The 45,604-nt window shown below is 58.7% G+C and carries 39 protein-coding genes (1 of these 39 running past the window's edge); 18 read left to right on the top strand and 21 right to left on the bottom strand.

The window, feature by feature from the left end; all coding sequences use genetic code 11:
• Positions 1 to 166: 166 nt before the first annotated feature.
• The 4 genes from ACR0B8_RS16600 (at position 167) to ACR0B8_RS16585 (ending at position 4,499) form a co-directional block, all read left to right on the top strand.
• Positions 167 to 1,165, top strand: a complete 999-nt coding sequence (locus ACR0B8_RS16600; RefSeq protein WP_226689674.1) for a helix-turn-helix domain-containing protein — start codon at positions 167 to 169, stop codon at positions 1,163 to 1,165.
• A gap of 123 nt (positions 1,166 to 1,288) precedes the next feature.
• Positions 1,289 to 2,854, top strand: a complete 1,566-nt coding sequence (locus tag ACR0B8_RS16595; protein ID WP_226689673.1) for a DUF4153 domain-containing protein — start codon at positions 1,289 to 1,291, stop codon at positions 2,852 to 2,854.
• A complete protein-coding gene (locus ACR0B8_RS16590) occupies positions 2,851 to 3,528 on the top strand; it encodes a response regulator transcription factor (protein WP_170362140.1) in 678 nt (225 codons plus the stop codon). Before ACR0B8_RS16595 ends, ACR0B8_RS16590 begins: the two co-directional genes overlap by 4 nt.
• The gene (locus ACR0B8_RS16585) at positions 3,525 to 4,499 is read left to right on the top strand and encodes a sensor histidine kinase (RefSeq protein ID WP_170362139.1); all 975 of its coding nucleotides are present in this window, start codon (positions 3,525 to 3,527) and stop codon (positions 4,497 to 4,499) included. The genes ACR0B8_RS16590 and ACR0B8_RS16585 overlap by 4 nt, the downstream gene beginning before the upstream one ends.
• 89 nt (positions 4,500 to 4,588) lie before the next feature.
• Here the strand turns inward: ACR0B8_RS16585 and ACR0B8_RS16580 are convergent, their stop codons facing one another.
• From ACR0B8_RS16580 to ACR0B8_RS16570, 3 genes are all read right to left on the bottom strand, one after another.
• On the bottom strand, positions 4,589 to 6,394 hold the full coding sequence (locus ACR0B8_RS16580; protein WP_170362148.1) for a BCCT family transporter: 1,806 nt from the start codon (positions 6,392 to 6,394) through the stop codon (positions 4,589 to 4,591).
• Between the two features lie 85 nt (positions 6,395 to 6,479).
• Positions 6,480 to 9,602: an efflux RND transporter permease subunit gene (locus ACR0B8_RS16575; RefSeq protein ID WP_226689672.1), complete on the bottom strand. Its 3,123-nt coding sequence runs from the start codon at positions 9,600 to 9,602 to the stop codon at positions 6,480 to 6,482.
• 8 nt (positions 9,603 to 9,610) lie between these two features.
• A complete protein-coding gene (locus ACR0B8_RS16570) occupies positions 9,611 to 10,711 on the bottom strand; it encodes an efflux RND transporter periplasmic adaptor subunit (RefSeq protein WP_170362137.1) in 1,101 nt (366 codons plus the stop codon).
• Positions 10,712 to 10,894: 183 nt separating this feature from the next.
• Here ACR0B8_RS16570 and ACR0B8_RS16565 point away from each other — a divergent pair, with 183 nt between their 5' ends.
• The 4 genes from ACR0B8_RS16565 to sstT all read left to right on the top strand — a co-directional run bounded on the left by ACR0B8_RS16565 (position 10,895) and on the right by sstT (position 13,724).
• On the top strand, positions 10,895 to 11,308 hold the full coding sequence (locus tag ACR0B8_RS16565; protein WP_170362136.1) for a VOC family protein: 414 nt from the start codon (positions 10,895 to 10,897) through the stop codon (positions 11,306 to 11,308).
• Between the two features lie 19 nt (positions 11,309 to 11,327).
• Positions 11,328 to 11,795 (top strand): cysteine hydrolase family protein, encoded by a 468-nt coding sequence (locus ACR0B8_RS16560; RefSeq protein ID WP_170362135.1) that lies wholly within the window; start codon positions 11,328 to 11,330, stop codon positions 11,793 to 11,795.
• 38 nt (positions 11,796 to 11,833) lie between these two features.
• A complete protein-coding gene (locus ACR0B8_RS16555; RefSeq protein ID WP_170350942.1) occupies positions 11,834 to 12,349 on the top strand; it encodes a hypothetical protein in 516 nt (171 codons plus the stop codon).
• Positions 12,350 to 12,494: 145 nt separating this feature from the next.
• Complete coding sequence (gene sstT / locus ACR0B8_RS16550; protein WP_170350941.1) at positions 12,495 to 13,724, top strand: serine/threonine transporter SstT; 1,230 nt, start codon at positions 12,495 to 12,497, stop codon at positions 13,722 to 13,724.
• Between the two features lie 33 nt (positions 13,725 to 13,757).
• Here the strand turns inward: sstT and ACR0B8_RS16545 are convergent, their stop codons facing one another.
• Positions 13,758 to 15,077, bottom strand: coding sequence for a tetratricopeptide repeat protein (locus ACR0B8_RS16545; RefSeq protein ID WP_480659043.1), 1,320 nt, complete (start codon positions 15,075 to 15,077; stop codon positions 13,758 to 13,760).
• A 122-nt stretch (positions 15,078 to 15,199) separates the two neighbouring features.
• Here ACR0B8_RS16545 and ACR0B8_RS16540 point away from each other — a divergent pair, with 122 nt between their 5' ends.
• The 5 genes from ACR0B8_RS16540 to ACR0B8_RS16520 all read left to right on the top strand — a co-directional run bounded on the left by ACR0B8_RS16540 (position 15,200) and on the right by ACR0B8_RS16520 (position 20,971).
• Entirely contained in the window at positions 15,200 to 15,451 is a 252-nt protein-coding gene (locus ACR0B8_RS16540) for a hypothetical protein (RefSeq protein ID WP_170362133.1), read from the top strand.
• Positions 15,452 to 15,461: 10 nt separating this feature from the next.
• Positions 15,462 to 17,099, top strand: coding sequence for a sulfatase-like hydrolase/transferase (locus tag ACR0B8_RS16535; RefSeq protein ID WP_480659041.1), 1,638 nt, complete (start codon positions 15,462 to 15,464; stop codon positions 17,097 to 17,099).
• A gap of 104 nt (positions 17,100 to 17,203) precedes the next feature.
• A complete protein-coding gene (locus ACR0B8_RS16530; RefSeq protein WP_170350937.1) occupies positions 17,204 to 18,871 on the top strand; it encodes a sulfatase-like hydrolase/transferase in 1,668 nt (555 codons plus the stop codon).
• Between the two features lie 59 nt (positions 18,872 to 18,930).
• Positions 18,931 to 20,175, top strand: coding sequence for a DUF3179 domain-containing (seleno)protein (locus tag ACR0B8_RS16525; RefSeq protein ID WP_170362131.1), 1,245 nt, complete (start codon positions 18,931 to 18,933; stop codon positions 20,173 to 20,175).
• A 49-nt stretch (positions 20,176 to 20,224) separates the two neighbouring features.
• On the top strand, positions 20,225 to 20,971 hold the full coding sequence (locus ACR0B8_RS16520; RefSeq protein WP_170362130.1) for an outer membrane beta-barrel protein: 747 nt from the start codon (positions 20,225 to 20,227) through the stop codon (positions 20,969 to 20,971).
• Positions 20,972 to 20,995: 24 nt separating this feature from the next.
• Here ACR0B8_RS16520 and ACR0B8_RS16515 read toward each other — a convergent pair whose 3' ends face one another.
• The 13 genes from ACR0B8_RS16515 to ACR0B8_RS16455 all read right to left on the bottom strand — a co-directional run bounded on the left by ACR0B8_RS16515 (position 20,996) and on the right by ACR0B8_RS16455 (position 33,475).
• Positions 20,996 to 21,391, bottom strand: a complete 396-nt coding sequence (locus tag ACR0B8_RS16515; protein ID WP_170413395.1) for a RidA family protein — start codon at positions 21,389 to 21,391, stop codon at positions 20,996 to 20,998.
• Positions 21,388 to 21,795, bottom strand: a complete 408-nt coding sequence (locus ACR0B8_RS16510; RefSeq protein WP_170397804.1) for an acyl-CoA thioesterase — start codon at positions 21,793 to 21,795, stop codon at positions 21,388 to 21,390. The genes ACR0B8_RS16515 and ACR0B8_RS16510 overlap by 4 nt, the downstream gene beginning before the upstream one ends.
• Positions 21,795 to 22,481 (bottom strand): ABC transporter ATP-binding protein, encoded by a 687-nt coding sequence (locus ACR0B8_RS16505; protein ID WP_226689670.1) that lies wholly within the window; start codon positions 22,479 to 22,481, stop codon positions 21,795 to 21,797. Before ACR0B8_RS16505 ends, ACR0B8_RS16510 begins: the two co-directional genes overlap by 1 nt.
• Positions 22,478 to 23,227, bottom strand: a complete 750-nt coding sequence (locus ACR0B8_RS16500; RefSeq protein WP_226689669.1) for an ABC transporter ATP-binding protein — start codon at positions 23,225 to 23,227, stop codon at positions 22,478 to 22,480. Before ACR0B8_RS16500 ends, ACR0B8_RS16505 begins: the two co-directional genes overlap by 4 nt.
• Positions 23,220 to 24,206, bottom strand: a complete 987-nt coding sequence (locus tag ACR0B8_RS16495; RefSeq protein ID WP_170377954.1) for a branched-chain amino acid ABC transporter permease — start codon at positions 24,204 to 24,206, stop codon at positions 23,220 to 23,222. The genes ACR0B8_RS16500 and ACR0B8_RS16495 overlap by 8 nt, the downstream gene beginning before the upstream one ends.
• Positions 24,203 to 25,123 carry a branched-chain amino acid ABC transporter permease gene (locus ACR0B8_RS16490; protein ID WP_170377956.1) on the bottom strand — a complete coding sequence of 307 codons (921 nt, stop codon included), beginning with the start codon at positions 25,121 to 25,123 and terminating at the stop codon, positions 24,203 to 24,205. The genes ACR0B8_RS16495 and ACR0B8_RS16490 overlap by 4 nt, the downstream gene beginning before the upstream one ends.
• A 52-nt stretch (positions 25,124 to 25,175) precedes the next feature.
• Entirely contained in the window at positions 25,176 to 26,306 is a 1,131-nt protein-coding gene (locus ACR0B8_RS16485) for an ABC transporter substrate-binding protein (RefSeq protein WP_226689668.1), read from the bottom strand.
• Positions 26,307 to 26,416: 110 nt separating this feature from the next.
• Positions 26,417 to 28,048 (bottom strand): AMP-binding protein, encoded by a 1,632-nt coding sequence (locus tag ACR0B8_RS16480; RefSeq protein ID WP_226689667.1) that lies wholly within the window; start codon positions 28,046 to 28,048, stop codon positions 26,417 to 26,419.
• Positions 28,048 to 29,199, bottom strand: a complete 1,152-nt coding sequence (locus ACR0B8_RS16475; protein ID WP_226689666.1) for an acyl-CoA dehydrogenase family protein — start codon at positions 29,197 to 29,199, stop codon at positions 28,048 to 28,050. Before ACR0B8_RS16475 ends, ACR0B8_RS16480 begins: the two co-directional genes overlap by 1 nt.
• Positions 29,199 to 29,999 carry an enoyl-CoA hydratase family protein gene (locus ACR0B8_RS16470; protein ID WP_226689665.1) on the bottom strand — a complete coding sequence of 267 codons (801 nt, stop codon included), beginning with the start codon at positions 29,997 to 29,999 and terminating at the stop codon, positions 29,199 to 29,201. Before ACR0B8_RS16470 ends, ACR0B8_RS16475 begins: the two co-directional genes overlap by 1 nt.
• On the bottom strand, positions 29,989 to 30,456 hold the full coding sequence (locus ACR0B8_RS16465; RefSeq protein ID WP_480659036.1) for a MarR family winged helix-turn-helix transcriptional regulator: 468 nt from the start codon (positions 30,454 to 30,456) through the stop codon (positions 29,989 to 29,991). Before ACR0B8_RS16465 ends, ACR0B8_RS16470 begins: the two co-directional genes overlap by 11 nt.
• On the bottom strand, positions 30,453 to 31,184 hold the full coding sequence (locus tag ACR0B8_RS16460) for an SDR family NAD(P)-dependent oxidoreductase (RefSeq protein ID WP_170362120.1): 732 nt from the start codon (positions 31,182 to 31,184) through the stop codon (positions 30,453 to 30,455). Before ACR0B8_RS16460 ends, ACR0B8_RS16465 begins: the two co-directional genes overlap by 4 nt.
• On the bottom strand, positions 31,181 to 33,475 hold the full coding sequence (locus ACR0B8_RS16455) for a bifunctional salicylyl-CoA 5-hydroxylase/oxidoreductase (protein ID WP_480659034.1): 2,295 nt from the start codon (positions 33,473 to 33,475) through the stop codon (positions 31,181 to 31,183). Before ACR0B8_RS16455 ends, ACR0B8_RS16460 begins: the two co-directional genes overlap by 4 nt.
• A gap of 141 nt (positions 33,476 to 33,616) precedes the next feature.
• Between ACR0B8_RS16455 and ACR0B8_RS16450 the strand changes: the two genes are divergently transcribed.
• A complete protein-coding gene (locus tag ACR0B8_RS16450; RefSeq protein WP_170362119.1) occupies positions 33,617 to 35,569 on the top strand; it encodes a 3-hydroxyacyl-CoA dehydrogenase NAD-binding domain-containing protein in 1,953 nt (650 codons plus the stop codon).
• A 15-nt stretch (positions 35,570 to 35,584) separates the two neighbouring features.
• Here ACR0B8_RS16450 and ACR0B8_RS16445 read toward each other — a convergent pair whose 3' ends face one another.
• The 3 genes from ACR0B8_RS16445 to ACR0B8_RS16435 are packed head-to-tail and all read right to left on the bottom strand — an operon-like array spanning position 35,585 to position 38,743.
• Complete coding sequence (locus ACR0B8_RS16445; RefSeq protein WP_480659032.1) at positions 35,585 to 36,307, bottom strand: MbnP family protein; 723 nt, start codon at positions 36,305 to 36,307, stop codon at positions 35,585 to 35,587.
• Entirely contained in the window at positions 36,307 to 37,425 is a 1,119-nt protein-coding gene (locus ACR0B8_RS16440; protein ID WP_480659030.1) for a cytochrome-c peroxidase, read from the bottom strand. The genes ACR0B8_RS16445 and ACR0B8_RS16440 overlap by 1 nt, the downstream gene beginning before the upstream one ends.
• Positions 37,426 to 37,444: 19 nt before the next feature.
• Positions 37,445 to 38,743 (bottom strand): hypothetical protein, encoded by a 1,299-nt coding sequence (locus ACR0B8_RS16435; protein WP_480659028.1) that lies wholly within the window; start codon positions 38,741 to 38,743, stop codon positions 37,445 to 37,447.
• A gap of 306 nt (positions 38,744 to 39,049) precedes the next feature.
• Here ACR0B8_RS16435 and ACR0B8_RS16430 point away from each other — a divergent pair, with 306 nt between their 5' ends.
• From ACR0B8_RS16430 to ACR0B8_RS16415, 4 genes are read left to right on the top strand one after another with little or no spacing between them, the layout of a single operon-like run.
• On the top strand, positions 39,050 to 41,149 hold the full coding sequence (locus ACR0B8_RS16430; protein WP_480659026.1) for a hydantoinase/oxoprolinase family protein: 2,100 nt from the start codon (positions 39,050 to 39,052) through the stop codon (positions 41,147 to 41,149).
• A complete protein-coding gene (locus tag ACR0B8_RS16425; protein WP_170397847.1) occupies positions 41,146 to 42,795 on the top strand; it encodes a hydantoinase B/oxoprolinase family protein in 1,650 nt (549 codons plus the stop codon). Before ACR0B8_RS16430 ends, ACR0B8_RS16425 begins: the two co-directional genes overlap by 4 nt.
• Positions 42,792 to 43,874: a pyridoxal phosphate-dependent aminotransferase gene (locus ACR0B8_RS16420; protein ID WP_480659024.1), complete on the top strand. Its 1,083-nt coding sequence runs from the start codon at positions 42,792 to 42,794 to the stop codon at positions 43,872 to 43,874. The genes ACR0B8_RS16425 and ACR0B8_RS16420 overlap by 4 nt, the downstream gene beginning before the upstream one ends.
• Positions 43,871 to 44,611, top strand: a complete 741-nt coding sequence (locus ACR0B8_RS16415) for a maleate cis-trans isomerase family protein (RefSeq protein ID WP_226689660.1) — start codon at positions 43,871 to 43,873, stop codon at positions 44,609 to 44,611. Before ACR0B8_RS16420 ends, ACR0B8_RS16415 begins: the two co-directional genes overlap by 4 nt.
• A gap of 9 nt (positions 44,612 to 44,620) precedes the next feature.
• On the opposite strand, the gene ACR0B8_RS16410 is transcribed toward ACR0B8_RS16415, so the two are convergent.
• Positions 44,621 to 45,604, bottom strand: partial view of an alpha-hydroxy acid oxidase gene (locus ACR0B8_RS16410; RefSeq protein WP_170362146.1) — the 3' portion only. It continues 117 nt past the right edge of the window; 984 of the gene's 1,101 nt are visible here — the last part of the coding sequence; its start codon lies off the right edge, out of view; the stop codon is at positions 44,621 to 44,623.

The following is a 45,604-nucleotide window of genomic DNA, read 5'->3' as shown; positions in this document are numbered from 1 at the left end:
CCCGTCAACCGCGTCGACAACGCATATGGCGACCGAAACCTCGTCTGCACATGCCCACCAATGGACGCATACGAAGAAGCCGCAGAATAAATCACACCCCCCGCCAAAAGGCGGGGGGGGTACACCGACCAAAACAACGCAGCCAAATCAGGCAGGGGGAGGAGAAATGAAACACTATGTCCTCGGCAACAACCACGTACAGTTGGCCCGAACGGCCTCTGAACGGCTGCGAAGTATCGACGTTTTTCTAAACGATCCCGAGGCCGAAGGTGCGGCCGAAATGGTTACCGAGTTTTTTCATGCTCTGAATGATCTTGTCGAAGATCACACCTATGCCGTCACCATTCGGAATACATCCGAAGCCTTTACTGGCGACCCCCTGTATTGGGCGGGTCGCACTGCGATTTTTTGGGGCGACATTCACAAACCCTGGCACTGCGCCAAACAGGACAAGACCCGCGTTGCGCAGATACTGAATCTGGCGTCACGCTCCATTCTGGTCGGGGGGGCTGCTCTGCTGCTGGCGCACAGCGCGAGGACTGATGAGCCCCGCGCCGCCATTCATCCGAATTTCTCGGCCGCAGCGCAGGAGATCGGGCTTGCCGACTGTCATAAACCCACGCACAAATCACCCGATGGGCGGGTACACAGTGCCGCGACCAAACTGAGCGCCCTGCGCCTGCTGGCGGAATTCGTAGCATTGGACCACGGTGAACATCTAGCCGAAAGTCTACGCGGCTACATTGGCCTGACCGAACCAAAACGCGGCTGTGCAAGCCAGTTGGCCAACCGCCTGATCCAACGGTCCGGGGCTGATCCGATGGTCCGGCAGGTGATCGAAAAGATGCTGAACAATGTCGAAGACCCGCTGAAAATTTCGGACCTGTCGCAGGCGCTTGGGGCCTCGACCCGTCAATTGCAGCGGCGGTTTCTGAACAAGACCGGTGTCAAATTGTTGACCACCTATCGCGAGCTGCGGCTTGAGCGCGCCTACAGCTTGCTGCGCTATACCGACATGCCACAGCTTGAGATTTCAACAGCAACCGGGTTTTCATCAGCTTCTGCCCTGGGGCGGGCTTTCAGGGCGCAGTATTCCACCACGCCCGAGGCCGTTCGCAGCTGCCGATTTGCCGGAGAACTTAGGGATCACGGCGCGCTGCACTAACCTGCCAGACACCCCTTGCCGGGCCCGTAAGTCCGGGCCAATCTGCACGAATTCTGCACAACTGCTGCAAAGGTTCTGCGATCTGCCCCTGCAATCTTGAGGAAACTCAAGCAGGAGGCTGATATGCCCAATGAACTTATAATCCGGGGGGTGCCCCGCTCACTTGCCCATGATGGCTGGTGGCTGGCCAGTGAAAGTGGCACGTCGGTTGACCCAACGCCCCCGCCTGCGACCCCGGGAAACGTTCTGGACGGCGTCCGAAGGTTTCCGCGGATTACTGCACTGATCCTGCTTGTTCTGCTGGGCGATCTACTGTTCTGGGGCCACAAACCCAGGCTCTCACTGGCACTTTTCGCTTGGTGCATCTTTGCTGCCGTCTGGGTGAACAAGCCCACCCGCTCAAAACTACTGGCGCCCGCAGTTGTGTTGATGCTGGCCACCCTGCCCTTGATAGAACATGTCCAGCTTTTGTCGGTGACCTTCCTGATCGCGGGGCTGCTCAGCGCGATCGTGTTGTTGCAAATCCCACCAGAGGTCAAATACCGCAAGCTCTTTCCCTGGCTGGCCGGTGGAGTCTTGCGCCTGATCAAAAGGGTTCCGACTGCCGGGCTGAAGGAATGCGCAGCGCACGTTCGGGGATGGCGCCGTAAACCGGTAGCACATGGCGAAACCGGCCGTTCAATAGTTCATGTATTCATCCGCAACTGGGCCTTTCCGTTGGGTGGCTTCTTCGTGCTTGGGGCGTTGCTGATCAGTGCTAATCCGGTGTTGGAACATGCTTTGGTCCGAGTGCTTAAGGTCGATTTCGACCTGTTTGTGCTGATCCGCCGGATCGCGTTCTGGGGCGGGCTGGCCTTGTTGATCTGGCCGTTCCTGACAGCCCCCGCGCCGGATGCGCCTATGGCAGCCCCCACCCTAAGCTGGAACATGTCACGCCTATTGAATGCCGGATCGGTTTTCAGGGCTTTGGTCCTGTTCAACCTCATGCTGGCGGCGCAGAGCATCATGGACATCTCGATCCTGTTCGGCGCCGCCGCCCTGCCCGAAGGTATGAGCCACGCCACATATGCCCATCGCGGCGCTTACCCCCTGCTGATGACGGCCTTGCTGGCCGGGGCCTTCGCACTGGCAGCGCGCCCCTTTCTTGGGCAAAGCCCAGCGTTGAAACCCTTGTTGCTTGTATGGCTGGCACAGAACGTTTTGCTGACCTTGTCCGCAGCGTTCCGGTTGGACTTGTATATCGACGCGTTTGGCCTGACTTACCTACGGATCTACGCGCTGATCTGGATGGGATTGGTGGCAATTGGGTTGGCCATGGTGGCCTGGCAGGTGCAAAGGGGGCGTTCGTCTGTCTGGTTGATGCTGCGGGTCACTATGTTGAGCGTGGGAACCCTCTATATCTGTGCGTTCATAAATTTCGCTGCGCTGATTGCGGCGGATACATTGTCGCGTGCTGCAGATTCGGATACTGCGACCCGGACCGACTGGATCTATCTGTGTGCCTTGGGGCACTCGGCCTCCAAGGCAATTTCTACCCAGATTGCCAAACAGCCGATCATGCACATTCCCGACTGGGCGCAAAGCTGTGTGCATCCTGCCCCAACCCATCCGAACTGGCGCGAATGGGACTTTCGCACTGCACGCGTGAATGGCTATCTTACAGCGAACCCCAAAGGCGAGGCGCAATGAAAATCCTGTTGGTTGACGATGATCCCCGCCTGCGCGATCTGGCTGGTCTGGCGTTGGAACGCGCCGGCTTTCAGGTGATCGCCGCCAGCGATGGCCAGATGGCCGTGACCCACGCCGCCCGCGAAGCACCGGATCTGATCGTCCTGGATATTGGCCTGCCCGAGATGGACGGGTTCGAGGTCTGCCGCCGCATCCGCGCCCGATCCGAGGTTCCGATCCTGTTCCTGACCGCGCGCGATGATGAGATTGACCGGATACTGGGCCTGGAAATGGGCGCGGATGACTATGTCACCAAACCCTTCAGCCCGCGTGAGCTGGTGGCGCGGGTGCGCGCGATCCTGAAACGTGCATCCGGGTCGCGATCCAGCCCAACCTTGACCCATGGGCGGATCACGCTGGACCCAGGCGCGCATGTCTGCAGGTTGGACGGAAACGCCATATCGCTGACCGCGACCGAGTTCACTTTGCTGGCCACTCTGGTCGAACGTCCCAGTCAGGTACACACCCGCGCGCAGCTGATACAGGCGGTCTGGGGGGCGTTGTCGCAAGTCTCGGACCGTACTCTGGACAGCCATCTACGCAACTTGCGGGGTAAGCTGGCGCAGGCCGGTTGCACTGGGGTGATCGAAACTGTGCATGGTGTCGGCATCCGCATTCAGGACACCGCGGCATGAGGCGCAAGTGGCGCCCCAGCCTTGCCTTCGTGCTGGGCGGCGCCCTATGCGGCACATTGCTGTTGTCCCTGACCGGGCTGGTTGCGTTTCGGTATCTGGGACCGGAACTGGGCTATCGCAATGCCGCCGTTTTGCTGGCGGTGATCATCACGGCGGCCACGGCTGTTCTAGGCTGGTTGTTGGTGCGGCTATTGCTGCGACCGATCTTTGCGCTGGAACGTTTTGCCACGCAGGTTGTTCGGCACCCCGCCGATCCCCTCTCGCCGCCCTCACGTTTTGGCACTCAGGAGCTTGGCACCACCGCCCAGCGCGTCATCGACATGGCCGAAACCCTGCGCAACCGTGAAACCACTATCCGCAGTTTCTCGGACCATGTCACGCATGAGCTGAAGACGCCTGTTGCAACACTTAGGGTAGCGACGGAATTACTGCGCGATGATGACACGCTATCGGCTGAAAACCTGAGGCTAGTGGACCAGATTGCCGGCGCGGGCGTGCAGATGGAACAGCAGATCGACGCCATGCGTCAGGTAGCCCGCGCGCGCGAGTCTCGTCATGAGGGGGTGACCTGTCTGAACGCCGTGCAAGACGCATTGTGCCGCGATTTTCCCACTCTCGAAATGCGTTTTGACGGCGGTAATCTAATTATCCCGATTGGTTCCAATGGCTTGCTGGTCGTTTTGCGCCAATTGCTCGGCAACGCGCAAGAACATGGCGCGCAGGTTGTGACCCTGTCGGCGACAGGAGACGATACCGAAGTGATCCTGCGGCTTAGCGATGATGGGCCAGGAATTTCCTCCGGCAATGCAGCGCGGGTATTTGATCCGTTCTTTACCACCAAACGCGATCAGGGCGGGACTGGTATGGGGCTGTCCATCGTGCGCAATACACTGCGGGCACATGGTGCGGATATCTCGTTACTACCGACGCATGACGGCGCTGCTTTTTCGATCTGTTTCTCGACCAAATAGGCGCAGATCATTCTTAGGATCAGTCAGTGTTCTCGACGGTGCTAGTCGATCCAATCTGATGCGCCCCTGAAGGTCACGCTCAGATAAGATTAGGTTTCAGTCTCGTTTTCTTCGTGGCGCGCACGCCGCAGATCATTGATCATCGCCTTGGCAAGCGAGACACACATCAGCAACAAGACCACGCTAAAAGGCAGCGCACCAATGATCATGGAATTGGTCAATGCCTCAAGCCCACCGCCCCCGGCCATCAGCAGGGTTCCAATCACCAGCGTCAGCAATCCGCCCCACAAAACACGGTGCATGACCCCGGTTTTTTCGGCCCCGCCGGACATAATCGTGTTCATCACCAGGATGCCGGAATCCGCTGACGTGACCAGAAAGGTCATGGTCAGCACCACGCACATAAAACTGATGATTACCAGCAGATGTCCCGAGATCATCTCGCTGAGCGTCACAAACAGCGTCGCTGTGGTCGAGGCCGCGAGAATGGCGCCATCGGCGTCTCCGTTCAGTTCCAGATCAATGGCCGAGCCGCCCAGAATGGTCATCCAGGCAAAACAAACCAAAGACGGTGCAACCACTGCACCAAGGATGAATTCGCGCACTGTGCGCCCACGCGAGATGCGGGCCAGAAACAGACCGACAAAAGGGGAAAAAGCAATCCACCACGCCCAATAGAAGGTCGTCCAGCCCGATTGCCAGCCGAACAGCCGCCCCGGTGTACCTGCATCATAGGCGGCCTGCTTTGTCGTGTCAGGCAGGTCGGCCACGTCCCCGCTTAACCCTGCCAAAAAGCTGTCACGCGTGTCCCAGGCATCAGTAGCGCCGGGAAATAGCTCGGCCACGAAGGGGGCGGCTTCAGGTGGCAGGGCTGCGGCATACTCGGATTGGGACATCGGGGAATGGGCCTGAAGGCTGAGCGGTATAAAATTGACGATATAGTCCACCAATGCCTGCCCATAGATCCTGATCGCAAAAGAAAACGAGCCAAAGAAAATGAACACCGCCAGAAGAATCAGTGACAGGATCAGATTGAGGTTCGAAAGGTACTTCACCCCTCGCCCCACGCCGGACACCGCCGAAAGGGTCGACATCATCATGACTAACGCCAGCGCCGCAATCAGACCAGCGGTCGAGGGTTTCATGACCCCTTCCATCAACCACTGCGCACTGGTGATCAGGAAGGCGCCGTCGACAAGCTGCGACACTCCGTACCCGATGGTCACCGCCACCCCGAGGATGGTCGCCACCACACCCAATATGTCGATCACGTGGCCCGCAACCCCGTTGGAATACTCGCCCAGCAGCGGCGTCAGCGCCGTTCTGATCGTCAGAGGCATGTCGCGAGTATAGGCGTAGTAGGCCAGGCTCAACCCTGTCACCACGTAGATTGCCCAAGCGTGGAACCCTGTATGCAGAAAGGTATAGCGATAGGCACCCTGAATCGCCTCGGCGCTTTTCGGGGCGACCTCACCAGACATGGTAAGCGGATTTGATTCCCACAGGCCCAGCGGTTCCGCCGTGGCATATACCATCAGCCCTACGCCCAGCCCGGCCCCGAACATCATCGAAAACCATGAGAAGTTGGTGAATTCGGGCCGCTCATCATCACCCCCCAACCGCATACGCCCGGTGGCAGGAAGGAGAGCAACCACAAACAGAAAGAAGGCAAACAACGCGACCGAGAGGTTGTAGAAGACGTTAAACTCGCTCAGCAGCCCGGATTTCCACGATCTCAGCGTGTCATTCGCATTCAGCGGCCAGACCAACGCCCATAGCACCAGCAACGAGACCGCGATCTTGCTGACCAACGCAATCGGCAGGTTGTAGCCCTTGTAAAACCCGCTGTCCTGCCGTTCGATTTTAAGATCCGTAAAGGGGTCTTGCAGCGACATTTTGCGTGGGCCCACCTCGGTTTCCGTGCCGTTCAGCATCCGAGAAACCCCGGAAGACTGCAACAATTTTCAGGTCTTGCGGGAACTACTCGTTGGCAGTTCGCAACCCAGACAGCCATTCCCGAACGGTCTGAAATGCCGCATATAGCACCGGGATCATAAGCAGACCCAGCGTGCTGTCCAGGATCATGCCAAACAGTACCGGATACCCCACCGAGACCCGCGCTGCCGCCCCTGCCCCGCTGGACAGAACCAGAGGCATAACCCCCACGATGAAACACAGGCCCGTCATCGTCACCGGCCGGAACCGGATTTCAGCCGCCTTTAGGGCCGCGTCCTTAATGCTGGCCCCGCTTTCACGTTGCTGATTGGCAAATTCGACCACCATGATCGCCTTTTTCGCGGCCAACCCGATTAGCAACACCATCCCCACCTGCGCAAAGATATTGCTGGTCAGGAACGGTAATACCACCAATGGGATCAACGCGCCCAACAGGGCAAAGACCGCCGACGTGATGATCGACAGCGGCAGAATCCAGCTTTCATACAGCACCACAAGAAACAGATAAGCCAAGACCAGCGCCGACAGCATGATGAAGGGCACAAGCCCCTGTGCCTTCACCTCTTGCTGGGTGACACCCGACCAGTCGATCCGAAACCCATCAGGCAGCGTCTTGTCGGCAATCGCTTGCATCGCGATGATTCCGTCGCCCGAACTGACCCCTTCAGCCAATTGCGCACTGACCGAGCCGGCCGTGAACAGGTTGTAGCGCGGGATCGTGTCCGGTGCGAGGACCGGTTCGCTGCTGACGAAATTGCGCACGGGCAGCGAGTCTCCGGCGCTGTTTTTGACATAGATGTTATCCACGTCATCCAGCGTCTGACGGAATTCGGCATCGGCTGAAATCACCACCCAATAGACGCGCTCGTCCAGTATGAAGTTGTCCACGAAGTACGAGCTAAGATTGGCCTGCAACGCGGTAAAGATATCCGCCACGCTGACGCCCAGCGTCTCGGCACGGTCTCGGTCGATGGACAGCTTGTATTGCGGGCTTTGGGCCGAGAAATCGCCATGTGCACGCGAAAACTCGGGCGCGGCATTCAGGGCGGTTACAAAGCCGTTCATTACCGCATCCAATTGTGCCCCGTCGCCTTTGCCCAGATCCAGCAGTTGGACCGAGATACCCCCTGTCGAGCCCAACCCGTGAATGGTTGGAAAGGGAAACACGTATGAGACCCCCTCTGGCAATGTCGCCAGCTGTCGTTCAAGTCCATGCATGATGGCGTACCACTGCAAATCCGGACTGGTGCGTTGATCCCATGGGGTGAGCGTAACAATGGCCATGCCCACATTCGAACGCCCCCCGGCCAGCATGGAATGACCCGAGACCGTTGTGACCGCTGCAACCCCTGGCGTCTGTTCGATCAGATTGCCCACCTGCGCCATGAAAGCCTGGGTACGCTGTAACGAGGCCCCGTCCGGCAGTTCCATCGACGCCATCAGAACGCCGTTGTCTTCCTGCGGAATCAGGCCGGTGGGCACAGTTTTGAACAGATATACCGTCACGCCGACGGCCCCGGCAAACACCAGCAGCGACACCGCCATATAACGCAGCATCAGCGCCACAAGGCGCAGGTATTGGCGCCGTAGCCAGACTATCACTGCCGGAACAATCGCCAGCGGACCGATGGGCTTGCTGTCAGTTTTCAGCATCATCGCGCACAAGACCGGTGCCAACGTCAGGGCGTTCACCGCAGAAAGGACAAAGGCAAAGATGATCGTCAGCGCGAACTGGAAATAGATCGTCCCCGTCACGCCGGGAAAGAAGCACACCGGCACGAACACGGCCGCCAGAACAAAGGTCGTCGCCACGATCGGCCGGTTGACCTGAGACATCGCCTTCAGGGTCGCCGCACGCGGGTCCAACCCCTCATCCCGTAGGATACGTTCGGCGTTCTCGATGATGATGATCGCGTCATCCACCACCAGGGTAATGGCCAGAACCAAAGCGAACAGTGTGATCATATTGGCGCTGAACCCGATGGCATAAATCAGCGCCACAGCACCCAGTAGCGACACCGGGATGGCGATGGCCGGTACGATGGTTGCACGCAGGCTGGCCAGAAACAGAAAGGTCACCGCAATCACCAGCCCCGCCGTCAGGGCCAGCGTCGTCATGATATCGCGGATCGAAACACGCACCGCGTCAGTAACGTCATAGGTGATCTCATACGACACGCCCTTGGGAAATTTCGCCGACAGATCCTTCATCAAGGCGCGCAGTGAGTCTGAAATCTCAAGCGCGTTGGCGGCGCTTTCCTGATAGACGGCGATTGTGGCCGAGTCGTTGCCGTTCAGCTTGGTCGACCCGGAATAGGTGGCCGCGCCAAGCTCGATTCGAGCGATGTCCTCAAGCCGCGTGACTGACCCGTCGGGGTTCGAGGCGACAATGATCCGCCCAAATTCCTCGGCATCGCGCAGCAGCCCCTCAGCCCGCAGCTTAAACTGGAAATCGGTTCGTCCCTCGGTAAATGGCGGAGCCCCGACCTGTCCGGCGGCGGCGATGACGTTCTGATCCTCGATGGCGTCGGCAACCTCGGACGCGGTGATATTTAACGCGGCCATACGCACCGGATTGATCCAGACCCGCATGCTGTATTCCAGCTGACCGAATTGCGACACCGTCCCTACCCCCGGCAATCGCTGCAACGGGTCGTGCAGGAAATCAGCACCGAAATTGCTGAGAAACAGCTCATCCCGCGATCCATCGGGCGAGGTCAGGTTGATCACCACAATCATGTTGCCCGACCGCTTGGTAACCTCGACCCCTTGCTGCAATACGGCCGAGGGCAGTTCGGAACTGGCCAGCGCCACGCGGTTTTGCACCTCAACAGCCGCCACGTCGGGGTCAGTGCCTAGCTCAAAGGACACGTTCAGCATATAGGTGCCGTCATTCGAGCTTTTGGACGACAGCGATAACATGCCCGGAATGCCGTTCACACGCTCTTCGATGGGGGTGGCGACGGATTCAAGAATGACCTGCGCGTCCGCCCCCGGGTAAGACGTATCCACATAGATCTGCGGCGGCGTGATATGCGGGTATTCGGTAATCGGGATCAGGCGTACACAGACCGCGCCGAACAGAACCATCAGGATCGCAATCACGGCTGCAAAATGCGGCCTGTCGATGAAGTAGCGTGCGATCAAACCGGCCCCTAACCCTGACTGTCGACCGCTTGCACGACCAGCCCGTCATGTATTTTCTGAAGTCCCTGCACCACCACACGGTCGCCTTCGCTCAGCCCAGATACCACCTGAGTGCGGGTCGCGGTCTGAGTGCCGATCTCGATATTCCGCCGGTGGGTTTTGCCGTCACCGTCGACCGAAAACACGAAATAACCCTGCTTGTCGAACTGCACAGCGTTGCGCGGAACGGTCAGCACTTTGGGCTCCTCTGAACCGGCCAAACCCACGGTCACGAATTGACCGGGGATCAGCACGCCGTCAGGGTTGGCGAAACTGGCGCGTAGCTCAATCGTGTCGGTGTTCTGGCTGACGCTGTCGCCCACGAATATGACTTTGCCCGTGGAGGCATAGGTTTCCCCATCCGCCAGTTTGATGTTTGTGGTCAGTTTGATGTTGCCCGGCGTGATGCGCCCTTTGCGGCGTTCTTGCAGCAAGACCGGCTCGCTGATGTAAAAACTCACCATCATCGGATCAACGCTGTTAACCGTTGCCAAAACTCCGGTATCGGAGCTTACCAAATTGCCCGCATCCACCGCTGACAACCCGATGCGCCCATCAATGGGACTGAGGATTTCCGTGTAATCCAAATCAATCTGCGCGATTTTCAGATCGGCCTTCGCCTCATCCACCGCAGCCTGCCCTGCGGCATAGGTTGCCAATGCCGTGTCCAAAACAGCCTGTGGGACATCGCCCTTATCGAACAGAGCCTGCTGGCGATCCAGCGCCGCCTTGTCGGTCTGCGCGCTGGCCAGCGCGCTTTTCAGCGCCGCCTGTGCGCTGTCCACACTGGCCGCGTATTTCTTCTTTTCGATGCGAAACAGCACATCCCCTTTGGCAACTGTTCCGCCTTCGGTAAAATTGACCTCTTCCAGAAACCCTTCGACACGGGCCTGCAGATCGACGCTTTGATCCGCCACGACCCGGCCAACAAACTGGGCCTTTTTCTGCAAATCCTCCAACGTCACCGGCGCGACGGTCACACTTGGCGGCGGCGCGTCGGACTGGGCCGCTGCCGGGCCCGGCAGAAACAGGGGGATCAATGCGCAAACAAACAGCTTGGTAGGGTTCATCAAGGACCCCCGGTAGTTTGTGATCCCTTCACTATCCCTGCATCCCCCAAACGGTGCAACGGTTTTCTGACTGTCACGGCGCACGCATTTCCCTGCTATATCAATCCCTTTGATACAGGGCTTGCCTGTCGCTGGTTCTTGGGATTTTCTGACGCCAACCACCAATCAAAAGGCCGGGCCTTCATGAAACTTGAATTCCATCACATCAACTTTGTCTCGGACGATGTTGAGCGGTTGCACCGTTTCTACACTCAGGTTCTGGGGTTGGCCGATATCCCGATCGAGAATTTTCCTCGGCCCGATGAGACCGACGACAAGGGCTATAGCGGCAAGATCCGCTTTGCCACCGACGGGGCCATACAGATGCATCTGGCCGAAAAGAACCTCGACGTCGCGTTCAAACATGGTGAGACTATCAACCCTGTCGAACGCGGCCACATCGCGTTTCGCACCGATGATATCGAGGCGTTCAAAAAGCTGCTCGATGACAACGGCATTCCGTATTCGGACTATGGCACCGCATTCGCGAAAGAGTGGCACCAACTGTTCTTCTACGACCCCGAGGGCAATATCATCGAGGTTCATCAAGCGGTTTAGCCAGCATCGGAGGCATTGATTGAAACAGGCCGTATTGGTTGTCGACGTCCAACCCAGCTTTGACCCGCCTGATTGGCTGGTCGAACGCAGCCGTCTGTTGGCGACCAAATTCCCCTCGGTCGCTACCGTTGAACGCCATGACGAGGAAAAAGTTCCCTTTTTTCAGCAAATTGGGTGGAAGCCACGTTCTGTCGACGAAAGCCTTGTTCAGGCAGATCATATTGTCCTGAAATACGGCTACAGCCCGCCCCCGGAAGTCATCGCACAATTTCAAAGCTGGAAAGTCGACCGTGTGCTGGTCTGTGGCATCCAGGCCGACACCTGCGTTCTTGCCGCAGGGTTCGCCCTATTTGACGCGGGCCTGCAACCGACCATAATTGCCGATACGGTTGTTGGGTCTTCGCTTGATCGCAGCGGTAAGCTGGGCGTGGACCTGTGGCAGCATCATTTTGGCCAGGTGATTGATAGGCACTCGGATATTTTGTGACGTCGCAATCCCTGTCCGCATCGGAGAGGAGAGCTATTGTGACCTCGAACCCCATTTTAAGAAAAACAGCCTTTGCCATTTTTGTGGCCATCCCTTGTGCAGCATATGCAGAAGGCTTTTCACTGACCGGCCAATACGAAGGGCGCTATGCCTGTGACAGCACCACGGGTGGCGTGCCCTCAAGCTGGTCCGACCCCATGAGCGCCGGGATCGTTCAGGACGGAGACCGCATATCCATCGACCTGCGATACACGGACAAACAAGAGCTTGGGGCTGAATACTCGCTTTATACCGGATCGGTTGTTCTGAACCCCGAGGGCACCTTGGTCAGCGGCTATTTCGAAGCCTGCGGCGGCACTTTCCCGTCGAAAGAACTTGCGCGGTTTTTTCCCGCTGCTGCAAACACCCCATTCAGTTTTTCGGTGACCAGTGTTTGGGCTTCGGATCAGGTGCCAAACCTGCCAGGTCTAACTGTTCAAACCTGCACCTGGAGCCTGCAGCGCGTGTCCACGGAAACACCCACAGTCAGGCCGTGCGAGACGGCGGCTCAATAAGGAAATTTTCAATCTGGACCTATTTCTTAAGTCCAGATGTTTAAATTGGATCCAAAAGACCCATATAGCCGCAATCTTATAAATTAACCGTGCTTGAACAGCGACAATTCCCCTGTCAGGCCCCCAATCAAACTGGATGGTCCCGATGAATTTTATTCTACGCGGTAGCCTGGTTACGCAAATCATCATCGGTCTGGTAGCCGGTGCCCTTCTCGCCACCCTCTGGCCCGCTGCTGGTTCAGCCGTCGGTCTGCTGGGTGATTTCTTTGTCGACGCGCTAAAAGCCGTCGCCCCCGTTCTGGTGCTGATCCTTGTCTGCGCCGCAATCACCAACCACAAGAAAGACAGCCAGGCCCGCATGGGGCCGGTGGTGATGCTATACATTCTCGGCACGTTTGCCGCTGCACTGGTTGCAGTGGGCGCCAGTTTCCTGTTCCCCGTCTCTTTGCACCTGACTGGCACGCCCGAGCTTTTGGACGCCCCGGACGGGCTGGCAGAGGTGGTCAAGAACATCCTGTTGAAGATCGTGGACAATCCGGTGAATGCGCTGGCGCAGGCCAACTATATCGGCATTCTCGCCTGGGCCATCGGCCTTGGGCTGGTTTTCCGCCACGCCAGCGACTCGACCAAGACCCTGATGTCTGATCTGGATGGCGCGATCACCAAGATCGTGGCTGCCATCATCCGGGTTGCACCCATTGGTATCTTTGGCATCGTGGCCTCGACCATTGCTGAAACCGGCTTTGAAACGGTTGCCAGCTACGGCCAGCTGCTGTTGCTGCTGATTGGCTGCATGGCGTTCATGGCGCTGGTTGTGAACCCGCTAATCGTGTTCCTGCGCATTCGCAAGAACCCCTATCCGCTGGTCTTCACCTGCTTGAAGGAATCCGGGATCACCGCGTTCTTCATGCGCAGCTCGGCCGCCAATATTCCGGTCAACATGGAGCTGTGCCGCCGCATGAATCTGGATGAAGAGACCTATTCGGTTACCATCCCCATCGGCGCCACAATCAACATGGCCGGTGCCGCCATCACCATCACCGTGATGACACTGGCGACCGTGCACACCATGGGAATTCAGGTCGATTTCTTCTCGGCTCTGTTCCTAAGCATCATCGCTTCGGTTGCAGCCACCGGCGCGTCGGGCGTCGCGGGCGGGTCCCTGTTGCTGATCCCAATGGCCGCCAGCCTGTTCGGCATCGACAACGCAACGGCCATGCAGGTGGTCAGCATCGGGTTCATTATCGGTGTTCTTCAGGACTCGGCGGAAACCGGTTTGAACTCGTCCACCGATGTGCTGTTCACGGCGGCAGGATCGTACAAGCAAGGCGATCCCTATCCCCGCAAACTGCCGATGGAGCAGGTCGCCGCCTAAGCGGCCCTGATCCCACCCCACAACCGTCAGGTTTTACTCGGCGGTTGTGGGGTCTGCACTACCCCACCCGGCGGCGCGCATTGCCGAAGTCAGATCCCGTACAGGACCTGGATCGGCAAATACCCTGGTTTTCAACGCCTCCAACGGAAAGTTTGGCCAGGTCCTGGCGTATAATTCGGCCAGTCTGCGTGCCTCACCCCGATCACCGTTTTTCCAATGCGCGGCCATCAGATAGGCAGTTGAAATTGGCCCGAATGGGCCGCCGCGCGCGATCGTATTCTCATAGGTTCGGATTGAGCCCGCATAGTTGCTGGTGTGAAACTGCGCCGCACCCAGCGCGTTTCCGGCCACCGACCCACCACTATCTTCAGCCAGCGCCTGATAATGCTGTGCCTGCGAAAGTACGCGTTCAAAGTCAGAAGTATAAAGCGATATCAGGGCGTCAAATTCCGCAATATGTGGATCATTAGGGGCCAGCTTGGTTGCCCTGTGAGTCAGACTGACGGCCTGATCGAAATTGCCGTCAGCGAACTCAGACCATGCTCTGGCCGACAAACCCCAGGGCGCATCCGGGGCCAGTTCAAGTGCATGGGCGCTATTCTTATCGGCAGCACTAAGCAACTCCTCTGCGACAGGATCGTAGAACTGCAAAATGGCAAGCATGGTTTCCACCTGCGCAGCCCCTGCATAGCCGCAGTAATACAGCGGGTCTCGCTGTATAGCCGTTTCAAACACCATCAGAGCCGGGCGGAGCCGTTGTAAATCCACAACCGGAAAAATCAGGTCCTGACCAGCGCTACACAGGTTCATCGCCTCGACCCGGGTCGGAGAAACATCGTAGATCGTGGATTGATCGCCGGTGGTCGGTGGCGCATTGCGGCCGCTCAGATGCGTGGTCGCCACATAACCGCCAAGGCCCAGCAGAACCGCTCCGGTTACCGCTCCGACCAGCAGCAGGTTGCGCTTACCTCCAACCTCGGCCGCACCCGACCGAAACTCTGGCGCGTAGCTGCCGACGGGCAAGGTGATGACCACCGGGTCCGACGCGCCTTGCCCCCCGTAATACGCCTTAAGTTTGCGCCGAACGCGACCTGCGTCGACACGCACGACCCCTTCGCGTCGGGACAGGTCATCGGTGCTGTAACCATAGACGTCCATGGCAATCGTCTTGGCGCGGATTTCATCCGTGCGTCCGGCCAGCGCCTCGGTCACGACATAGGTCAGAAAGGATTGCATCCGCGCCGAACCCTTGAAATCCTTCGACGCAAGAACCCGATCAAGCGCCGACTGGATCTGTTCCTTTGGGAACGATCCTGCATCCCTCTGCGTGGTATCGTCGGTCGCGGCAGTCAAGAACTATCCTTTCAAGGTAAGGACTTGGCGGCATGCTGCTACGGTAGCATGCGGTTTAATACGTTCAAGACATATTCTTGGACAAGCATGTTTGAATGGCGAATCCAGCGGATGCCGTTACAATGACAGATGATGACTTCTTTGCAGCACAGTTTCCCGGCGCGGCACATCAATTGCAGGCTTTGCGCGCGCGGGACAAGGAGTTTGACCAAATCTGCGCCGATTACCACGAGGTACTCCGCGAGTTGGCGCTTGCCCCGCGATCCGCAGGTGGAACGCAGACCCGTTACCTCGCGGATCTGGCCGAAAGTGTCTCGGACCTGCGAAGCAGTATCGAAAAACGGCTGCACGCCCCTGACCGCACAAATGAGTGAAAGGTTGACCATGAAACTCTTTACCCTTCTGCCCCTGCTGATCCTGACCGCCAGCCCGGCCATTGCTCAGGACACCCCAATCATTCACGATGGTGAGTTCGAATACCTGCGCGCGCAGTTCGGCACTGCCTGGGACGCACAGGATGTTGAAATTGACGCCAAGCTTGCCGAAATCCGCGATGCGAATGGCGGCCAACCACCCAATTTCCTTTACATCCTGATTGATGACGTGAGCTTTGGTCAGATGGGCGACCGCAAGATGAACTACGTCATGGGGATCGAGACACCGAACATCAACCAACTGGCAACCGAGGGTCTGTCGCTGATGCGAATGTATACAGAACCCTCCTGCACACCCACACGCACGGCAATGCTGACGGGCCGCCATCCGGTGCGAGCCGGGGTGGAAGAGGTCAAGGTGGCGCTGGTGGGCGAGGGTCTTCCGGCCTCAGAAGTAACCCTGCCAGAAATCCTGAAACAAGCAGGCTATAACACTGCCCATGTCGGCAAATGGCATCAGGGCGATATCGAACAATCCTACCCCCACAATCAGGGGTTCGACTGGGCTGCATTCCCCCTGCACCAACAAGTACAGCTGAGCCTCATGACCCCCGAGGCGATGCGGTCCAATGCCATGCTCGGCTATGTACCCGAAGGACAGAACAATCAGTTCCTTCTGGACGCGCGGTTCAAACCCTACGGTCTGGTCACAGGTGTCGAGGCCGAGGCGGGGGGCGTGGCCCGCGAAGTCGACATGGCGGCGGGCGAGGTTTGGACGCAGGCCAAATACGAAGACATGAACCTGCGGTATCAGCAACAAGTTCTGGAGCAACTCCAGCGCGTTGCGGCTGAAGATGCGCCATTCTTCGTGCAATACTGGCCGCTTTACCCGCTGAATTTCGTCTATCCCGATCAGGCGATTTCACGTAACGGGGGCTTTCACGCGGACAAGCTGCAGCTACTGGATGGTTGGATCGGTGATCTGTTGGACGCGCTGGAACAGACTGGTGAAGCCGACAACACGATCGTCGTCCTGATGGCCGACAATGGCCTGATGTATCACTACGAGGGCACCTCAGGCCTGAACCAACTGATCTATCGCGGCGGCAAGACCCAGCATCTTGAGGGCGGCGTACGCACCGATGCCTTCATCCGCTGGCCCAACGTCATCGAAGCCAACAGTGCAGCAGGCGATATCTTTCACGTCTCTGATATATACACCACCATGGCCCGGATCGCGGGAGCGACGGACTATATCCCGCGCGACCGCGTAATTGACGGCATCGACCAGACCGCCCTTTTGCTGAACGGCGAAGGCCACGGACGGCGCGATTATGTCTATGTTTACGAGGGGCCGGTCCTACGGTCTGTGGTCAAGCAAGAGTTCAAGATGCACCTGCCCGCCCCCGGACAACCCGGCGCTGGCGCACCGACCTACAACATCTATCGCGACCCGCGCGAAGAACACCCGCTGGTGGGGTATTCCCTTTGGGCCGGGGCCTCGTTTCAGGACATGGTCAAACGCCATCAGAAAATGATCGCCAAATACCCGCATTCCGAGATTGGCACTGGCCTGCCCTATGAAGGGATCGAAAACCTGCGCCCAGAATCGGAACTGGCGCGCGAAACCTTCATGAGCTGGCAATGAGGTAAACCGTAGAATTTTAGAAATAAACATCATAATGTTTCAATGTGAGAATACCTCGACAGCCATAGGCCAAGAGAACATCTTGCATACAAGGGGAGTACGGAATGAAACTGGGATGGTTAATCACCTTGTCATCAGGTCTTGTGGCCACATCGGCATTGGCGCAGGAAAACCCCATTCAGCACGACGCAGAATTTTACGTTCTGCAAGCCCAGCACGCCGACCAATGGGCACAGGATGATGCTGCTGTAAACGAAGCATTGGCCGCGTTTAGGGACGGCAACGGTGGCAATCCTCCAAACATCATCAGCGTGTTGATCGATGATTTGGGTTTTGGCGACATGGGCATCCCCGAATTGAACGCAGTGCGGGGCTATGAGACGCCAAACATCAACGATTTCTCGGATCAGGCCATGCGAATGGTGCGTATGTACACCGAGCCATCATGCACGCCGACCCGTGTGGCACAGATGACTGGGCGTTTGCCGGTAAGGATGGGGATGGGCGACACCGCAGTGGATATAGCAGGGTTTGGCTTGCCCGGCGATGAGGTCACCCTACCGGAAGTTTTGAAACAGGCGGGCTATGCCACAAGCCATGTGGGAAAATGGCACATGGGGGACATCGCTGAAAGCTGGGCCATGAACCAAGGCTTTGACTACGCCCAAATGGCCGTACACCAGCAAGGACAACTGACCATTTTCAACGATGATGCCATAAAGGAACAGGTATCTGTCGCGATCCGCGATTATGACGACAAATACACTTTGGACAATTGGTTCAGACCTGATGCGTCCGCGATGATGACAGTAATCGAAGGCGAGGCCGACGGTCCGATCCGCGAAATCCGCATGGAAACAGGCGAACGTTGGAATGCCGCCAAATACGACGAGATGAACCAAGCCTTTCAGGACAAAACCCTGTCTGAACTTGAGCGTTTGGCCGGCGATGAAGAACCTTTCTTTCTCCAATATTGGCCAATGATTCCCCTGGATAACACGCGTGCTGGTCGTGACGGACCCGAAAGCGCCAACGGCGGGCTGTATGTCGACAAAATGCAGTTGCTGGATCAATGGCTTGGTGACCTATTCGCCAAAGTGGACGAGCTTGGGCTAACCGAGAACACCATCATTGTCGTAATGGGCGACAATGGCCATTTCACCAAGTATTCTCCGCAATCAGGGTTCACCCCAATGATCTTCCGCGGTGGAAAAGCTGACACGACAGAAGGTGGTGTTCGTGTTGATGCCTTTATTCGCTGGCCGGGAATGATTGAAGAAGACGCATTGTTGAACAGCATTGTTCATGTCTCTGATATGTACACAACGTTTGCGCGGTTTGCTGGTGCGGAAGAGTTCATCCCTCGCGACCGGCTTGTCGATGGTGTGGACCAGTCGGCCGCACTTCTTTTTGCCGATGAATCCAAAGCACGCCGGGATCACGTGATCATCTACTCGGTCGCCAAGCCCGAAGCCATCGTCAAGGATCAGCTCAAGCTCAAGCTGCCAGGACCCGGTGAAAGCCCGATTGTTGCCAAGTTTTTCGACCTATATCGCGACACGCGTGAGGAGTATTCGGTGTCGACCGAAGTTGGTGCCTGGGGTGGACAGGAGTTCGTTCGGATTCTCGGGCGCCACAATGCGCGAAAGGAAAAATTCCCGGATACTCCTCCGGCCACGGGTGTTCCGTACGAGGGCATCGACAACATCCGCCCCGAGACACAGCAAGCGGTTGAAGCGTTCCTGGTCAAACGCCAATCGTCACAACAATAAGCTTAGACTGCCCGCAGTATTTCCGCGGGCAGCCTTTTCAACTGACGGCAGGTAAGGCGATGGCTGGAAACATAATCTTCGCACTTGGCATAGTGGTGTCGCTTGGCATTGGCTTTGTCTATTTCCGCGATCTGGGCGACATCTCGCAAATGCTGTTGAAGGTGAAGCGTGAAAATATGGTGCGGTTCATCCGGCATGAATACCGCCTGATCGGTATCGGGTTGGGTGCATTTGCCGTCTCCACGCTGACCTTTCTCTTTTTGGGTGGCGGGTCGTTCTGGTTGTGGGCTTTGTCTGCGTTGCTGGTGCTGTTCTTTTACGGCTTCCCTTTTGTCTGGGTGCATCTGGGCCTGCGTAACCAGTTGAACGACGCGGCCTTCTTTCCGATCAGCGAGGCCCGCAAATATGTTGGCCCAACCGCGCCGGTCATCGTGATGGATCACAACGGCCATGCCCGCGCGCACCCGGATGCACAGATCATGCGACCTCATCTGGCCGGTGACGTCGATGGGTTGGGCGGTGAAGATGTGGTGATGACCTATTGCGCAATGGCCAACCTCGGCCAGGGATACACCCCACGGATCGAGGGCAAGCGGCTGGACCTTGAGGTGCTGGCCCAGCACGGCAACAACCTGATCCTACGCGACAATGAATCCGGCGAACCGATCCAGCATATCTATGGCTTCCGCGAGGCTGACCGCGACCCGAACGCTGATGGGCTCGCCTGCCCCCTGCGCCCCGAGGCGCAGATGAAGCCCTGGCCGACCTACCGGATGACGTTCCGAGGATTCCAAAAGGCCTTTCCCGACGGCGAAGTCTTTCTGAACAAACCCTCATCCAATCCTCTGCTGCGGCTGCTGGACATGGTGACCGAGATCACCTTTGGATGGGGCATCGGCCGCCAGCATCAGGAAGAAGCACCCGTGATGGACAATATGGATCGTTCCGATGACCGGCTGCCCAACAAGACCTATGTCTGGGGGATCACAATCGGCAAGGATGCCGCCTGCTGGACGGATGATTTCGTCATCGACAACAACTGGATCGTCAACGCCACCGTCGGTGGCCGCGATGTCGTAGTCAGTTTGGACCCGAAATACGAAAGCTTGGGTGTGTGGTATAATGACAGTGCTCAGCCCGTTTCACATTGCGATTTCTGGGGTGTGTCGGACCAGGGTCAGTTGCAACGGGTAGAAACTCTGCGGGCCGGAATATTCTGGCACGTCTGGTCCGAGTTTTTCCCGGACACTGACATAAATCGCGTCGGCTCGGGCGCAACGGACTCTGAGGACGTAGCGGCATAGGACCCATTTCGGAAACACATAATTTAAGACAGAAATAGTGAGGGACAGAATGGTACAAACCAAAAAAACAAGGCTCGGCACCGTCGCAGCGGCCTTACTGACATCCGTGGCAGCACCCACCTCGGCGCAGCAGTCCGATTGGTCTTACGAGGCCACTATCTATCTGTTCATGCCCGAGACCGAGACCAGCATTGAAACCCCTAGGGGTACGCTTGACGCGACACTTAGCTTTACAGACGCGCTGGAAAACCTCGACTTTGCGTTCATGGGCGCGCTGGCGGCAACAAACGGGCAATGGAGCGTGCTGGCCGACTATAACTATACCAACTTGTCCTTTGGCGATACCGGGCCTGGCGGCGGCGACCTTGAAACTTCGGTCAAGACACAGTTCCTGACGGCCTTACTGGGTTACCGAGTGCGCAATGATCCAACCGTCAAGGTGGACCTTGCGGGCGGCTTCAGGTGGTACAGTACCGACACTGATTTCTCGCTGACACCTGTGGGAGGTCCCGCCTTTACCTCTACTGCCGACGAAAGTTGGGTCGACCCGGTAGTTGGGGTCCGGGCACGGTTTACGCTATCCGATTCATGGACCAGCACCGCTTATGTGGATTACGGAGGATTTCGCAGCGGCAGCCAGACCTGGTCGGTTCTGCTGACTGCAGACTACATCATCAACGACAGGTGGATGCTGCGGGGTGGATACCGTTACATATCTTTCGACCACGATATTGACGGCAATGATTACGAATTCGATCAATCCGGCCCGCTGATAGGTGCTACTTACCGGTTCTGAGTGCGCAATCTTTAACAACCGGGGTTACGACAGATGCGCTGTGGCCTCAATCTCAACCATGGCTTCGTCTTCGACCAAACCGGCAACGATGATCATCGACATGGCGGGGAAGTGTCTGCCAAACACCTCACGATAGGCTGCGCCGACTTCGGCCTGTTTTGCCAGGTATTCGCTTTTGTCGATGACAAACCAGGTCAAGCGGGTCACGTCGGCTACCTCACCACCTGCGGCTTCGACAATGTCCACGATATTTTGCAGGGCCTGTTTCATCTGGCCAATAAAGCCGCCGTTGACAAATTCCTTGTTCGCGTCCCATCCGATCTGGCCGCCAATATGCAAGGTTCCGTCCTTAGTCAGAACGCCGTTCGCATAGCCTTTGGCCGGAAGCCAGCCGTCGGGCTGAATGATCTTGTGGCTCATGTCGCGTCCTTTCTGAATGTTTCCAGCTTGCTGCGGATGGTATCTGGCCACGCCTCGGGGCGGCCATCGGCGTTGACGTGGACCAATGTCGCCAAAGTTGTCAGCCGCACCTCGTCCCCACAACGGGCGGTCATCGTGTACCCCGCCGAGCTGTTGCCGATCTGTGTGATTTCAAGTTGGAAAACCAATTGGTCTCCATGGCGGCTGGGTGCGGGAAACTGGGTCTGGATCTGAACAGTTGGTACAGCACCTGCGCGATGCAGATCGTGGAACGGCGCGTTCAAACCCTGATCAAAGAACGCCTCGACGCAATCATTGATCATCTCGAAGTAACGCGGAAAGAACACGATCCCGGCAGGGTCGCAATGTTTGAACAAGACTTTTTGATGAAACTCAAACGCCATCAGACCCCCACATATTTTTCGGAAATTTCAGGGGTCAGGTCAGTGATGGCACCGGTCCAGACGGTGCGGCCCCGCTCCAGAATGACCGCTTTGTCAGACACAGCCGCCAACTCCTTCAAAGATTTGTCGATCAGCAGGATCGCCACGTTGGTCTCTTGCCGCAGGCGGTGCAGCGCTGCCCAGATTTCCTGCCGGACGATCGGGGCAAGCCCCTCGGTGGCCTCATCCAGGATCAGCAGTCGGGGGTTAGTCATCAGCGCGCGGCCTATCGCCAGCATCTGCTGCTCTCCTCCCGAAAGGGAAACCGCCCGTTGCCCCTGCCGTTCACCCAACCGGGGAAACAGCTCGGTCACGCGGCGCAGGGTCCAATCCCCTGGACGTGCCGCCGCAATCAAGTTTTCACGCACAGTCAGGTCGGCAAAACAGCGGCGCCCTTCGGGCACCAGCCCCACGCCTTTACGCGCGACCTTGTGACTGGGCAGCGCATGCAGGTCCTGACCGTCCAGCGTCAGCGTGCCGTCTGACCGGATCATCCGGCAAATGGCCTTTACCGTGGTGGTCTTACCCATCCCGTTTCGCCCCATCAGGGCAGTGACCTCACCCTGCGCAATCTCAAGATTCACACCAAACAGGGCCTGACTGACACCGTAAGAGGCGCTGAGGTTTTCTATCCGCAGCAGACTCATGCCTCGTCCCCCAGATAGGCGTCGCGCACTTCGCGGCTGGTGCGGATTTCGTCCGCCGTGCCCGTGGCGATGACCTTGCCATAGACCAGCACGCTGATCCGATCGGCCAACGCAAAAACCGCGTCCATGTCGTGCTCGACCAGCAAAATGGGCGCTTCCTGTCTCAGCCCGTCAAGAAAACCCGTCAGCCGTTTCGACCCTCCGGCACCAAGCCCGGCCATTGGCTCGTCCATCACAAAGGCTTTGGGGGACAAGGTCAAAGCAACTGCAACCTCCAATTGCCGCCGCTGACCATGGCTGAGGTTGGCACAGCGCGTATCGCGGTCATCGCTGAGGCCCACGCGCTCCAACGCGGCCTCGGCCCGTTCGCGCAGCGTGGGTCGTTTCAAGGCAGGTCGCCAGAACCGCCAAGCCATATGCTCGGCCCCCATCGCGCCCAGCACGGCGTTTTCCAGAACGGTATCTTCCATGCACAGTTGAGAAATCTGAAAGGTGCGCCCCAGCCCATCCCGCGCCCGCGCCTGCGTGCTATGCCCCGAGACATCTTGGCCATTCAGCAGGACCCGCCCGGAATCTGACTGCAACCCACCGCAAATCTGTTGGATCAGCGTCGATTTGCCCGCCCCGTTTGGGCCGATGATCGCATGGATTTCGCCGGGTATCAGGTCAATCGACACGTCGTCCGTGGCCTTGAGTGCGCCAAAGCTTTTGTTTAGGTTCAGCGTGGAAAGGACGGGATCAGACATGTGCCCCCTCTTTCCCGGTCAGCAGACCGATCAGCCCCCCGCGCCCGAACAGCACAATACACAGCAGGACCACGCCCAAATAGACGTGCCAGAAGTCAGTTAGCTCGCCCAAAAAATGTTCCAACGCGACAAAGACGCAGGCCCCGATGACCGGCCCCATCAAGCGCCCCACCCCTCCGATGATGATCAGCACGATCAATTCACCCGACAATTGCCAACTGAACATCGTGGGGGAGACAAAGCGGTTCAGGTCTGCAAACAGCGCGCCTGCCAACCCGGTGATTGCCCCCGAAAGGACAAAGGCCAACAGCTTCAACCGCATCGGGTTCAGGCCCACGGTCTCAACCCGAGTGGGCGTCTGACGCGCCGCGTTCAGCGCCAATCCGAAGGGTGAGCCTTGAAGGCGGGCGAACAGAAATAGCACCACACAAAGCAGCGTGAAACAGATGCCATAGAACTGGATCGGTGCTAGTGTGTTCAGACCAGGAAAGTCGTTGCGGACATAGATCGACAGCCCATCTTCACCCCCGTACTGCGCCCAGGAGATCGCGAAGTAGAAAAACATCTGCCCAAAGGCGAGCGTGATCATGATGAAATACACCCCGGACGTGCGCAGCGACAGCAGCCCGATAAAGAACGCCACCATCCCTGAAAGGATCATCGCCACCAGCCAGATCACCGGCATAGCTTTGGTGCCATCGGTGGTGAATAGTCCCAGATCAAGCGCCGTGTAGGTCTGCGCGTGATAGGCAAGGATGCCCATCGCGTACCCTCCGATCCCAAAGAACACTGCATGACCAAAGCTGACCATGCCGCCGATCCCAAGGATGATGTTCAACCCCACAGCCGCCAGCGCAAGGATCACCGCCCGCGTCACCAATGTGATCGTAAAGGGTTGATCAGCCACAACGGCCCAAAGCGGCAACACCAGCAGGCCCAAGATCATCGCGGCATTGAGGTATTTTTCATTCAACCTCATGCGCGTGCTCCGAACAACCCGGTGGGTCGCCAGATCAGCACCAGCCCCATCAGCACGTAAATCCCCATAGAGGCCAGCGCCGAGCCGCTTTTCTGTGCCGCGCCATTGTCCATGAACAGCTTGAACAATTCGGGCAGGAACACCCCGCCCAGCGTGTCGGTCAGCCCGACCAGCAGCGCGCCGATAAAGGCACCACGAACTGAACCGATCCCGCCGATGACAATGACCACAAAGGCCAGGATCAGCACCGGTTCTCCCATCCCGACCTGAACCGATTGAATCGCCCCGACCAAAGCGCCAGCCAATCCGGCCAGCGCCGCGCCCAACGCAAAAACCAGCGTGTAGAGTTTCGAGATATCGACGCCCAGTGCCGCGATCATCTCACGATCATTCTCTCCCGCTCGTATTTGAATGCCGAGACGGGTGCGTTCAATCAGCGCCCAAAGACCCACAGCCACGGCTAGCCCGATGCCAATCAGGGTCAGACGATACAGCGGGTATTCGATCCCGCCCGGCAAAGTGACAGGTCCGGACAGCGCGTCGGGAATGTCCAGAAACAACGGAAAAGAGCCAAAGACCCAGCGTGTTCCTTCAGAAAAGATCAGGATCAGCGCAAAGGTGGCCAGCACCTGATCCAGATGCGGCGCGTTATACAATCGCCGGATAACCACCATCTCGACAATCGCTCCGGCCAGCGCTGCGGCGGCCAGGGCGGCAACCAGCGCCAGCAGGAAAGACCCAGTTGCGCCCGCCACAGCCGCCGCCGCAAAAGCCCCCACCATGTAAAGAGACCCGTGCGCCAGATTGATCAGGCCCATCACGCCGAAAATCAGCGTTAGACCAGCCGCCATCAGGAACAGCATCACACCGAACTGCAGCCCGTTAAGGATCTGCTCGATAATCAGGATCGAGGACATGGGAACTCCGGTGGTCTGCCCGCCCCGCAATCGGGGGCAGGCAGAGGGTCAGTTACATTTTGCACTCGGCCGCATAAGCGTCAGAGTGGTTTTCCAGCGCAACGCCGAGGATCTTGTTGGTGAATACGTCACCTTCCTTGATCACTTCACGCGCATAGATGGTCTGAACCGGGTGATGGTTTGGGCCAAAGCTGAAATCGCCGCGGGTACTGTCGAACTCGGCCGCTCGCAATGCCTCACGGAAGGCATCTGCATCTGAAGGGTCGGCCTTGTTCAGCGCCGACAGCAACAGGTTGGCGGTGTCAAACCCTTGACTTGCGTAGAGCGAAGGCAGACGTCCGTATTCCGCCTGAAAACTTTCCACAAACGCCGCATTGGTCGGGTTGTCGATATCCTTGTTCCACTGCGAGGTGTTCACCACCCCCATTGCCGCATCACCAACTGCCTGCAGGATGCCCTGATCAAAGCTGAAGGCCGGACCGACCACGGGCAGGTCGATCCCACTGTCGGCATATTGCTTGAGGAAGGAAATCCCCATACCGCCTGGCAGGAAGAAGAACACGCTATCCGCATCGCTGGCCCGGATCTGAGCAATCTCGGCGGCATAGTCGGTCTGTCCCAGTTCGGTATAAATTTCACCGGCCAGATCACCTTCGAAGAACCGTTTGTAGCCTGTCAGAGCATCCACACCAGCCGGATAGTTTGGGGCCAAGATAAAGCTGTTCTTGTAGCCCGCACCGTTGGCATAGGCCCCCGCGGCCTCGTGCAGGTTGTCGTTCTGCCAGGCGACGTTGAAATAGTTCTGGTGGCAACCTTTCCCGGCCAAGGGAGACGGGCCCGCATTGGGAGACAGATAGAATACGTTCTGGTTCACCGCCGCAGGCACAACCGCCATGGCAAGGTTTGACCAGATGATACCGGTCATCACATCGACCCGTTCGGATTGGATCATCTTGTCCGACAATTGCACGGCGATGTCGGGCTTGCGCTGGTCGTCTTCGATTACAACCTCAATATCGTCGCGGCCTGATTGCGCGATGGCCAGCATGAACCCGTCCCGCACATCGATGCCCAACCCGGCCCCGCCGCCAGACAGCGTGGTGATCATCCCGACCTTGACCTCGGCCACCGCACCGGTGGCGCACAGCGCGGAAACCGCAGCGGCCGCTAGAAACTTTTTCATCTTCATCTCCCTTCGTTGGTCTTTCGAACGCGCCTTTTGCCAATCTTCCCCGCGTTCAGCCTATGCCCCTGACAGGGCGTTCTTTTTTGTTATGCCGCTATTCACACCGATCACGCCCCGTTCGTCGAGGGGGATTTCAACCTGAAGCGCTGAATTTTTCCCGTCGCAGTCTTTGGCAACGCGTCGCAGAACCGGATCGAGCGTGGGTACTTGTAGGGCGCGATTACGGATTTGACATGAGTTTGCAGCGCCTCGCGCAGGGTATCTTCTGCCACAGCACCTTCGGTCAGCACGACATGCGCCTCGACAATTTCGCCCCGATCCGGGTCTGGGGCACCGATCACGGCGCATTCCAGCACGGCCTCGTGCGCCAGCAGCGCGGCTTCGACCTCGGGGCCTGCGATATTGTACCCGGCCGAGACGATCATATCGTCATTGCGTGCCGCGAAATGGAAATAGCCAGCCTCGTCCTGATAGAAACTGTCGCCGGTGATGTTCCAGCCGTCGTGAACATAATCCTTTTGACGATCATCATTCAGATATCGGCAACCGGTCGGGCCTCGCACCGCCAATCGGCCAATGTCGCCCGTTTTAGCCTCGGTCCCGTCGCGGTTCAAAACCTTCGCTTCGTACCCTTTGACCGGGCGTCCGGTGCAGGCGGGCCGGTGATCGTCGAACCGGTTTGAGATGAAGATATGCAGCAATTCCGTGGCCCCGATGCCATCGAGCATCGGCTTGCCTGTACGTGCAATCCAGTCGTCATAGACGGGTTTGGGCAACGTCTCGCCCGCCGAAACGGCAGCGCGCAGGCTTGACAGATCGGCCCCATCCTCCATCGCCTGCAACATGACACGATAGGCCGTTGGGGCCGTGAAACAGACGGTGGCTTTGTATTTCTCGATGATCTCAATCATGCCGGGAGGCGAAGCTTGTTCCAGCAAGGTCGCCGTTGCCCCAAATCGCAGTGGAAACACCGCCAGTCCACCCAACCCGAAGGTGAATGCCAGTGGAGGGGACCCAACAAAAACGTCCTCAGGCTGCACGTTCAGAACCTCGCGCGCATAACCATCGGCGATGATCATCAGATCGCGGTGAAAGTGCATCGTGGCCTTTGGCTCTCCGGTCGAACCTGAGGTGAATCCCAGAAGGGCAACGTCATCGCGACCCGTTTGCACGCATTCGAACTGAACCGGTTTTTCCAGCGCCAGACGATCAAGTTCGGCATCGTGGTTTGAGGTGCCGTCGAACCCCACGACGCGCTCTAGGAACCGGCTATCCTGTGCGCAGGTTTCCATTTCCGCCATCAAACGTGTGTCGCAGAGGGCGAACTGGATCTCGGCCTTGTCCACATGTTTGGTCAACTCTCCCGCCCGCAGCATGGGCATAGTGTTGACGACCACGGCCCCAACTTTGGTCGCGGCCAGCCAGCAGGCCACCATGGCCGGGTTATTTGCCGAACGGATCAACACACGGTTACCGGGCTGTACTCTTATATCTTCGACCAGCACATGCGCCAGACGGTTGGTCCAGTCGGTAAGCTCTTTGTAGGTCCTCTGCCGCCCGTTTCCGATCAGCGCGATATTGTCGCCAAACCCCTTGTCCACCATCGCATCGGTCAGCTCATACGCAGCATTCAGAAGGTCGGGATAGTCGAACCCGTCCAACAGAAAATCTGGCCACTGCTCCTCGGACGGCAAGCTATCGCGGCTGAACGTATCGATATGTGCGGACGGTCCCAACATCACTTCCCCTCCCTATGCGCGGCCATTGCCTGACGGGCGATGACCACTTTCTGAACGTCCGAGGCACCCTCGTAGATGCGCAACGCCCGGATTTCACGGTACAGCGCCTCGACCGGCATGCCCGATCGGACACCATCACCGCCGAACAGCTGTACCGCCTTGTCGATGACCTGCTGCGCGTGGTCGGTGGCAAAAAGCTTGGCCATTGCGGCCTCACGTGTGATCCGTGGTGCCCCACTGTCTTTGGTCCAGGCGGCGCGGTAGACCAGCAGCGCCGCCGCATCGACGTCCAGCGCCATATCGGCGATGTGACCTTGCACCATCTGCAGATCGAACAGCGGCTCGCCTTGCACATGCCGGGTACTGACCCGCGTCAACGCTTCATCCAACGCGCGCCGGGCGAACCCCAACGCCGCGGCCGCCACAGTCGAGCGAAACACATCCAGCACCGACATGGCGATCTTAAACCCGGCACCGGGCGCGCCGATCATCGCCGACGCTGGGATGCGCGTATCAGAAAACCGCAGTGTCGCCAGCGGATGCGGAGCGATGGTGTGCAGCTGTTCGGCAACCTCAAACCCCGGCAAGTCGGGTGTTACCACAAAGGCGGACAATCCCTTAGCACCCGGCGCCTCGCCCGTGCGGGCGAACAGGGTGTAGACATCGGCAATGCCTCCGTTCGATATCCACGTCTTTTCGCCGTTCAGAACATAGTGATCGCCATCACATGTCGCGGTCATGGCAGAATTCGCCACATCGGATCCTGACTGCGGCTCGGTCAGCGCAAAGGCCGAAATCGCCTGCCCGCTGCGCGTTTTTGACAACCATTCGGCCTTTTGCTGGGGTGAGCCGAACAGGGAAATCGCACCGGTGCCAAGACCCTGCATGGCAAAGGAAAAATCAGCCAACCCATCATGCCGGGCAAGGATTTCCCGGGTCAGACACAAAGTCCGCACATCCAACTGGCCGTGTTCGTCCGCAGTTGGCTGCAGCAGCCCCGCCGCGCCCATGTCACGCACCAGCGCGCGGCAGGCGGCATCCGTGTCCGCATGGTCGACCTTTAGCTCCTGCACGACCTCTTCGACTCGCGCGGCCCAGCTGCGGTGGCGTGGCTCGAAAAATGGCCATGACAGGAAGCTGCGATCTGCCATCAATCCCCCTCGAACTCTGGTTTTTCTTTGGCGACAAAGGCGTTGTAGGCACGCTCAAAATCGCCGGACTGCATGCAGATGGCCTGCGCTTGTGCCTCGGCTTCGATGGCTTGTTCGATCGACATGGACCATTCCTGCGCCAACATGGTTTTGGTCATCATATGCGCGAAATTCGGTCCCGCAGAGATACGCCGGGCCATGTTCTGCGCCGCGCCCTCAAGCTGATCCGCCTCGACCACGCTGTTGTAGAACCCCCAGCCAAGCCCCTCCTCGGCACTCATAGACCGCCCGGTATAGAGCAGCTCTGCCGCACGCCCCTGCCCGATGATACGAGGCAACATGGCACAGGCTCCCATGTCACAACCAGCCAGCCCAACCCGTGTGAACAGAAAGGCGCATTTCGCCTGTGGTGTTGCGATACGCAGATCGGATGCCATGGCGATGATCGCTCCAGCCCCAACGCAGATACCGTCCACCGCCGCAATCACCGGCTTACCGCAATTCACCATCGCCTTGACCAGATCGCCGGTCATGCGGGTAAAGGCCAACAACTCTTTCATATTCATGCGGGTCAGCGGGCCGATGATGTCATGCACATCGCCACCCGAGCTGAAATTGCCACCATTCGACGCAAAGACCACGGCGTCCACATCATCGACATAGACCAGATCGCGAAACCAGTCGCGCAGCTCGGCATAGCTGTCGAAGGTCAGCGGGTTCTTCCGCTCAGGCCGGTCCAAGCTGACCGTGGCAACGCGGTCTTGCACCTCACACTGGAAATGTTTGACGTCACGGATCATTAGGCTCCTCCGGCAGGCTGAATTCGGTGGTGAGCGTCCTTGCATCCTCGGCCGAGAATTGGCCCAGCATATCGGCGATCCATGCCTCATGCGCGGCGGCCTGGCGGGCGAATTCCGCGCGGCCCTTTTGGGTCATACACACGCGATGGGCGCGGCGGTCTCCGGGCACCGGCACCCGCACCAGCAGGCCATCGTCAGCCAGCCGGTCCACGATCCCGGTCACGTTGCCATTGGAGACGCGCAGCACGCCCGAAATCTCGCTCATTTTCAGGCCGCCCTCAAAGCGCGAGAGCGCTGCCATCACGTCGAACCGGGGCAAGGTCGTGTCGAACTCGGCCCGGAAATTCTCACGCAGTTTAGCCTCGATACCTCGGGTGGTTTTCAACAGTCGCAACCACAGGCGTAGCCGTTCTTTCGAGGCATCCTCAAGTGGGGGGTGTGCAAGGGTCGGGTTCATATTTCACCTCCCGAAAGGCTGAGCGTGTGTCCGTTCACGGATTTCGCAGCGTCCGAGCACAGCCATTTCACTGCGCTGGCGACCTCATCCGTTTCGATAAACCGGCGTTGGGGGTTGCCCCGGTGAAGCGAGGCGGCGGCGTCCTCTGCGCTCATCCCCGTTTTTTCGACGATGGTTTCGATCGAACGTTCCAGCATCGGCGTGTCTACAAAACCGGGGCAAACGGCGTTGACGGTGATCCCGGTCGGGGCCAGTTCAACTGCCAGCGCGCGGGTAAGGCCGATAACCCCGTGTTTCGCGGCGCAATAGCCAGAGACGTAAGGATAGCCTTTCAATCCCGCTGTCGAGGCGATCGCGACCAGACGCCCGGCGCCCGCCGTCTGCATGTCTGCCAGCCCGGCCTGCCAGACGTTGAATACACCGATCAAGTTGACCTCGGTCATGCCGCGCAGGTCATCCGCCGTCATTTTGGCAAACGGCATCGAATGCGCCGCGCCTGCATTGGCGATGACCGCCGTGACCGGGCCGCGTTGGGCGCGGGCGGACTCGAAAGCGGCCTGTACTTGCACCGTGTCGGTCACATCGCAGACTTCGAAAGGTAGGCCTTGCTGCTGCAAGGTGGCCTTGGTTCGACCTAAAAGAGTGATCGCCACGCCATCCTCAGCAAACGTCTTCGCAATCGCTGCACCGACCCCGGTGCCACCGCCTGATATGACCACATGACTCATACCTTACTTGCCATTTCCGCGTCGCGGTCGGCCAGACGCCAGGCCTGATCGCGCCCAGCCTCATAAGGTTTTGGCCAGATCTCCTGCCGGTCGCCCAGCGCCGTGGCTGCGTGCAAGGTCCAATAGGGGTCGTTCAGATGCGGTCTGGCCAGACAGACCAGATCGGCGCGCCCGGCCATCAAGATCGAATTGACGTGGTCGGCCTCGTAGATGTTGCCAACTGCCATTGTCTTGATGCCACGTTCATTGCGGATACGGTCCGAGAATGGGGTCTGGAACATCCGCCCATAAATCGGCTGCGCCTGTGTCGAGGTCTGGCCTGCGGACACATCCACGATATCCGCCCCCGCCGCATCGAACATCGCCGCGATCTCAACGGCCTCTTCCGGTGTGATGCCGTTTTCACCCGCCCAGTCACTGGCCGATATACGCACTGCCATCGGCTTGGCCTCGGGCCAGACCGCGCGCATGGCCGCGAACACCTCAAGCGGGTAACGCATGCGGTTTTCCAAACTGCCGCCATAGTCGTCGTTTCGTGTATTTGAAAGCGGAGAGATGAAGGACGAGATCAGATACCCATGAGCCGCGTGCAGTTCTATCATGTCGAACCCGGCGCGATCAGCCATTTGGGCGGCTGCTGCGAACTCAGCCATGACGCGATCCATATCCCACCGATCCATCGCTTTGGGTATGGCGTTGTCGTCTGACCACGCAATGGCCGAGGCGGAGATCAGTGGCCAGTTGCCTTCCTCCAACGGCTGATCCATGCCCTCCCACCCGATGCGCGTCGATCCCTTGCGCCCTGCATGACCGATCTGGCAGCAAATCTTGGCGTCGGTCTCGGTGTGGACGAAATCGGTCAGGCGGCGCCATGCCGCCTCATGCTCGGGCGCATACAGACCGGGACAACCTGGCGAGATGCGACCATCGGCACTGACACAAGTCATCTCGGTATAGACCAGCCCTGCCCCGCCCTTGGAGCGCTCGCCATAGTGGATCAGATGCCAGTCGGTCGGGCAGCCATCCACGGCCTTGTACTGTGCCATGGGTGAGACCACGATCCGGTTCTTCAACTCCATCTCACGCAGACGGAATGGCGCAAACATGGGCGCGCGGGCGGGAGCGTTGATCCCGACCCCGGCTTGCGCCATGAACCAGGCCTCGGCCCGGCCCAGCCACCCGGCATCGCGTTCGCGCAGGTTTTCATGGCTGATCCGTTGCGACCGGGTCAGCATAGAATAGTTCAGCTGCACGGAATCCAGATCCAGATAGCGTTCAACGTCCTCGAACCACTCAACCGAGTTCCGCGCCGCCGATTGCAGTCGCAGTACTTCGAGCCGCCGTTCGTCTTCATAACGGGCAAAGGCAGCCTCAAGCGTGTCTTCGCTGTGGATATACTCGGCCAGCGCAATCGCGCTTTCCAACGCCAATTTGGTTCCCGACCCGATCGAGAAATGCGCCGTAGCCGCAGCATCCCCCAGCAAAACGACGTTGTCGTGGCTCCATTTCTCACACAGCACGCGCGGAAACCGCAGCCAGGCTGAGCCACGGATATGGTTGGCATTAGTCATCAGAGCATGCCCGCCCAGATGATCCTTGAAGATGTCTTGGCAAACGGCAATCGAGTCCTGCTGGCTCATCTTGTCAAAGCCATAGGCATCGAATGTCTCTTGTGTGCATTCGACAATGAAAGTCGCGGTGTCTGGATCGAATTGATAGGCATGGGCCCAAACCCAGCCCTTACCGGTCTTCTCGAAGATAAAGGTAAAGGCGTCGTCGAATTTCTGGTGCGTTCCCAGCCACACAAACTGACACAGGCGCTGGTCGATATCCGGTTTGAACACATCCGAAAACTCGGCGCGGGTTTTCGAATTCAGCCCGTCCGACGCAATGACGACGTCATAGTTGGCCATATAGTCCAAGGCGGATGCAACCTCGGTTTCGAACCGCATCTTCACATCCAATTCGCGGGCGCGGGCCTGCAGGATCAGCAACAGCTGCTTGCGCCCGATGCCGCAGAACCCATGCCCGCCAGACACAGTGCGCTGGCCTTTGTGAACCAGCGCCACATCGTCCCAATAGGCAAACTGTTCCCGAATTCTCTCAGCGCTGATCGGATCGTTGACCGCCAGATTGTCCAACGTTTCATCGGACAGAACGACGCCCCAGCCAAAGGTGTCATCGGGTCGGTTGCGCTCGATCACCTCAATCTCGGCCGCCGGATTTCGAAGCTTCATCGAAATCCCGAAACAAAGACCCGCCGGGCCGCCGCCAAGGCAAGCAATGCGCATCGCTAAACTTCCCTTCATCCGTTTGAATACCTGAAACGCTAGACCGAGTCGCTGATCCCTTCAAGTTAAAATATTTTATGCTTGAAGTTTATTTGCGAGAAGTTACGCTTTCAATTATTCTCCAAAACGTCGGGTGGCCGGATGGTGGTGCGTGTCGAAACAAAGGACGATTTGGCGGTTGTGACGATCGACAACCCGCCTGTGAACGCAGCCAGTCAGGCAGTGCGCGCGGGGCTGTTGGCAGCCATTGCTGAGACCGAAGCGAACACCTCTGCCAAGGCCGTCATACTGTGCGCTGAAGGTCGGACATTCACTGCTGGTGCGGATGTACGCGAGTTTGACAAGCCGCCAATGGAACCCCACCTGCCGAACGTCATCCAGGCGATTGAAGACACAATAAAGCCCTGGGTCGCGGCACTGCACGGTTCTGTCCTTGGCGGTGGACTTGAGATCGCGCTTGGGTGCAGTCACCGCGTGGCGCTGCGCAGCACCAGGTTTGGCCTGCCCGAGGTAACGCTGGGCCTGATCCCTGGCGCGGGCGGCACCGTTCGACTACCGCGCCTGATCGACCCGCTTGAGGCGCTGAACATGGTGACCAGCGGTAAGCCGATCTCTGCTACGACGGCGCTGAACCTAGGTCTGATTGACGGTATCGCCGACGGTGACCTGATGGCCTGTGCCAGTGCGCTGGCTCGGTCGGCCGCAAACGCTCGGCCTAGAACTGCATTGCGGCACCGGAACGCCAAACCAGTTATGGACCCAACAGCTTGGGAAGCAGCAAAGACCGGCATCATCACAAAAGCGCGCGGCGCACATGCGCCTGCCGCAGCAGCAAGGGCCGTGCAAGCCGCGCTCGATCTGCCCGCGGATCAAGCTCTGATTCAAGAGCGTGAGACGTTTTTGGCCCTGAAATCCGACCCGCAAAGCGCGGCCTTGCGATACATCTTCTTTGCTGAAAGATCAGCGTCGAAACTGTCCGAACTGAAGGACATGGAACCCCATCCGCTCACAAGCATCGGCGTGATTGGTGGGGGCACCATGGGGGCCGGAATCGCCGCCGCCTGCTTGTTGGCAGGGCTGCCAGTGACCTTGGCTGAACGGGACGACGCTGCCCGTGCAGCCGGGCAAGGTCGCATCACAGCCATCCTAGACAACAGCAGAAAGCGCGGCCTGATTGACCAAGGCAAGCAGGAGGCTCTGACCGCCGCTTTATCAACCACGACCACATTCAAGGCTCTGACCGAAACCGATCTGATCATCGAGGCTGTATTCGAGGACATCGAACTGAAAGCGCAGGTGTTTCAGGAGCTTGATAAGCATATCCGGCGCGACGCCATTCTAGCCAGCAACACGTCTTATCTGAATGTCAGCGCCATGGCCGCCCAAACCAGACACCCCGAACGTGTGATCGGCCTGCACTTTTTCTCACCCGCCCACATCATGAAACTGGTTGAGGTCATCATCCCAGACAATGCCGCCTCATCCGTTGTGGCCACTGGCTTTGCGCTGGCCCGCAGGCTTGGAAAGATCGCCGTGCCCGCCGGAGTATGTGACGGATTTATCGGCAACCGCATCATGTCTGCCTATCGACGTGAATGCGAATACATGGTCGAAGACGGTGCCCTCCCATGGGACGTTGATCAGGCGATGCGCGATTTTGGTTTTCCCATGGGCGTGTTTGAAATGCAGGACCTTGCGGGCCTCGACATCAGATGGGCCAAGCGCAAAAGCCAAGCTGCGACCCGCGACCCCGCCCAGCGCTATGTTCACATTGCCGACAAGCTGTGTGAGGCGGGACGTTTCGGGCGCAAGGCTAGCCAAGGTTGGTACGATTACGCGGACGACAAAGAGACCCCATCGCAATGGGTGGAAAACCTTGTTCTCGCGGAATCCGCGCGCAAGAAGATCGCGCGCACTCCGATATCCGACACCGAGATTGTCCAGCGCATTCTGTCCACCATGCAGGCCGAGGCGCAGGCATTATTGACGGAAGGCATAGCGCGCCGCCCCGATGATATCGACGTGGTCATGGTCAACGGGTATGGCTTTCCACGCTGGCGCGGCGGCCCGATGTTCCTGAAACACCACCCTTAGGTGGATTGAACACCCTCAGAAACTCGGCGCGATCATGTTGGCATAGTTGTTGGCCAGCACCTCGGCATCAGTGCGGTTGAACTTGACCGAGGGCAGCGCCTGCATGTCGATCTGTGCCGCATTGTCGAATAGTTTCGCCAGATCGACGGTCAGATGAACCTCTTGCTTTCCGTCTGCCAAAACCACTGCCGGAACTGAAAACTCGACCTCGCGCGCGTTCTCGGAAAACCCCACGTGATAGACTAGGGGGGACACGTCCCCACCCACTTGCAGCGCCCCTTCGAATACGACAAATTTGTACCCGACCTCCCAATTCCAGGCCATCTGACTGTTGGGGTCCAGGTCCCCGCGCACCTCAATCGAGCTGTTCGCAGCCGGATCGACACCGATCAGAAACCGCACAGTTTCAATCGATGGCAATGGCACGGCAGGCAAGGTGATCGAATGCGCGCTGTCCGCATTGTCAAAGCGCAGCAAATGATAACTTTCGGGTTCGGCATAGGTCTCATCCCCGTGCCCGAAAGACAGGTTGCTGAGGTAGAACCTGAAGTCGCGAACCCTGAAAAGACCCTGCCCGCCCGGATTATCATAGATGAATTGATCATAGATCAGAGGCTCATCCCCCATCTGGGCGTGGAATGTCAGCGTGATCGGCGTGGCTTTGTTTTGCCCCGGGTTCAGCACGAACCACCCCGCGATCAGGACCACCAAGGCTGAAATTACAATGATCGGACGCATCACGACCCTCCCTCGAACGGGTTGGAAAACTGCGGGTTGGTCAGAAACGCCTCATCCGTCAGAGTGTGCAGGAAGGCGATGATTGCCTGGATTTCATCGGGCGTCATGCGCAGGCCCACCGTTTCCTGCCCCGCCTCGGGCGCGTTGTCGGCCTCAAGGATCAACGGGCTGAGTGTATCGCTGACCACGATACCATCGTTGTAATGGTCCATTACGTCTTCCAGCGTGTCGAACCGACCGTCATGCATGTAGGGAGCTGTGACAGCGATGTTGCGCAGGGTCGGAACCTTGAAAAACCCCTTATGCGCCAGGTTGCCCGTCACCGCCATCAGACCGTCGGGCAAGGTCTCATCCGGATCCAGCCCGTTGTTGGAAAACCCGTCCAGCGCATCGCGAAAGCCCGAGGTCAGGAACTGACTGTGGCAATCGATGCAATTGCCGCCCCTCAGGGACACCTTGGTATCGGGATGCGCCATGAACAGCTTGCGCCCATGTTCTTCCTGCGCGGTCAGCCGGACCTCACCCCGTAGGTATTGATCGTATTTCGAGTTTGACGAGATCAAAAGCCGCATGAAAGTCGCCAGCGCCTTGGCTGTATTTTCGGGCGTGACCGCACCATAGGCCTGACGAAACATCTTGCGATAAGACCCTGAGGCCTGAAGCTCCTCCATCAGCGCATCGATATCCTGCCCCATCTCATCCGGATGTTGGATCGGCATCAATGCCTGCTCTTCCAACGAGGTCGCACGGCCGTTCCAGAAAAACCTCTCCTGCCCCCAAAGCAAATTGGCGAGGCTCATCGAACTAAAGTCCAGCTCACCCCCGGACAATGTCGGCGACTTTGCCAGCCCATCGGTAAACGCCAATTCCTGCACGTGACAGGTTGCGCAGGACACCTCATTGTTGCCCGACAGGATGGGGTCATAGAACAGGTGCCGGCCCAACGTGAACGCCTCTTGCGTCAGCGGGTTGTCGGGCGGAACGGCAAACCGCCCGAACACAAAAGGGGCTGAGAAATCGGCAATGGGCGTTGCCGTCGGGCCGCGCATCCGATCCCAAGCCATCCAACCAGCCACCGCAATCCCTGCGGCGGCCAGGATCAACACAACCCAACGCATTCCGCCCCTCCAACGGACGTTAGTGGTGGTGAACAAACCCCGAGCCAAACAGCCCTTCGAGGTTATCCACCCCCTTGTTGTAACGCTCTTTGAAATCAATCGTGGCCAGACGCTCTCCGGTCTCCAGATCATGAACCGAGATCGTATGGCTGGCCAGATCGGCGATGAAATCCACATCGGTCGGATCATCTTCAGCCCCGTTGCCCAGATTCAGCAGATTGTTCTGAACGGCAATCAAATCGCGCCCCGAAGCCGAGGTGAAAAAGATCATATGATGCGCCCCCGGATCGGCGACGATATCCGGCCCGCTGGGCACCAGCTCGGGCAACGCGGCCAATTCATAGCGTTTCACCACACCCGGCAGGGCATGCGAGATGAACAGCTCATCCTCGGTGCCGTAGAATTCCAGAGGTACAGCCGTTTCATTGGCAACACCGCTATAAATCACTTCAGCCTCACCAAAACTCTTGGAACTGGCGTCATAAGGTACTTTCCACGTCTCGAACCCGAACATTGTATTGGCCAGAATGGCCGGTTCGATATCAGGATGGATGCCCGGGCGGGCAAACAGCACCTCGACCGGAGAGGACGGAAAGTCCAGCGGCTTTTCTTTCTCAACCACGATGTTTTCAATGGGCTCCAGCGCGTTCAGATCAATGATCGTCAGCATGTTGCCAACACCGGTGGCCAGATCCGGATGCACGGTCGACGTCACGACCATGCGGTCCTCAAAAGCCGAGATACCATGCGGATACATGATATAGGGCGCGCCTTCGCCCACCTGGCTTTTGCGGGCTTCGATCACTTTTACGACTTCATTCGTCTGTGGATCAAAAACGCCTACCGAACCGCCATCATCGCCGCCGGTTCCGCCCATGAAGGTCACGAACATGTATTCCTGATCGTTGGATGTGGTCCACATGATGTCTTCACCTACCATCTGTCCCTGCGTATCCAGACAGGTAAAGCCCGAAATTACCGGCGCACCGCCCGCATCGCGGGCCAACCCGACCTCGGCCAGGCTGCACGAGGGATCAAGCCCCGTGGCATAGAGCCTGCCATTCGGGCTGTAATACAGATGGTGCAAGGGATGCTCCATCTCAGGCTGTTCTACTTCGCTGAGGATTTCTCCGAACCGATCCGACTCCGGGTCCAGCTCAATGATTGCGATACTGTGACTCGTATCCAGCGTCGGCAGCCCGCGCAGCAGCACCATGCCCTGGCTTTCTTCGCGGTCCTGCGACAATGCGGGCGACAGACCTGCCAGTATTAGGCCAGCACCGATCAGAACACTACGTGTAGTATGGCTGAATTTCATAACTTCCCCCCCTGAGATGAAATTTAGGAATACTTGTGAATAAGATGCACCTTACCCTACGTCATATCACAATACTGGAATGGAACCAAATTCATGGGGGCCGAAAGATTTGTTGACGGATGGGGCATTCCTCACTCAATGTTCTAGGCATCAAAGGATAAGGAACCGAAGCTGTGACAGCCACCCTTCGACAACCGATGATGCGTCGCGACACCGGGTGCGATCTGGTCGTCTAACCCGCGGGGACAGACCGTTATCATCTGACCCGGCTTCGGGTTTGTTCCACCTTTTCAAGCTGATACCCAAATGATCCAACCAGATGGATTGCGCATGGCAATCGATATCGGCGGTACGTTTACTGATACCGTCCTGCTGAACAGCGCATCGCAGGTGGTGGCAACCACCAAAACTCCCACCACTCCACATCGCCCTGCCCTTGGTGCCGTTGCGGGTGCCACGCATGTGCTTGAAGCCGCTGGTGCCGATTGGCACCGGGTAACCGGTTTCATTCATGGCACCACACTGGCCACCAACGCGTTGATCGAACGACGCGGGGCCAAGACCGCCACCATCACCACGCGTGGGTTCCGGGATATCCTCGAAATCGCTTATGAGCGGCGCTACAGCCAATATGCGATTGATCTGGTCAAACCCGACCTGATCGTGCCGCGCACCCACTCGCTGACCATCGGTGGGCGCATGGACGTCAACGGGCAGGAACTGGATCCGTTGGACGCGGCGGCCATCGCGCCTTTGGTGGACGAACTGACGGCGCTTGAGGTCGAGGCCGTCGCCATCTGCCTGCTGCACGCCTATGCCAACCCTGCACATGAACTGGCCCTGCGCGATCTGCTGGCGCTGCATATGCCCGATCTGGTCATCTCTCTCAGCCATGAGGTCAGCCCCGAAGCGCGCGAGTTCGACCGGCTGTGCACCACCATTGCCAATGCCTACGTGCAGCCGCTCATGGCCGGATATCTGCAGGATCTTGAGGCGCGCTTTCGGCAGATGGGGTTAACCTGCTCGATCCTGATGATGACGGCAGGCGGCGGTATGACCACGCTCGACACCGCTGCCCGGCTACCGATACGTCTGGTCGAATCCGGCCCCGCCGGTGGCGCCGTTCTCGCCGCCCGCATCGCCGAGGCCACTGGAGAGGCGGATGTGCTGTCCTTTGACATGGGCGGCACCACCGCCAAGCTGTGCCTGATCGACGAATATCGCCCCCAGACCGCACGCAAATTCGAAATCTCGCGGGCTGAACGCTTTATCAAGGGGTCGGGTATGCCGGTCCGGATACCGGTGATCGAGATGATCGAGATCGGAGCCGGGGGCGGTTCCATCGCCAGTGTAGACCGCCTGGGCCGCATTCAGGTTGGCCCCCACAGTGCCGGATCAGATCCCGGGCCGGCAGCCTTTGGAAAGGGCGGGGAAAACCCGACGGTCACCGATTCCGATCTGACGCTGGGCTTGATCGAGCCTGGGCATTTTGCCGAAGGACGTCTGCAGATCGATCAGAGCGCAGCACAACAGGCGATGGCGAAGGATGTCGGCGAGCCGTTGGGTTTGAGCCCCGATCAGGCCGCCTTTGCCGTCAGTGAGATTGTCGACGAAAGCATGGCCAGCGCCGGTCGTATGCACGCCGTCGAATCCGGCAAAGACCTTGGCAACCGGCTGATGATCGCGTTTGGCGGCAACGGCCCCCTGCACGCAACCCGTGTTGCCCGTCGCGCCCAGATGCGGCGCGTGTTGATCCCACGTGATCCCGGCGTCGGCTCGGCCGTTGGGTTTCTGTTCGCGCCGGTTTCGTACGAGGTCATCCGGTCACGCTATGCCCGGTTGGACAGCTTGGATATCGACGGGTTGAACCGGTTCTTCGATGGTATGCAGGCCGAAGCGGAACAGGTTGTCCGCGCCGGTGCGCCCGACGGGGCACTGCTGCAACGCCGGATCGCCTATATGCGATATCACGGTCAGGGGCATGAGATCGAAATCCGCCTGCCCGAACGGGCTTTGGCGGCCTCAGATTTAGATGCGCTGAGGCAAGCGTTTGAGACGGAATACAGCCGACAGTTCAGCCGGATCGTGCCCGGCATGACGATCGAGATTCTGAACTGGGGGCTGTCTGTTTCATCGCCCGCACCTGCGCATGAACCTTATCCCGATAACCCGGTCCATCAACAGGCAGAAACCACCGAACAGCGCGAGATCCTGTGCGACATCACCGGAGAATGGCGCGCCGCAGGCGTCTACAACCGCACCGACCTGACGTCCGGAGCCGCGCTCAGCGGTCCGGCGCTGATTGTCGAGGCACAAACGACCACATTTGTTAGCGCAGATTTCAGTGCAACCGTGGATGGCCAGGGCAATATCTGGCTGACGCGGCAAGAGGAGGCACAGGGATGATCCAATCAGATACACGCCTGCAAGTGATGTGGAACCGACTTCTGGCCGTGGTCGAGGAACAGGGGCAGGCGCTGATCCGCGCCGCCTTCAGTCCGATCGTGCGCGAATGCGGCGATATCTCGGCCGGGATATTCGACATGCAGGGCCGGATGCTGGCACAAGCTGTCACCGGCACGCCCGGACATATCAACACCATGGCCGAGGCGGTCAAAACCCTGCGCGCCAGATTTGCCCAGACCGATATGAAACCCGGCGACATCTATATGACCAACGATCCGTGGATCGCTTCGGGTCACCTGAACGACTTTTTGCTGATGATGCCCGTGTTCTTCGGCGACACTGTTATCGGCTATACAGCCTGCACCTCGCATCTGGTCGATCTCGGCGGGTTGGGCATGGGGCCGGAAGGGTCGGATATCTATGACGAAGGGCTGCTGATCCCCCCCTGCAAACTGGTCAGCCAGGGTGAGGTCAATGCTCTGTTGCTTGAGATCGTCAAAGCCAACTCGCGCGAGCCCATCGCGAACGAAGGTGACATTTATGCCTTGATCGCCTGTTGCGAGGCCGGATCGACGAGGCTGGTTCAGATGATGCAGGAATTTGGCATCCCCGACCTGAGCGCGCTGTCCGATTACATCATCGAAACGTCACGTCGCGGCACGTTAGAGGCCATCGCCGGCCTGCCCAAGGGCACATGGCAACACGTGCTGAAAGTAGATGGTTACGACGAAGAGATCGAGCTGCACGCAGCGCTGACCATCGCCGATGATCACCTGTTGCTGGACTTCGACGGTACAGCGGCCTGTGTGGGTAAAGGGATCAACGTGCCACTGAACTATGCAACCGCCTATTCCGTCTTTGCCCTGCGTTGCATCATCGGGGCGGATATCCCGAACAATGCGGGTTCGCTCGATCCGTTTCGGGTGACGGGCCCCGAGGGTTGTATCCTGAACGCGCAACCTCCGGCACCGGTGGCGATGCGACATACGTTGGGGCAGATGACCCCCGACCTGGTCTATGGCTGCCTGTCGCAGGCCCTGCCCGACAAGGTTCCAGCCGAGGGGGCATCATGCATGTACGATCTGCCCCTGCGCCACGCGCCTGAAGCGATCGACCGGGGCGATGACCAGTTTGCGTTGGAATTGGTGTTCAATGGCGGCACAGGCGCACGCCCCGGGCTGGACGGTCTGTCGGCCACGGCCTTTCCCAGCGGCGTTTGGGGCAGTCAGGTCGAAACCACCGAGGCGGTTGCCCCTGTGCTGTTTCACCGTCGTGAACTGCGGCCCGATTCCGGTGGCGCCGGGCGTCTGCGCGGTGGTCTGGGGCAGCATATTGAACTCAGCGCGTCCAAGGATCAGGATTTGATGCTGTTCCTGTCGGTCGAGCGGATCAAGAACCCTGCCAACGGCCGAGAAGGTGGGTTGGACGGCGCGCCCGGTCGCATCACCGTGATGCCGGAAAACCGCCAACTGCCGGGCAAAGGTGAGGTTCGGATCAAGGCCGGTGAAACGCTGATCTTTGAAACTCCGGGTGGGGGTGGCTTTGGCTTGCCCGAGGAACGCCCGGAGGAAGCGGTGCAAAGCGACGTCCGCGCGGGCCTTGTCAGCGAGGCGATGGCCCAAACCCAGTATCGGAGGCAAACATGACCCAACCGCACCCGCATATTGCGTGCATGTCCCCCTATGCGCTGGCCAACCTTGACGCGCCCGAGGGCAAAACCCTGATCTCGCTGTCGCAAAATGAAAGCCTGCGCCCGCCCAGCCCCAAGGCGACCGAGGCGGCGGCGCAGGCGTTGGGCAGCTCAATGCTCTATCCCGATCCGGACTGGACGGACCTGCGGCACGCACTGGCCGAACTGCACGGGATAGATCCCGATGGTATTTTGTGCGGCAACGGATCGCTCGACCTGATCGGATGCCTGGCGCGTGTGTTCGCAGGGCCAGACCGGGCGGTGCTGGCGCCCGCCCATGCCTATCCGTTCTTTCAAACGGCGGCGCAGGTGACAAACGCGCGGTTCGACCCTGCCGCCGAAGTAGATGCCGTCGTCAGTGTCGACGCCATGCTTGCCGCGGTCCAACCGGATACCGGGATCGTCTTTATCGCAAACCCCGGCAACCCGACCGGCACGCGTATTCCGAAAGCCGAACTTGTCCACCTGCGTCAGGGCCTGCGGCCTGACATCGTGTTGGTGATCGATGAAGCGTATGGCGAATTTTCTGATCACCTAGGCGAGCGGTGTTTCGATCTGGTTCAGGGCGGAAACACAGTTGTTTTACGCACGTTTTCAAAAGCATACGGCATGGCGGGGTATCGCGTCGGGTGGGGTCTGTTCCCACCTGCCATCGCCGGAGAGTTGCGTAAAGTGATGAACCCAAACAACGTCCCGGCCAGCGCCCAAATAGCTGCCGCGGCAGCCGCGCGGGACGATGCCTATATGCGCGAAACCTGCGCGATCACCGCAAGCTTGCGGGATCAGGCAACGGCCCAGTTGAAACAGGCCGGGTTCGCGCCTTATCCCAGTTTCACCAACTTTGTGCTGCTCAACATGGGCAGCACCGAATCCGCAGCAAGCGCGGACCAAAGGTTGCGGTCCGAGGGCGTATTCCTGCGCCCACAAGGCGGCGCGGGCTTGCCTCATTCCCTGCGCATGACCGTCGGTCCGCAGGCGGCGATGGTCAAAGCGATAGAAATCCTGACGCAATGGAAACAGGAGGGACAGATATGACAGCTTCCAGAGGGCGGGCCCGGTTCGGCCTGCTGGTGCCCTTCACCAACACCAATTTTGAGCCTGACCTGGCCCTGATGTCCCCTGCAGGCGTTTCACTGCACGTAGCCCGATTGGGTGGGTATGACGAGGATGAAATCCCCAACGAATCCCAGATGCACGATCTAGGGGCCGCCGACTTGGATGAGCCTTTGCGCCTGTTGATGGGAACCAAGCCGGACGTTGTCTTTTACGGATGCACCTCGGCCACGCTGACTCATGGCCCCGAGTTCGACCGAGAACTGGCCAACCGCATCAGCGCCGATAGCGGGGCCAAGACGGTGACCGCAGCGGGGGCGTTGGTGCATGCTTTGTCCACCTTGGGGGCCAAGCGTATCGGTTTCGCCTCGCCCTATGTTCCGGCGATCAACGACATGGCAATTGCTTTTCTGGGCAAGCTGGGGGTGGACACGATCCAACGCTCGGAAGTGTCTGAACCGCTTGGCAATGAAGGCCAAGGGGCGTTAGAGCCAGATGCCGTTTTCGAACTGGGTCGCGGGGCTGATCACCCCGAGGCCGACGCGCTGGTTCTGTCCTGCACCGACATGCGCAGCGTCGAGGTCATAGCCCGGCTGGAAGACGCGGTTGGGAAACCGGTGATCAGCTCGAACCAGGCGATGCTGTTTCAGGCGTTGCAACTGTTGAATATCGATGAACCCATCCCCGGGTACGGACAGCTATTGGAACGCGAAAGGTGATCCGAGCGGTCAATCCTTCAGTTCACCAACGGATGTCACTCCGATTTGGGCCATGGTGATGCTGAATTCTTCGCTCAACACATCCCAAAGCTGCTGCAGGCCCGCCTCGCCTGCGGCGGCCATGGCAAATTGCAGGATGCGGCCAAAGAACACATAATCCGCACCCGCGGATATGGCCTTTATGGCGTCCTCACCGGACTGCAACCCGCTGTCATAGAACAACGGGTATTCGTCGCCCACAGCGGTGCGTATCTCTCGCAGCGCTTCAATCGCCGCCGGGGCGCTGTCCAGCTGCCGCGCGCCATGGCTTGAGACCTGAAGGGCATCAGCGCCCGCTGCTTTCACGGCCAGCGCGTCCTCGGGGTCCAGCACCCCTTTGACGACCAGCTTGCCCTCCCATTGATCGCGCAGACGGGCCAGCGTCTCCCATGTTGCCTTTGCGCGGCTTTCGGTGCGGTCGAACTCGTAACCCTCAGTCAGAAAGTTCGCCATCTGAGGTTTACCTGCCATCAGGGTTGAAAGGGACCACTTCGGATGCAGGGCAAAGTCCACGAATTGGCGTGGGCCGATCCGAAAGGGCATCTTGAACCCATGGCGCAGCTCGCGCGGGCGTCGCCCGACCTCGGGAACATCCACGGTCAGCACCAGCGTCTCGTAACCTGCAGCGCGGGCGCGATCGACCAGCTTGAACGTGCCCGAGCCGTCGCCGCTGAAATAAAGCTGGAACCAGGCGTTGCCTTCGGCTTCGACAACAATCTCCTCCATCGACGTCGAAGCGACCGTGGACACGCCCAACGGCACGGAATACCGCGCGGCCAGACGGGCCAGCATAAGATCAGCCCCGGGTGCGGACAGGTTACACATGCCCATTGGCGCGATGCCGAAGGGGCGTTGTGTGGGCTGGCCGAAGACTTCGGTCGCCAGAGACCGTTCGCTGACGTCCCGCAACACCCGCGGGCGTATTGTCATAGCGTCCAGGGCGGCACGGTTGCG

The sequence above is a fragment of the Ruegeria sp. BH6 genome (genome assembly GCF_056538105.1).
This window is presented reverse-complemented; position numbering and strand designations above follow the sequence as displayed.

Coding starts and splice junctions, on each gene's coding strand:
- ACR0B8_RS16600 (WP_226689674.1), top strand. CDS start 167: ATGAAACACTATGTCCTCGGCAACAACCACGTACAGTTGGCCCGAACG.
- ACR0B8_RS16595 (WP_226689673.1), top strand. CDS start 1,289: ATGCCCAATGAACTTATAATCCGGGGGGTGCCCCGCTCACTTGCCCAT.
- ACR0B8_RS16590 (WP_170362140.1), top strand. CDS start 2,851: ATGAAAATCCTGTTGGTTGACGATGATCCCCGCCTGCGCGATCTGGCT.
- ACR0B8_RS16585 (WP_170362139.1), top strand. CDS start 3,525: ATGAGGCGCAAGTGGCGCCCCAGCCTTGCCTTCGTGCTGGGCGGCGCC.
- ACR0B8_RS16580 (WP_170362148.1), bottom strand. CDS start 6,394: ATGTCGCTGCAAGACCCCTTTACGGATCTTAAAATCGAACGGCAGGAC.
- ACR0B8_RS16570 (WP_170362137.1), bottom strand. CDS start 10,711: ATGAACCCTACCAAGCTGTTTGTTTGCGCATTGATCCCCCTGTTTCTG.
- ACR0B8_RS16565 (WP_170362136.1), top strand. CDS start 10,895: ATGAAACTTGAATTCCATCACATCAACTTTGTCTCGGACGATGTTGAG.
- sstT (WP_170350941.1), top strand. CDS start 12,495: ATGAATTTTATTCTACGCGGTAGCCTGGTTACGCAAATCATCATCGGT.
- ACR0B8_RS16540 (WP_170362133.1), top strand. CDS start 15,200: ATGACAGATGATGACTTCTTTGCAGCACAGTTTCCCGGCGCGGCACAT.
- ACR0B8_RS16535 (WP_480659041.1), top strand. CDS start 15,462: ATGAAACTCTTTACCCTTCTGCCCCTGCTGATCCTGACCGCCAGCCCG.
- ACR0B8_RS16530 (WP_170350937.1), top strand. CDS start 17,204: ATGAAACTGGGATGGTTAATCACCTTGTCATCAGGTCTTGTGGCCACA.
- ACR0B8_RS16525 (WP_170362131.1), top strand. CDS start 18,931: ATGGCTGGAAACATAATCTTCGCACTTGGCATAGTGGTGTCGCTTGGC.
- ACR0B8_RS16520 (WP_170362130.1), top strand. CDS start 20,225: ATGGTACAAACCAAAAAAACAAGGCTCGGCACCGTCGCAGCGGCCTTA.
- ACR0B8_RS16515 (WP_170413395.1), bottom strand. CDS start 21,391: ATGAGCCACAAGATCATTCAGCCCGACGGCTGGCTTCCGGCCAAAGGC.
- ACR0B8_RS16510 (WP_170397804.1), bottom strand. CDS start 21,795: ATGGCGTTTGAGTTTCATCAAAAAGTCTTGTTCAAACATTGCGACCCT.
- ACR0B8_RS16505 (WP_226689670.1), bottom strand. CDS start 22,481: ATGAGTCTGCTGCGGATAGAAAACCTCAGCGCCTCTTACGGTGTCAGT.
- ACR0B8_RS16500 (WP_226689669.1), bottom strand. CDS start 23,227: ATGTCTGATCCCGTCCTTTCCACGCTGAACCTAAACAAAAGCTTTGGC.
- ACR0B8_RS16495 (WP_170377954.1), bottom strand. CDS start 24,206: ATGAGGTTGAATGAAAAATACCTCAATGCCGCGATGATCTTGGGCCTG.
- ACR0B8_RS16490 (WP_170377956.1), bottom strand. CDS start 25,123: ATGTCCTCGATCCTGATTATCGAGCAGATCCTTAACGGGCTGCAGTTC.
- ACR0B8_RS16485 (WP_226689668.1), bottom strand. CDS start 26,306: ATGAAAAAGTTTCTAGCGGCCGCTGCGGTTTCCGCGCTGTGCGCCACC.
- ACR0B8_RS16480 (WP_226689667.1), bottom strand. CDS start 28,048: ATGTTGGGACCGTCCGCACATATCGATACGTTCAGCCGCGATAGCTTG.
- ACR0B8_RS16475 (WP_226689666.1), bottom strand. CDS start 29,199: ATGGCAGATCGCAGCTTCCTGTCATGGCCATTTTTCGAGCCACGCCAC.
- ACR0B8_RS16470 (WP_226689665.1), bottom strand. CDS start 29,999: ATGATCCGTGACGTCAAACATTTCCAGTGTGAGGTGCAAGACCGCGTT.
- ACR0B8_RS16465 (WP_480659036.1), bottom strand. CDS start 30,456: ATGAACCCGACCCTTGCACACCCCCCACTTGAGGATGCCTCGAAAGAA.
- ACR0B8_RS16460 (WP_170362120.1), bottom strand. CDS start 31,184: ATGAGTCATGTGGTCATATCAGGCGGTGGCACCGGGGTCGGTGCAGCG.
- ACR0B8_RS16455 (WP_480659034.1), bottom strand. CDS start 33,475: ATGCGCATTGCTTGCCTTGGCGGCGGCCCGGCGGGTCTTTGTTTCGGG.
- ACR0B8_RS16450 (WP_170362119.1), top strand. CDS start 33,617: ATGGTGGTGCGTGTCGAAACAAAGGACGATTTGGCGGTTGTGACGATC.
- ACR0B8_RS16445 (WP_480659032.1), bottom strand. CDS start 36,307: ATGCGTCCGATCATTGTAATTTCAGCCTTGGTGGTCCTGATCGCGGGG.
- ACR0B8_RS16440 (WP_480659030.1), bottom strand. CDS start 37,425: ATGCGTTGGGTTGTGTTGATCCTGGCCGCCGCAGGGATTGCGGTGGCT.
- ACR0B8_RS16435 (WP_480659028.1), bottom strand. CDS start 38,743: ATGAAATTCAGCCATACTACACGTAGTGTTCTGATCGGTGCTGGCCTA.
- ACR0B8_RS16430 (WP_480659026.1), top strand. CDS start 39,050: ATGATCCAACCAGATGGATTGCGCATGGCAATCGATATCGGCGGTACG.
- ACR0B8_RS16425 (WP_170397847.1), top strand. CDS start 41,146: ATGATCCAATCAGATACACGCCTGCAAGTGATGTGGAACCGACTTCTG.
- ACR0B8_RS16420 (WP_480659024.1), top strand. CDS start 42,792: ATGACCCAACCGCACCCGCATATTGCGTGCATGTCCCCCTATGCGCTG.
- ACR0B8_RS16415 (WP_226689660.1), top strand. CDS start 43,871: ATGACAGCTTCCAGAGGGCGGGCCCGGTTCGGCCTGCTGGTGCCCTTC.